48 protein-coding genes, 3 tRNA genes and 1 riboswitch are annotated in these 56,242 nt (G+C 74.4%); of the genes, 24 read left to right on the top strand and 27 right to left on the bottom strand.

The features are described 5' to 3' along the window. Positions 1-243: 243 nt before the first annotated feature. From ACIPLC_RS13340 to ACIPLC_RS13330, 3 genes are all read left to right on the top strand, one after another. Positions 244-948, top strand: a complete 705-nt coding sequence (locus ACIPLC_RS13340; RefSeq protein WP_400473086.1) for a hypothetical protein — start codon at positions 244-246, stop codon at positions 946-948. Between the two features lie 196 nt (positions 949-1,144). Beyond that, positions 1,145-3,514: a DEAD/DEAH box helicase gene (locus ACIPLC_RS13335; protein WP_400473085.1), complete on the top strand. Its 2,370-nt coding sequence runs from the start codon at positions 1,145-1,147 to the stop codon at positions 3,512-3,514. Positions 3,515-3,718: 204 nt separating this feature from the next. Further along, entirely contained in the window at positions 3,719-4,600 is an 882-nt protein-coding gene (locus tag ACIPLC_RS13330) for a TIGR02452 family protein (RefSeq protein WP_400473084.1), read from the top strand. A 67-nt stretch (positions 4,601-4,667) separates the two neighbouring features. Here ACIPLC_RS13330 and ACIPLC_RS13325 read toward each other — a convergent pair whose 3' ends face one another. Then, a complete protein-coding gene (locus ACIPLC_RS13325; protein WP_400473083.1) occupies positions 4,668-5,003 on the bottom strand; it encodes a hypothetical protein in 336 nt (111 codons plus the stop codon). A gap of 113 nt (positions 5,004-5,116) precedes the next feature. Between ACIPLC_RS13325 and ACIPLC_RS13320 the strand changes: the two genes are divergently transcribed. Beyond that, positions 5,117-5,641, top strand: coding sequence for an RICIN domain-containing protein (locus ACIPLC_RS13320; RefSeq protein WP_400473219.1), 525 nt, complete (start codon positions 5,117-5,119; stop codon positions 5,639-5,641). Between the two features lie 16 nt (positions 5,642-5,657). Here the strand turns inward: ACIPLC_RS13320 and ACIPLC_RS13315 are convergent, their stop codons facing one another. Beyond that, the gene (locus tag ACIPLC_RS13315) at positions 5,658-6,353 is read right to left on the bottom strand and encodes a tyrosine-protein phosphatase (protein ID WP_400473082.1); all 696 of its coding nucleotides are present in this window, start codon (positions 6,351-6,353) and stop codon (positions 5,658-5,660) included. 55 nt (positions 6,354-6,408) lie between these two features. After that, on the bottom strand, positions 6,409-7,173 hold the full coding sequence (locus ACIPLC_RS13310; RefSeq protein WP_400473081.1) for an SDR family oxidoreductase: 765 nt from the start codon (positions 7,171-7,173) through the stop codon (positions 6,409-6,411). A 181-nt stretch (positions 7,174-7,354) separates the two neighbouring features. Here ACIPLC_RS13310 and ACIPLC_RS13305 point away from each other — a divergent pair, with 181 nt between their 5' ends. After that, positions 7,355-8,125 (top strand): DNA polymerase beta superfamily protein, encoded by a 771-nt coding sequence (locus ACIPLC_RS13305; protein ID WP_400473080.1) that lies wholly within the window; start codon positions 7,355-7,357, stop codon positions 8,123-8,125. Between the two features lie 37 nt (positions 8,126-8,162). Next, positions 8,163-8,235: transfer RNA gene (locus ACIPLC_RS13300), tRNA-Lys, on the top strand. Between the two features lie 91 nt (positions 8,236-8,326). Here ACIPLC_RS13300 and ACIPLC_RS13295 read toward each other — a convergent pair. Then, positions 8,327-9,409 (bottom strand): fatty acid desaturase family protein, encoded by a 1,083-nt coding sequence (locus tag ACIPLC_RS13295; RefSeq protein WP_400473079.1) that lies wholly within the window; start codon positions 9,407-9,409, stop codon positions 8,327-8,329. Between the two features lie 466 nt (positions 9,410-9,875). Between ACIPLC_RS13295 and ACIPLC_RS13290 the strand changes: the two genes are divergently transcribed. The 8 genes from ACIPLC_RS13290 to ACIPLC_RS13255 all read left to right on the top strand — a co-directional run bounded on the left by ACIPLC_RS13290 (position 9,876) and on the right by ACIPLC_RS13255 (position 19,551). Then, positions 9,876-11,642, top strand: a complete 1,767-nt coding sequence (locus ACIPLC_RS13290) for an LCP family protein (RefSeq protein ID WP_400473078.1) — start codon at positions 9,876-9,878, stop codon at positions 11,640-11,642. Positions 11,643-11,871: 229 nt separating this feature from the next. Next, positions 11,872-12,321, top strand: a complete 450-nt coding sequence (locus ACIPLC_RS13285; RefSeq protein WP_400473077.1) for an SRPBCC domain-containing protein — start codon at positions 11,872-11,874, stop codon at positions 12,319-12,321. A 282-nt stretch (positions 12,322-12,603) separates the two neighbouring features. Next, on the top strand, positions 12,604-13,404 hold the full coding sequence (locus ACIPLC_RS13280) for a VOC family protein (protein WP_400473076.1): 801 nt from the start codon (positions 12,604-12,606) through the stop codon (positions 13,402-13,404). Positions 13,405-13,581: 177 nt separating this feature from the next. Continuing rightward, positions 13,582-14,328: an HAD family hydrolase gene (locus ACIPLC_RS13275; RefSeq protein ID WP_400473075.1), complete on the top strand. Its 747-nt coding sequence runs from the start codon at positions 13,582-13,584 to the stop codon at positions 14,326-14,328. A gap of 22 nt (positions 14,329-14,350) precedes the next feature. Further along, positions 14,351-16,756 (top strand): glycoside hydrolase family 65 protein, encoded by a 2,406-nt coding sequence (locus ACIPLC_RS13270; RefSeq protein ID WP_400473074.1) that lies wholly within the window; start codon positions 14,351-14,353, stop codon positions 16,754-16,756. Between the two features lie 135 nt (positions 16,757-16,891). Then, entirely contained in the window at positions 16,892-18,604 is a 1,713-nt protein-coding gene (locus ACIPLC_RS13265; RefSeq protein ID WP_400473218.1) for a pyruvate dehydrogenase, read from the top strand. 84 nt (positions 18,605-18,688) lie between these two features. Next, the gene (locus ACIPLC_RS13260; protein WP_400473073.1) at positions 18,689-19,321 is read left to right on the top strand and encodes a helix-turn-helix domain-containing protein; all 633 of its coding nucleotides are present in this window, start codon (positions 18,689-18,691) and stop codon (positions 19,319-19,321) included. 32 nt (positions 19,322-19,353) lie between these two features. Beyond that, positions 19,354-19,551, top strand: coding sequence for a DUF6126 family protein (locus tag ACIPLC_RS13255; protein ID WP_400473072.1), 198 nt, complete (start codon positions 19,354-19,356; stop codon positions 19,549-19,551). A gap of 43 nt (positions 19,552-19,594) precedes the next feature. On the opposite strand, the gene ACIPLC_RS13250 is transcribed toward ACIPLC_RS13255, so the two are convergent. The 3 genes from ACIPLC_RS13250 to ACIPLC_RS13240 all read right to left on the bottom strand — a co-directional run bounded on the left by ACIPLC_RS13250 (position 19,595) and on the right by ACIPLC_RS13240 (position 23,048). Then, the gene (locus ACIPLC_RS13250; protein WP_400473071.1) at positions 19,595-21,022 is read right to left on the bottom strand and encodes a PLP-dependent aminotransferase family protein; all 1,428 of its coding nucleotides are present in this window, start codon (positions 21,020-21,022) and stop codon (positions 19,595-19,597) included. A 141-nt stretch (positions 21,023-21,163) separates the two neighbouring features. Then, positions 21,164-22,084, bottom strand: coding sequence for an undecaprenyl-diphosphate phosphatase (locus ACIPLC_RS13245; RefSeq protein WP_400473070.1), 921 nt, complete (start codon positions 22,082-22,084; stop codon positions 21,164-21,166). 172 nt (positions 22,085-22,256) lie between these two features. Further along, positions 22,257-23,048, bottom strand: coding sequence for an NRDE family protein (locus ACIPLC_RS13240; protein WP_400473069.1), 792 nt, complete (start codon positions 23,046-23,048; stop codon positions 22,257-22,259). A gap of 241 nt (positions 23,049-23,289) precedes the next feature. Here ACIPLC_RS13240 and ACIPLC_RS13235 point away from each other — a divergent pair, with 241 nt between their 5' ends. Together ACIPLC_RS13235 and ACIPLC_RS13230 are read left to right on the top strand one after the other, a co-directional pair. After that, on the top strand, positions 23,290-23,775 hold the full coding sequence (locus ACIPLC_RS13235) for a carboxymuconolactone decarboxylase family protein (RefSeq protein ID WP_400473068.1): 486 nt from the start codon (positions 23,290-23,292) through the stop codon (positions 23,773-23,775). Positions 23,776-23,786: 11 nt separating this feature from the next. After that, the gene (locus ACIPLC_RS13230; protein WP_400473067.1) at positions 23,787-24,599 is read left to right on the top strand and encodes an isocitrate lyase/phosphoenolpyruvate mutase family protein; all 813 of its coding nucleotides are present in this window, start codon (positions 23,787-23,789) and stop codon (positions 24,597-24,599) included. A gap of 133 nt (positions 24,600-24,732) precedes the next feature. Here the strand turns inward: ACIPLC_RS13230 and ACIPLC_RS13225 are convergent, their stop codons facing one another. From ACIPLC_RS13225 to ACIPLC_RS13175, 11 genes are all read right to left on the bottom strand, one after another. Next, the gene (locus tag ACIPLC_RS13225) at positions 24,733-24,990 is read right to left on the bottom strand and encodes a hypothetical protein (RefSeq protein ID WP_400473066.1); all 258 of its coding nucleotides are present in this window, start codon (positions 24,988-24,990) and stop codon (positions 24,733-24,735) included. Between the two features lie 31 nt (positions 24,991-25,021). Further along, the gene (locus ACIPLC_RS13220; protein ID WP_400473065.1) at positions 25,022-26,140 is read right to left on the bottom strand and encodes a cytochrome P450; all 1,119 of its coding nucleotides are present in this window, start codon (positions 26,138-26,140) and stop codon (positions 25,022-25,024) included. After that, positions 26,104-27,552 (bottom strand): cytochrome P450, encoded by a 1,449-nt coding sequence (locus tag ACIPLC_RS13215; protein WP_400473064.1) that lies wholly within the window; start codon positions 27,550-27,552, stop codon positions 26,104-26,106. The genes ACIPLC_RS13220 and ACIPLC_RS13215 overlap by 37 nt, the downstream gene beginning before the upstream one ends. Beyond that, positions 27,549-28,184: a GTP-binding protein gene (locus tag ACIPLC_RS13210; RefSeq protein ID WP_400473063.1), complete on the bottom strand. Its 636-nt coding sequence runs from the start codon at positions 28,182-28,184 to the stop codon at positions 27,549-27,551. Before ACIPLC_RS13210 ends, ACIPLC_RS13215 begins: the two co-directional genes overlap by 4 nt. Further along, positions 28,162-28,509 (bottom strand): DUF742 domain-containing protein, encoded by a 348-nt coding sequence (locus ACIPLC_RS13205; protein WP_400473062.1) that lies wholly within the window; start codon positions 28,507-28,509, stop codon positions 28,162-28,164. The genes ACIPLC_RS13210 and ACIPLC_RS13205 overlap by 23 nt, the downstream gene beginning before the upstream one ends. Next, positions 28,506-28,919 (bottom strand): roadblock/LC7 domain-containing protein, encoded by a 414-nt coding sequence (locus ACIPLC_RS13200; protein ID WP_400473061.1) that lies wholly within the window; start codon positions 28,917-28,919, stop codon positions 28,506-28,508. The genes ACIPLC_RS13205 and ACIPLC_RS13200 overlap by 4 nt, the downstream gene beginning before the upstream one ends. Then, positions 28,903-30,183: a sensor histidine kinase gene (locus ACIPLC_RS13195; RefSeq protein ID WP_400473217.1), complete on the bottom strand. Its 1,281-nt coding sequence runs from the start codon at positions 30,181-30,183 to the stop codon at positions 28,903-28,905. The genes ACIPLC_RS13200 and ACIPLC_RS13195 overlap by 17 nt, the downstream gene beginning before the upstream one ends. A 233-nt stretch (positions 30,184-30,416) precedes the next feature. Beyond that, the gene (locus ACIPLC_RS13190; RefSeq protein WP_400473060.1) at positions 30,417-32,630 is read right to left on the bottom strand and encodes a SpoIIE family protein phosphatase; all 2,214 of its coding nucleotides are present in this window, start codon (positions 32,628-32,630) and stop codon (positions 30,417-30,419) included. Positions 32,631-32,801: 171 nt separating this feature from the next. Further along, positions 32,802-33,932 (bottom strand): PP2C family protein-serine/threonine phosphatase, encoded by a 1,131-nt coding sequence (locus ACIPLC_RS13185; RefSeq protein WP_400473059.1) that lies wholly within the window; start codon positions 33,930-33,932, stop codon positions 32,802-32,804. A 572-nt stretch (positions 33,933-34,504) separates the two neighbouring features. Next, entirely contained in the window at positions 34,505-35,074 is a 570-nt protein-coding gene (locus tag ACIPLC_RS13180) for a TetR/AcrR family transcriptional regulator (protein ID WP_400473058.1), read from the bottom strand. 79 nt (positions 35,075-35,153) lie between these two features. Continuing rightward, positions 35,154-36,035: an alpha/beta fold hydrolase gene (locus ACIPLC_RS13175; protein ID WP_400473057.1), complete on the bottom strand. Its 882-nt coding sequence runs from the start codon at positions 36,033-36,035 to the stop codon at positions 35,154-35,156. A gap of 305 nt (positions 36,036-36,340) precedes the next feature. Then, a riboswitch (cyclic di-AMP (ydaO/yuaA leader) is annotated at positions 36,341-36,499 on the top strand. A 12-nt stretch (positions 36,500-36,511) separates the two neighbouring features. On the opposite strand from ACIPLC_RS13175, the gene ACIPLC_RS13170 reads away from it, so the two are divergent. Continuing rightward, positions 36,512-37,345, top strand: a complete 834-nt coding sequence (locus ACIPLC_RS13170) for a M23 family metallopeptidase (protein ID WP_400473056.1) — start codon at positions 36,512-36,514, stop codon at positions 37,343-37,345. Between the two features lie 80 nt (positions 37,346-37,425). Here ACIPLC_RS13170 and ACIPLC_RS13165 read toward each other — a convergent pair whose 3' ends face one another. After that, positions 37,426-38,343 (bottom strand): hypothetical protein, encoded by a 918-nt coding sequence (locus ACIPLC_RS13165; protein ID WP_400473055.1) that lies wholly within the window; start codon positions 38,341-38,343, stop codon positions 37,426-37,428. A gap of 42 nt (positions 38,344-38,385) precedes the next feature. On the opposite strand from ACIPLC_RS13165, the gene ACIPLC_RS13160 reads away from it, so the two are divergent. The 4 genes from ACIPLC_RS13160 to ACIPLC_RS13145 all read left to right on the top strand — a co-directional run bounded on the left by ACIPLC_RS13160 (position 38,386) and on the right by ACIPLC_RS13145 (position 41,257). Further along, the gene (locus ACIPLC_RS13160) at positions 38,386-38,958 is read left to right on the top strand and encodes a GNAT family N-acetyltransferase (RefSeq protein WP_400473054.1); all 573 of its coding nucleotides are present in this window, start codon (positions 38,386-38,388) and stop codon (positions 38,956-38,958) included. A 208-nt stretch (positions 38,959-39,166) separates the two neighbouring features. Next, positions 39,167-39,907, top strand: coding sequence for a sensor domain-containing protein (locus tag ACIPLC_RS13155; protein WP_400473053.1), 741 nt, complete (start codon positions 39,167-39,169; stop codon positions 39,905-39,907). A gap of 99 nt (positions 39,908-40,006) precedes the next feature. Further along, a complete protein-coding gene (locus ACIPLC_RS13150) occupies positions 40,007-40,759 on the top strand; it encodes a hypothetical protein (RefSeq protein ID WP_400473052.1) in 753 nt (250 codons plus the stop codon). Positions 40,760-40,795: 36 nt separating this feature from the next. Next, positions 40,796-41,257 carry a GNAT family N-acetyltransferase gene (locus ACIPLC_RS13145; protein ID WP_400473051.1) on the top strand — a complete coding sequence of 154 codons (462 nt, stop codon included), beginning with the start codon at positions 40,796-40,798 and terminating at the stop codon, positions 41,255-41,257. Here the strand turns inward: ACIPLC_RS13145 and ACIPLC_RS13140 are convergent. Beyond that, on the bottom strand, positions 41,254-42,423 hold the full coding sequence (locus ACIPLC_RS13140; protein ID WP_400473050.1) for a hypothetical protein: 1,170 nt from the start codon (positions 42,421-42,423) through the stop codon (positions 41,254-41,256). The two genes, ACIPLC_RS13145 and ACIPLC_RS13140, sit on opposite strands and share 4 nt — an antisense overlap. Before the next feature lie 334 nt (positions 42,424-42,757). On the opposite strand from ACIPLC_RS13140, the gene ACIPLC_RS13135 reads away from it, so the two are divergent. Both ACIPLC_RS13135 and ACIPLC_RS13130 read left to right on the top strand, forming a co-directional pair. Then, positions 42,758-43,963, top strand: a complete 1,206-nt coding sequence (locus tag ACIPLC_RS13135) for a cytochrome P450 (RefSeq protein ID WP_400473049.1) — start codon at positions 42,758-42,760, stop codon at positions 43,961-43,963. A gap of 335 nt (positions 43,964-44,298) precedes the next feature. Beyond that, entirely contained in the window at positions 44,299-45,354 is a 1,056-nt protein-coding gene (locus ACIPLC_RS13130) for a type III polyketide synthase (RefSeq protein ID WP_400473048.1), read from the top strand. A gap of 413 nt (positions 45,355-45,767) precedes the next feature. Here ACIPLC_RS13130 and ACIPLC_RS13125 read toward each other — a convergent pair. The 7 genes from ACIPLC_RS13125 to ACIPLC_RS13095 all read right to left on the bottom strand — a co-directional run bounded on the left by ACIPLC_RS13125 (position 45,768) and on the right by ACIPLC_RS13095 (position 53,118). Beyond that, positions 45,768-45,841, bottom strand: a tRNA-Met gene (locus ACIPLC_RS13125). Positions 45,842-45,891: 50 nt separating this feature from the next. Beyond that, positions 45,892-47,187 (bottom strand): PrsW family intramembrane metalloprotease, encoded by a 1,296-nt coding sequence (locus ACIPLC_RS13120; protein ID WP_400473047.1) that lies wholly within the window; start codon positions 47,185-47,187, stop codon positions 45,892-45,894. A 116-nt stretch (positions 47,188-47,303) separates the two neighbouring features. Next, on the bottom strand, positions 47,304-48,134 hold the full coding sequence (gene trmB, locus ACIPLC_RS13115; RefSeq protein ID WP_400473046.1) for a tRNA (guanosine(46)-N7)-methyltransferase TrmB: 831 nt from the start codon (positions 48,132-48,134) through the stop codon (positions 47,304-47,306). Positions 48,135-48,189: 55 nt separating this feature from the next. Next, entirely contained in the window at positions 48,190-49,425 is a 1,236-nt protein-coding gene (gene lhgO / locus ACIPLC_RS13110; protein ID WP_400473045.1) for an L-2-hydroxyglutarate oxidase, read from the bottom strand. A gap of 129 nt (positions 49,426-49,554) precedes the next feature. Next, a complete protein-coding gene (locus ACIPLC_RS13105; protein WP_400473044.1) occupies positions 49,555-51,132 on the bottom strand; it encodes a TROVE domain-containing protein in 1,578 nt (525 codons plus the stop codon). Positions 51,133-51,553: 421 nt separating this feature from the next. Next, positions 51,554-51,658, bottom strand: a tRNA-Lys gene (locus ACIPLC_RS13100). Positions 51,659-51,690: 32 nt separating this feature from the next. After that, positions 51,691-53,118, bottom strand: a complete 1,428-nt coding sequence (locus ACIPLC_RS13095) for a hypothetical protein (protein WP_063348294.1) — start codon at positions 53,116-53,118, stop codon at positions 51,691-51,693. An 806-nt stretch (positions 53,119-53,924) separates the two neighbouring features. Between ACIPLC_RS13095 and ACIPLC_RS13090 the strand changes: the two genes are divergently transcribed. After that, on the top strand, positions 53,925-56,081 hold the full coding sequence (locus tag ACIPLC_RS13090; protein ID WP_400473043.1) for an asparagine synthase-related protein: 2,157 nt from the start codon (positions 53,925-53,927) through the stop codon (positions 56,079-56,081). Positions 56,082-56,242 lie beyond the last annotated feature (161 nt).

The raw sequence follows: 56,242 nt of genomic DNA, 5'->3' as shown, positions 1-56,242 counted from the left end.
CGGGCGGGGCCGGTCTCCCCCGGGCGCTTCCTGGCGCGCTGCCCGTGTCCCGTCGGGGCGGGCGCGCGTTGGGCACCGAAAGCGGCCGCGCGGCAGTGGGCGGCCCGGGTGGGGCGGTGGAGAGGGAGCTCGGTGGCTTCGGTGCGGGCGGTTCGGGCGGTGATGCGTACGGCTTCGGTGCGTACGGCTTCGGTGCGCGCGGTTTCGGTGCGGGCGGCGGGACTTCGTGCGGAGGGGCGTCGCGTGGCGGGGCTTCCCGTGGTGCGGGCGGCGCGGTCGGAGCGGGCGCGGACGGCGGGACTGCGGGCGGCGGCGGTGCTCGCGGTGGCCGGGCTGGGGCTGACGGGGTGCATGTCGGTCGGTCCGGAGGCCGAGGTGAAGCACGGGGTGGCGCCGGTCGGGCAGGTCGGTCCGGCGGGCAAGCCGGGGGCGACGGGCGGGCCGTCGGCCTCACCGAGCGGCGGGCATCCGGGGGGTGCGTCCGGGCGCCCGGAGCGTCCGGGGGGCTTGCAGGGCGAGAACGCGCCGTCCGGGGCGACGGCCACGGCGGCGGGCGAGGCGGCATCCGGCGCGAACGGCGCGGCCGCCGGCGTGGTCCCGGTGCCGGGGGCGCCCGCCGCGGACGCCGCGCCGGGCGGCAGCGGCATGAACGGTTCGGCGGGCGGCGTGAACGCCAGCCCCGCGCCCCGGCCGGGCGGCGGTGCGGCGGCCGGTACGGGCGGTGCGGCGGGCGGCGGGGGCACCGGGGGCGCGGGCGGGGCCGGCGGCACCGGTGAGGGCCGCTCCGGCGGTGCGGCGGGCACGCCGTCGACCACGCCGAGCAGCCACCCGTCGACGTCCCCCGAGCCCGAGCACACCTCACCCGCCGCGACCGTCCCACCGACCACGGAGCCCTCGGCCGGCAACTCCGGTTCCTCGGCCCCGAGCCCGCATGCGGGTGGGCATTAGCGGGCTGGCCAGGGCATTTGCCTCTGATCCCGAGGTTCGTCTATGGTGGTAGATCGTTCGTTTGATCCATTTGACTGGCGCCCTACTTCCATCTGGCGCCCTTGGCGCGTTCCGGCGATCCGTGGCTGACCGCATAGAGGCGGTTGTGAAACAGAACCCCCGGACTTTGGCGCGTGCCACTTCCGGAAGGTTTTACATGTCTCTCGTTGACGACGCCCGCTTCGCCATGCCCGCGAGCGAGGCCGCCGCCGATGTCACCGACACCGCCGACACCCTCACCGAAGCCGTTGACGCCGTCGCGGCCGCCGACGCCGACGTCGACGTCGACGTCGAGCTGAACGCCGACGCCGTCGAGGCCGAGGAGGCCGTCGAGGCCGCCGAGCCCACCATCACCTTCGGCGACCTGGGCCTGCACGACGACGTCGTGCGCGCCCTCGCCAAGCGCGGTGTCACCACCCCGTTCCCGATCCAGGCCGCGACCATCCCGGACGCCCTGGCCGGCAAGGACGTGCTGGGCCGTGGCCGTACCGGCTCCGGCAAGACCCTCAGCTTCGGCCTGCCGCTGCTGACCCGCCTCGCCGACGGCGAGCGCACCAAGCCCAAGCACCCGCGCGGCCTGATCCTCGTCCCGACCCGCGAGCTGGCCATGCAGGTGGCCGACGCCCTGGAGCCGTTCGGCTCGGTGCTCGGGCTCAAGCTCAAGGTCGTCTGCGGCGGCACCTCGATGTCGAACCAGATCTACGCGCTGGAGCGCGGCGTCGACGTCCTGGTCGCCACCCCCGGCCGTCTGCGCGACCTGCTGAACCGCGGCAGCGCCAAGCTGGCCGACGTCCGGACCGTCGTGCTCGACGAGGCCGACCAGATGGCCGACATGGGCTTCCTGCCCGAGGTCACCGAGATCCTCGACCAGGTGCCGGCCGGTGGCCAGCGTCTGCTGTTCTCCGCCACCCTGGAGAACGAGATCGACACCCTGGTCAAGCGCTACCTGAAGAACCCGGTCACCCACGAGGTCGACCCGTCGGCCGGCGCGGTCACCACCATGACCCACCACATCCTCGTGGTGAAGCCCAAGGACAAGGCGCCGATCACCAACGCGATCGCCGCCCGCAAGGGCCGCACGATCATCTTCGTCCGCACCCAGATGGGCGCCGACCGCGTCGCCGAGCAGCTCATCGAGGCCGGCGTGAAGGCCGACGCGCTGCACGGCGGGATGACCCAGGGCGCCCGTACCCGCGTCCTCGGCGACTTCAAGGACGGCTACGTCAACGTCGTCGTCGCCACCGACGTCGCCGCCCGCGGCATCCACGTCGACGGCATCGACCTGGTCCTCAACGTGGACCCGGCCGGCGACCACAAGGACTACCTGCACCGCTCCGGCCGCACCGCCCGGGCCGGGCGCTCCGGCGCCGTCGTCACCCTGGTGCTGCCGCACCAGCGCCGCGGCGTCTTCCGCCTGATGGAGGACGCGGGCGTCGACGCCTCGCGCCACATCCTCGACCACGCCTTCGACGCCGAGGTCGCCAAGATCACCGGCGCCCGTTCGCTGATCGAGGTCCAGGCCGAGAGCGCGGCCGGCATCGCCGGTGCCGCCGAGCGCGAGCTCGCCGACATGACTCGCCAGCTGGAGCGCGCGCAGCGCCGCACCACCGAGCTGCGCGAGGAGGCCGACCGCCTGGCCGCGCGGGCCGCGCGCGAGCGGGCCGAGCTGGGCATCGAGGACGAGGCTCCGGCCGCCGAGGCGGGCGACGAGGCCGCTGCGGAGGCTCCGGCCACCGAGGCGACGGCTCCGGCCGCCGCGCCGCAGACCGAGGAGCGCGCGCCGTCGTACCGCGAGGCGCGCACCGAGCGTCCGGCCTTCGGCCGCGACCGTGACCGTGACCGTGACGACCGTGGCGCCCGTTCGGGCGGTGGCTTCAACCGTGACCGTGACGACCGTGGCGGCCGTTCCTTCGGTGACCGTGACGACCGCGGTGGCCGCTCGGGCGGTGGCTTCAACCGTGACCGCGATGACCGCGGTGGCCGTTCGGGCGGTGGCTTCAACCGTGACCGTGACGACCGTGGCGGCCGTTCCTTCGGTGACCGCGATGACCGTGGCGCCCGTTCGGGCGGTGGCTTCAACCGTGACCGTGACGACCGTGGCGGCCGTTCCTTCGGCGACCGTGACGACCGTGGCGCCCGTTCGGGCGGTGGCTTCAACCGTGACCGTGACGACCGTGGCGGCCGTTCCTTCGGTGACCGTCCGGCCCGCTCCGGTGGCTTCGACCGTTCGGGCGGTGGCTTCAACCGTGACCGCGACGACCGCGGTGGCCGTTCCTTCGGTGACCGTCCGGCCCGCCCCTTCGGCGACCGTCCGGCCTTCGGCCGGGACCGTGACGAGCGCGGCGGCAGCAACAACCGTCCGTTCGCGCGTCGTGACGACCACCGCTCCGGCGGCCGTCCGCAGGCCTCCGGCGGCGGCTTCAACCGTGACGACCGTGGCGCCCGTTCGGGCGGTGGCTTCAACCGTGACCGTGACGACCGTGGCGGCTTCAACCGCGACGACCGCAAGCCGCGCTGGAAGAACTGACGCCGTACGGCCGGTGGTTGACCACCGGTAGCTGAACACCTGAACACACACGACGGGCCCGCTCCATGCACTGGAGCGGGCCCGTCGCGTTCCCCCGATACCCCCGGGTACCTCCCCCGGTACCCCTCGTGCCCCCGAGGTGTTGTTCTGCGACTGAGAATAACCTGTGGCGCGGCCCGGCGGAAGTCCCGTAGCGTCCCGGACATGAGCAGCAGACTGCATGACGTGGCGCGGGTGAACGAGGAGATCGCCGAGCGGGGGAGCTACCGGGCGGCCGACGGCGAACTCGTCGAGGTGGGGGAGCGGTTGGCGGCCGCCAGGACCGGCACGGTGTCGTACGCGCCGCCCGCGCTGGACGCACTGCTGCGGGGCGGGGGCCCGGGGCCCGGGCCGGGCGGGTCCGGTGGGCCCCCCGGGGCGGTGGAGGTGACGGCCGAGGGGAGCATCGAGGCCGCCCGGCGCCTGGTCGAGGGCGGGGCGGGCCCGGTCGGGGTGCTCAACTTCGCCTCCGCGCGCAACCCCGGCGGCGGCTACCTGCGCGGCGCCCGCGCCCAGGAGGAGGACCTGTGCCGCAGCGCGCTGCTCTACACCTGCCTGCTGGAGGCGCCGGACTACTACGAGGCGCACCGGGCCTCCACCGACCTCCGGTACAGCCACCGGGTGATCGTCTCGCCCGACGTGCCGGTGATCCGCGGCCGGGGCGGCGACCTGCTGGCGCGGCCGTACCCGGTCACCTTCCTGACCTCGCCCGCCCCCAACGCCGGCCAGCTGGAACGGCGTTCGGCCGACGTGGACGTCCGGGGCGTGCTCGCCGAGCGGGCCGTCCGGGTGCTCGCGGCGGCGGCCCGGCACGAGGTCCGCACGCTGGTGCTCGGGGCCTGGGGCTGCGGGGTGTTCCGCAACGACCCGGCCCAGGTCGCCGAGGCCTTCGAGGGCGCGCTGGCCCGGTACGGGGCGGCCTTCGAACGGGTGGTGTTCGCGGTCTGGGACCGCTCACCGGTCTCGGCGAACCGGGCCGCGTTCGAGACGCGGTTCGGCGCGGCGGTGCGGTCCGGCGGGGCCCAGTCCGGAGGGGCGGCGCGCTGAGGCCGCTGCGGTGAGCGCCGCGCCGAGACCGGTGAGCGGGCCGGCGTACGGCTTGCGCCGGGTGCTGCTACCGCTTGCGGGCGGCCAGTGCCGTCGCGGCCGTCGAGGCCGCCGCGACCACCCCGGTGACGGCGAAGACCGACGGCCAGGCGCCGATCTTCTTCGCCAGCGGATGCGAGCCGCCGAACGCCGCCACGTACAGGCCGGTCAGCGCGGCCGCGGTGGCCGCGCCCGCGCTGCGGTGCCACTGCGCGGCCGCCCCGGCACCGGCCACCGCCAGCACCGCGCCGCCCAGTTCGCGCCGGCCGCTCCAGCGGGCGACGCCGTAACCGCCCACCAGACCGCTCGCCGCGGTCAGCGCGGCGGGCGCGGCGGCCGAGAGCACGTTGGGGACCTTCGCCATCGTCGACTCCACTCGTAGAGGTTGTCTCGACTTCCTGTTCCGGCTTCCGACCATAGCCCGCCCGCCCCGCGCGCCGGTCCGGGCCTCCGGCCTCCAGCAGGCCGCCGTCCTCCCTGCCGTCCTCCCCGCCGTCCGCTTCGCCGTCCTCGGCTCCGAGGCCTGTCAGCCCCCGGTGGCAGACTGCGAGCGTGACTGACACCGCGATCACCGACGGCCGCTACCGGATCCGCAACGTCGACAGCGGCCTGCTGCTCGAAGTCGCCGACGGCAGCCGGCGCAGCGGCGCCCGCGTCCGCCAGGGCGCGGACGACGGTTCCGACGCCCAGCTCTGGCAGCTCACCGCCGTCCACCCGGGCGGCGCCCTCTGCCACCTGGAGAACGCCGCCAGCGGCAAGCGCCTCGACGTCACCGGGGCCTCCACCGACGACGGCGTCCCCATCCAGCAGTGGTCCGCCAACGCCTTCGGCGCCCAGGAGTGGCTCCTCGAAGCCCACGTGGACGCCCCCGGCACCTACACCATCACCAGCTTCATCAGCGGCAAGCCCCTCACCGCCGCCGCACCCCCCGACCCCACCGTCCACCAGTGGGAGGACACCGACTCGCCCGCCCAGTGGTGGCGCTTCGAACGCCAGGAGTAGGCGCGCCCCGGGCCGGTCAGACCGACAGGTTGGCGCGCAGGGCGGTCAGCTCCTCCTCGGTGACGCCGTGGGCCTGGAGGTAGGCGGGGACGGAGGAGTGCCGGGTGCGGATCCAGCCGAGGGCGGAGGCGAGGAGTTCGGCGGTGACGGGGCGGGAGACGCGCTCGGTGCCGGTCTCGTCGACGTAGGGGGTGGGGCCCCGGTCGAGGCCGAGGCCGACGTTGGAGAGCAGGAAGTCGGCGGTGACGTCGGCGTCCGAGGCGCCGAGCAGGGACTGCAGGACGGCGATGGTCAGGCCGGTGCGGTCCTTGCCGACGGCGCAGTGCACGAGGGCGGGCAGTGCCCCGGGCTCGGCGAGGCGGCGGACGACGGCGGCGAGGGACGGGCCTGCGGTCCGGGCCATGAAGGGGTAGAGCGCCGCCTGGTCCTCGGGCCAGGGCTGGTCGACGTCCTCGCGGTTGGCGGGCAGGGTCGGCAGGTTGAGGGCCTCGTGGTCGAGGCCGTGCCGCAGGTCGGGCCAGACCTCCAGCTCGAACGGGCTGCGCAGGTCGAGGACGGTGCGCAGGCCGAGGGCCTTGAGGCGCTGGGCGCCCTCCTCGGTGAGGGTGTGGAAGGAGCCGGAGCGGTAGAGCACGCCCCGCCGCAGGGCGCCGATCCCGCCCGCGTCACGGAAGTTGCGCACACCGGGGATGTCGATGAAGGCATCGGTCATGGCCCCACGGTACGGGCGCGGGGCGGGCCGGCGGAAGGAAACCGGAGGGAACCTTTCAACGCCCGCCGGAGACGTCCAGGAACGCGTTGGTGGTGTACGAGGCGGCGGGGGAGAGCAGGAAGAGGATCGCCTCGGCGACCTCCTCCGTCCGTCCGCCGCGCCGCATCGGCAGCCCGGGGGCGACCCGGTCGACCCGGCCCGGCTCGCCGCCGAGGGCGTGGATGTCGGTGTGGATCAGGCCGGGACGGACGGCGTTGACCCGGATCCCCTCGGCGGCGACCTCCAGGGCGAGGCCGCGGGTCATCGAGTCGACGGCGCCCTTGGCGGCCGCGTAGTCGACGTACTCGTTGGGCGAGCCGATCCGCGAGGCGGCCGAGGAGACGTTGACGATGGCGCCGCCGCGGCCGCCGTGCCGGGTGGACATCCGGCGGACGGCCTGGGCCGCGCACAGGAACGGGCCGGTGATGTTGGCGGCCCAGATCCGGTTCAGCCGGTCCTCGTCGATGTCCTCCAGCCGGCACTGCTTCTCCAGCGTGCCGGCGTTGTTCACCAGGCCGGTGAGCAGCCCGAGTTCGGCGTCCACGGTGGTGAACAGCCGCTCCACCTCGGCGGTGCGGGTGACATCGGCCCGGACGGCGAGCGCGGTGCCGCCCTCGGCCCGGATGGCGTCCACCACGGCGGTGGCCGAGGCCTCGTCCGTACGGTAGTTGACGCAGACGCGGTGGCCGCGCCGGGCGGCCAGCAGCGCGGTGGCGGCGCCGATGCCGCGGCCGGCGCCGGTGACGATCAGGACGTCGTCGTCGGAGGTGGTGGTCGACATGGCCGGTACGCTACCCGGCGGCCCGGCCGGGGAGGGGCCCGGGGCGGAAATCGTTCGCGCGGCGCGGCCCGGACCGGCGAGGATGCGGTACCGCCCACCGCCCACCGCCCACCGCCACCGTCATCACCAGCGGTACCGCCGCCACCGCGCTGCCGGCCGCCCGGTCGAGAGGAGACCGACGATGTCCGACCCATCCGCGGCCCCCGCCGCCCCCGCCCCCGCCCCCGGGGCCGTCCTGCTCGCCGGCGTGGTCGGCTCCACCGCGTACGGCTTCGCCCACGCCGGCTCCGACGTCGACCGGCTCGGCCTGTTCGCCGCCCCCACCGAGGAGTTGCACGGCCTGCACCGCCCGGCCGAGTCGCACGTCACCACCGGGCCCGACGTCACCCTGCACGAGGCCGCCAAGTGGTGCCGCCTGGCGCTGTCCTGCAACCCGACCGCCTCTGAACTCGTCTGGCTGCCGGACGACCTGTACGAGATCCGCACCCCGCTCGGTGCCGAACTGGTCGAGATCCGCTCGAGCTTCCTCAGCGAATCGGCCGTCCGGAAGGCCTATCTCGGTTACGCGGAGCAGCAGTTCCGCAAACTGCTGACCCGCGACACCACCGACCAGGCCACCCGCCGCCGGGCCGCCAAGCACGCCCGGCACCTGGTCCGGCTGGTCGCGCAGGCCGTCCGCCTGCACGAGACCGGCCACAACCCGGTCCGCCTCGCCGACCCCGAACACGTCCGCGACCTCGGCGAACGCATCGCCGACCGCCCCGCCGTGGCCGAATCCCTGCTCGCCGACGCCGCCGACCGCCTCGCCCGCCCCGGTGTCCTCCCCGCCGCCCCCGACCCGCGCCCCGCCGAATCCTGGCTCCGCCGCGTCCGCGCCGCCCACTACGCTCCGCCCTCCACCCCCGGCGCGCCCGCGCAATCCACTGGCGGAGCCCTGGGCCCCACCGGGTAGGATCACGGTGGCCCTCCCCAACCGGGACCAGGGCCGCGGGCCACTAGCTCAATTGGCAGAGCTGCGGACTTTTAATCCGTAGGTTCAGGGTTCGAGCCCCTGGTGGCCCACGTGGAGAGGTGGCTCTCCCGGTGAACGTACTGCGGCACCCCGGCTGATCGAGTAGCCGGGGTGCCGCTGTGTTGTGGGCTGTGGGCGGGGTCAGGCCGGGGTGCGCAGGGGTGCGCCGGTCTGGTGGAGGTGGGCGAGGATCTCGCGGTAGGAGCGGAAGAGGCCGGTCTCGTAGTAGGGGATCTCCTTCTCGGCGCAGAAGGTGCGGGTGAGGACGGCGGCGCGGCGCAGGGCCGGGGTGGGCATGCTGGGGAAGAGGTGGTGCTCGACCTGGTAGTTGAGGCCGCCCATCAGGGCGTCGATGAAGTAACCGCCGCGGACGTTGCGGGAGGTGAGGACCTGGCGGCGGAGGAAGTCGAGCCGCATGCCGGGCGTCACCATCAGCATGCCCTTGTGGTTGGGGGCGAAGACGCAGCCCAGGTAGACGCCGAGCAGGGCCTGGTGGACGGCGAGGAAGGCGAAGGCCTTGCCGACCGGGAGGGCGGCGAAGACCAGCCCGAGGTAGGCGGCGAAGTGGGCGACCAGCAGGAAGCCCTCCAGGTAGGGGCGCTTCATGATCGGGCTGCGCAGCGCGCGGAAGCTGTTGAAGCTGAGGTTGAGGCCTTCGAGCAGGAGCAGCGGGAAGAAGAGGAACGCCTGGCGGCGGCCGATGAAGCGGGCGATTCCGCTGGCCCTCCTGGCCTGGTCCTGGGACCAGACGACGAGGTCGGGGGAGACGTCCGGGTCCCGCTCCTCGTGGTTGGGGTTGGCGTGGTGGCGGGTGTGCTTGTTCATCCACCAGCCGTAGCTCATGCCCATCAGGAGGTTGGCGACGATGCGGCCGCCGAGCTCGCCGGCGCGGCGCCCGGTGAAGACCTGACGGTGCGCCAGGTCATGTGCCATTAATCCGAGTTGGGCGAAGACGATGGACATGGCGGCGGCCAGCCCGAGTTGGAGCCAGGTGTCGCCGAGGGCGAACATGGCCCACCAGCCGCCGAGGAACGCGGCGAGGACGAGGCCCGCGCGGACGGTGTAGTAGACCGGGCGCCGGTCGAGCAGGCCCTCGGCGGTGATCCGGCGGCTCAGTTGGGCGAAGTCGCTGCCGCCGGTTCCGGGCTGGGCGGTGTCGGGTGGTCCGGCGGGCGGCTGCGGCCGGGTTTTCGCGGTCGGCGTCCCCGCGGTGTCGGTGGTCATGGTGCTGAGTCTGGTCTAGCGAACGGGCCTTGAGAAACGGGGGCATCCCCCTGGGGCGGGGTGAGGAAAACCCCCGGACCGTCCCGGGTGGTGGCCGACGTGCGGCGCGTGGTGCCGGATGGTGCCGGAGGGGCGGGGTGAGGTGGCGTAGGTCACGTCGGAATCGGCTGGTTTCGGGCGTTCTGTGGCGGGCTTGCGCCGTGGCGGCCGGGGTTGGCGGTGTACCGGAGGTCGGTGATCACGTCGGGTCTAAATATGATCGGAAGCCACGTTCGTCGGTTTGTACCGATGTTCGTATGTGCAACCCGGGAGCGGTCCCGACCGTCTCCCCTGTGTGCGGTGCGCCAGATCGTCCGGGGCGTCGCTTCCGTCGGTGAAAGGTACGCGCATGTCAGGTCAGTGGGGCGAGGGCCCGGCTCGGGGGGAGAACGCACCCGGCGCGCTCACGACGGGGAGCGATGGGTCCGTGCCGCCGCCGCGTACCGGGGGCCGGGCGGAGGCCCGGCGTGCCGCCCAGGGCAAGGGCGGCGGCCGCGCTGGCAAGGACGGCGGCAAGGACGCGGGCAGGGACGGCGGCAAGGACGCGGGCAGGGACGGCGGCAGGGGTTCGGGCAGGGACGGCGGCAAGCCGGAGGCGGCGGGCGGCGGTGGCCGGGCGGCGGCGCGCAACAGCCGCAAGCCCAAGAAGAACGTCAAGAAGATCGTCGCCTGGTCGGCGGCCGGCGTGCTGGTGCTGATCGCGGGCGCCGGCGGGGCGATCTACTTCAAGCTGAACGCCAACATCAAGTCCTTCGACGGCGACGCGATAGCCACCGACCGCCCGCCGGAGGCGCAGGCCGACGCCGACGGCAACAAGCCGGTCAACGTGCTGCTGATCGGTTCGGACAGCCGCGGCGGCAACAACTCGGACCTCGGCGGCGGCAGCGCGGACGGCGGCGCCCGCTCGGACACCACGATCCTGCTGCACGTCTACGCCGACCACAAGCACGCCGTGGGGATCTCGATCCCGCGCAATGCGAAGGTCCCGATCCCGCCCTGCAAGCTGCCCAACGGCAAGTGGACCAAGGGGTCGTCCAGCGACCTGTTCAACGCGGCCTTCTCGGTCGGCAGCAGCGACGGCGGCAACCCGGCCTGCGCCCAGAACACGGTGGAGAAGCTCACCGGGATCCGGGTCGACCACACCATCGTGGTCGACTTCAACGGCTTCTCCGCGATGACCAAGGCCGTGAACGGCGTCGACATCTGCCTGCCGAAGGCCATCTACGAGGGCGACGTCAACCCCAACCTGCACAGGAAGGGCGACCTTGTCCTGCCGCAGGGCAAGCAGACCGTGCAGGGCCAGCAGGCGCTGGACTACGTGCGCCTGCGGCACGGCATCGGCGACGGCTCCGACATCGGCCGGATGAAGCGCCAGCAGGCCTTCCTCAGCTCGCTCGCGAGCAAGGTCAAGAAGGACGGGCTGAGCCCCACCAACCTGCTGCCGCTGGCCGACGCCGCGACCAAGTCGCTGGTGGTCGACCCGGGGCTGGCCTCCGCGGACAAGCTGCTCTCCTTCGGGCTGTCGCTCAAGAACATCGACATGCACGACCTCAAGTTCGTGACGGCGCCCTGGCGCTACCGCACCCAGGACAAGGACCTCGACCTGGTCCAGCCGGACGCCAACAAGCTCTGGGAGACCCTCAAGGCCGACCAGACCATCGACGGGCAGAACGCCACCGGCCAGCAGCCGGACGCCGCCGACCCGAGCGCACCGGCAGCGTCGCAGTCGGCCGCACCCAGTACGCCCGCCGTGCCGGCCGCGGACGCCGGCAACGCGTCGATCAAGGTGGCGGTCTACAACGGGACGACCGACAACGGCCTGGCCGGCAAGGCGACCGCGCAGCTGAAGGCCGCGAAGTTCGCCGCCACCACGGCGGGCCAGGCGGCGAGCACCAGGTACAAGACCACCATGGTCGAGTACGGCTCCGGGCAGAAGGCGAACGCCGAGAAGGTCGCCGCGCTGTTCCCGGGCGCCAGCGTCGAGGCCGGCAACTCGGCGGGCGTGACCCTGATCGTCGGCAAGGACTTCTCCGCGGCCAACGGCGGCGGGGCTACCGGCGGGGCCAGCGGCGCGGCCGCCAGCGGCACGGGCACCCCGGCGCCCCCGGCGCCGCTGCCCACCACCGTCACCAACGAAGCCCGCTCGGCGGACGACGACATCTGCGCGAACACCTCCTACGGCAGCGGCGGCTGACCGCACCCGAGCCGTGGGGGCGACCCCCGGGCCGGCGCCGTCCAGGGCGCGCGGGCCCGGGGGTCGTGCCATGGTGGCCGGAGAAACCGGGGAGGGGCCCGACCCAGGGGCCCCGGGCACGGGGGACCTGGCACACCGGACCTGGCACACCGGAGCGGGCACACCGGAGCGGCCCACGGGACCCCGGCCCACCCGGACGAGGGGGGACGCGCACCGAAAGGCGGGCCCCATGCCCGAGATCGCCCTGCAGTTCGACATCGCCGCACCCCGGGCCGTCGTCCTCGCCGCGCTCAACACGCACGGCGGGCTGACCAGCTGGTGGACCACCGGCGTGGACCGGGAGGGCGACGTCCTGCTGTTCGACTTCCCCGGCGTCCCCGAGCCGTTCCGGCTGCGCCGCGAGCGGGCCGACCTGGAGCGGGTGGTGTGGGCCAACGCCGGGGCCTTCCCGCCGCACTGGGCCGGCACCTGGATCAGCTGGGACCTCGCCGACCAGCCCGACGAGCCCGGTCGCACCCGGCTGCTGTTCCGGCACGGCGGCTGGCAGCCGGGCAGCGAGGAGGGCGTCCCGATGGTCGCCGGCACCTGGGCCGAACTGCTGGTCCGGCTCAAGGACTACGTGCAGAGCGGCAAGGTGCAGCCGTACTTCGTCACGACCCAGCGGCACGACGCCGGGTGAACGGCCGGCCGGTGCGGCGCCGCGTGAACGGCCGGCCGGTGCGGCGCCGGGTGAACGGCCCGGCGGCAGTGTGAACGGCCCGCCGGCGGCTGAACGGGCCCCGGGCCCGTCCGGTCGCCCGCCAGGGTGCCGTCCGGTGGCGGGATCGCGGCGCCGGGCCGATGGTGGGCGGTGTACCGCCGTTCGCGCTGACGGCCGGCACCGGCAGCCCGGCACCGGGCGGCCGAGACCCGCCCGCCCCGACGACCACGCCGGCGACCACTGCCTTCGGGAGGCCCAGCAATGCCCGTAGTCACCGCTCCGTACAAGCCCGGCACCCCGTGCTGGATCGACCTGATGGCGAGCGACCAGCAGGCCGCGCTCGACTTCTACCGCGACCTGTTCGGCTGGCAGGGCGAGGTCGGCCCGGCCGAGTTCGGCGGCTACTCCGTGTGCATGCTCAACGACCGGCCGGTCGCCGGGATCATGGCGCGGTCCGCCCCGGAGGGCCAGCCGCTGCCGCCCGTCGCCTGGACCACGTACCTGGCCTCGGACGACGCCGACGCGAGCGGTGCCGCCATCGCCGAGCACGGCGGCACGATCCTCTACCCGGCGATGGACGTCGGCGTGATCGGCCGGATGCTGGTCGCCGCCGACCCGACCGGCGCGGTGTTCGGGGTCTGGCAGGCGATGGACTTCATCGGCGCGGGCGTGGTCAACGAGCCCGGCGCGCTGGTCTGGAACGAGCTCAACACCGCCGACACCGACGCCGCCGGCCGCTTCTACCTCCCGGCGCTGGGGCTGCGCCCGGCGACCATCCAGGGCATGGAGGGCTACTTCTCGCTCAACGCCGGCGACCGCACGGTGGGCGGGATGCAGCCGATCCCCGGGTACCTGGGGGCGGGCACGCCCTCGCACTGGATGGCCTACTTCTCGGTGGACGACACCGACTCCACCGTGGACGCCCTGGTCAAGGCGGGCGGCTCGGTGATCCAGCCGCCGTTCGACATGCAGTCCGGCCGGATGGCGGTCGTCCAGGACCCGCAGGGCGCGGTGTTCGCGGTGGCGGAGGCCGCCGAGGCGCAGATGCCCGACTCGCCGTAACAGCGCCGGGCACCCACGAGGCCCCCGGGCGGCCAAGACCACCCCGGGCAACCCGCGAGGCCCCGGGCAACCGGGCAACCGGGCAACCGGGCAACCGGGCAACCGGAAGCCGCCCTTCCCGCGACGCGCCGCCGGGAAATGGGCGGCTTCCCCGCGTTCCCGGGTAAGACTGCACCCATGCTGGGGCTACCGGACGACATCCGCGCTTTCCTCTTCGACCTCGACGGGGTCCTCACCCAGACCGCCAAGGTGCACGCCGCGGCCTGGAAGGACACCTTCGACTCCTTCCTGCGCGCCGAAGCCGCCCGCACCGGCGGTCAGTTCGTCCCCTTCGACGCCGTCACCGACTACGACACCTACGTGGACGGCCGCCCGAGACTGGACGGCACCCGGGCCTTCCTGCACAGCCGGGGCGTCGACCTGCCCGAGGGCACCGACGCCGATCCGCCCAACACCCGTACCGTGCACGGGATCAGCCGTGCCAAGAACGACACCGTCCTGCGACTGATCCGCGAGCAGGGCGTCCAGCCGTACGACGGCTCGGTGGCGTACGTGCACCGGCTGCGTGCGCTCGGGCTGCCCAGTGCCGTGGTGTCCTCCAGTGCCAACTGCCGGGACGTGCTGCGGGCGGCGGGCATCGAGGGGCTGTTCGACGTGGTCGTGGACGGCGTCGTCGCCCAGCGCGAGGGCCTGCCCGGCAAGCCCGCCCCCGACACCTACCTGTACGCCGCCCGCACGCTCGGCGTCGAGCCCGCGCACGCCGCCGTCTTCGAGGACGCGCTCGCCGGAGTGGCCTCCGGCCGGGCCGGCGGTTTCGGGGCCGTGGTCGGGGTCAACCGCACCGGGCAGGCCGCCGAACTGCGCCGGGACGGCGCGACCGTGGTCGTCGACGACCTCGCCGAACTGCTGGAGGAGCGGGCATGAGTGAGCGGAGCGAGGCAGTCGCATGAGTGGCTTGGACAACTTCGCCGTCGACCCCTGGCTGATCGCCGAGCAGGGCCTGGACCTGACCGCGATGGCCCGCGCCGAGTCGGTGTTCGCGCTCTCCAACGGACACATCGGCCTGCGCGCCAACCTGGACGAGGGCGAGCCGCACGGCCTGCCCGGCACCTACCTGAACGGTGTCTTCGAGCTCCGCCCGCTGCCGTACGGCGAGGGCGGCTACGGCTACCCGGAGTCCAGCCAGAGCGTCATCAACGTGACCAACGGCAAGATCATCCGGCTGCTGGTCGACGACGAGCCCTTCGACCTGCGCTACGGCGAACTCGTCCACCACAAGCGCTGGTTGGACTTCCGCGAGGGGATGCTGCACCGCGAGGCCGAGTGGACCTCCCCGGCCGGCCGGACCATCCGGGTGCGCTCCGCCCGGATGGTCTCGCTCACCCAGCGCGCGATCGCCGCCGTCGAGTACACCGTCGAGGCGGTGGACGGGCCGGTGCGGATCGTGCTCCAGTCCGAGCTGGTCGCCAACGAGCAGCTGCCCGGCGGCCCCGAGGGCGATCCGCGGGCGTCGGCCGTGCTGGAGGCGCCGCTGCAGCCCGAGGTGCACCACGCGAGCGGCACCAAGGCCGTCCTGGTGCACCGCACCCGGTACAGCGCGATCCGGGTCGCGGCCGGGATGGACCACGTCATCGAGGGCCCGGAGGAGCTCGACACCGTCGCCGAGGCCGAGGCCGACCACTGCCGGATCAGCGTCACCACCGTGCTCCGGCCCGGACAGCGGATGCGGCTGGTCAAGTTGATGGCCTACGGCTGGTCGGGGACCCGTTCGCAGCCCGCCGTCCGGGACCAGGTGGAGGCGGCGCTGACCGCCGCCCGGTACACCGGCTGGGACGGCCTGGTCGCCGAACAGGCCGCCTACCTCAAGGAGTTCTGGGCGACCAGCGACATCGAGATCGAAGGCGACGTCGAACTCCAGCAGGCCGTCCGGTTCGCCGTCTTCCACGTCCTCCAGGCCGGTGCCCGCAGCGAGGAACGGGCCATCCCCGCCAAGGGGTTGACCGGCCCCGGCTACGACGGGCACAGCTTCTGGGACACCGAGACCTTCGTCCTGCCGGTGCTCACCTACTGCCTGCCCGGCGCCGTCAACCAGGCCCTGCGCTGGCGGCACACCACGCTCCCGCTGGCCCGCGAGCGGGCCTCCCAACTCGGCCTGGCCGGCGCCGTGTTCCCGTGGCGGACCATCCGCGGTGAGGAGTGCTCCGGGTACTGGCCGGCCGGTACCGCCGCCTTCCACATCGGCGCCGACATCGCCGCCGCCGTCGCCCGCTACGTCCGGGCCACCGGGGACGCCGAGTTCGAGCGCGCGTACGGGCTCGAACTGCTCGTGGAGACCGCCCGGATGTGGCGCTCGCTCGGCCACCACGACGTCGCGGGGAAGTTCCGCATCGAGGGCGTCACCGGCCCGGACGAGTACAGCGCCGTCGCCGACAACAACGTGTTCACCAACCTGATGGCGCAGACGAACCTGCGCGCCGCCGCGGAGGCCGTCGCCCGCAACCCGCACGAGGCCGCCGAACTCGGCGTCGACACCGAGGAGACCGCCGCCTGGCGGGACGCCGCGGCCGCGATGTACATCCCGTACGACGAGGACCTCGGCGTGCACCCGCAGGCCGACGGCTTCACCCACCACCAGGTCTGGGACTTCGAGCACACCCCGCCCGAGAAGTACCCGCTGCTGCTGCACTACCCGTACTTCGACCTGTACCGCAAGCAGGTGGTCAAGCAGGCCGACCTGGTGCTCGCCATGCAGGTCCGCGGCGACGCCTTCACCGACGAGCAGAAGGCCCGCAACTTCGCCTACTACGAGCGCCTCACCGTCCGCGACTCCTCGCTGTCCGCGTGCACCCAGGCGGTGATCGCCGCCGAGGTCGGCCAGCTCGACCTCGCGTACGACTACACGGCCGAGGCGGCGTTGATGGACCTGCACGACCTCGGCGGGAACACCCGCGACGGTCTGCACATGGCCTCGCTGGCGGGCGCCTGCATCGCCCTGGTGGCCGGCTTCGGCGGGCTGCGCGACCACAGCGAGTCGCTGTCCTTCCGGCCCCGGCTGCCGGGCGGGCTGATGAAGCTCGGGTTCTCGTTGATGGTCCGGGGGCAGTTGCTGGGCGTCCAGATCACCCACGAGGGGACGACGTACACGCTGCGCCGCGGCGAGGTGCTCCACCTGCTGCACGACGGCGTGGCGGTGCAGGTGAAGGCCGGGGCACCGGTCACCCTGCCGACCACCGTGCCGTCGGCCCAGGAGCGGTGCGGCCAGCCGCCCGGCCGCGAGCCCGCCCGGCGGCAGGCGCAGGCGGGCCTGGTCAGCGGCAAGCTCGGGCAGCAGGACCACCTGGCGGCGGAGTAGCCGCGACGACCGGTCGTTCACCTGTTCGGGCCCGCTCCGGGTGCGGGGCGGGCCCGGCCGCCGGAGGGTGCAGGTGTCCTGTGGCAGCCGGCGGCCGGTGATTGGAGAGCACCCGTGGCGAGCGTGGCCGAACAGATGGTGGAGGTGCTCCGGCAGGCCGGGGTCGAGCGGGTCTACGGCGTGGTCGGGGACAGCCTCAACCCGGTCGTGGACGCGATCCGGCGGGCCGAGGGCATCAGCTGGGTGCACGTGCGCAACGAGGAGGCCGGCGCCTTCGCGGCCGCCGCGGAGGCCGAGCTCAGCGGACGGCTCGCGGTCTGCGCCGGCTCCTGCGGGCCCGGCAACACCCACCTCGTCCAGGGCCTGTACGACGCCCAGCGCAGCGGCCTGCCGGTGCTGGCGCTCGCCTCGCACATCCCGTCCGGGCAGATCGGCACCGGCTTCTTCCAGGAGACCCACCCCGAGCGGGTGTTCACCGACTGCAGCACCTGGTGCGAGCTGCTCTCCACGCCCGCCCAACTGCCCCGGCTGATGCGGATCGCCATCCAGCACGCGCTCGGCTCGCACGGCGTCTCGGTGCTGGCCTTCCCCGGGGACGTCGCCGCGCTCCCCGCCGCCGGGCCCACCGGGACCAGCCACTTCCTCACCGAGCAGGCCGTCGCCGCGCCGCCCTGGTCCCAGGTGCAGGAACTGGCCCGGCTGCTCAACGCGGCCCGCAAGGTCGCGCTGTTCTGCGGCGCGGGGGTGCGCGGGGCGCACGGCGAGGTGATGGAGGCCGCCCGGGCCCTGAACGCGCCGGTCGGGCACTCCCTGCGCGGCAAGGAGTGGATCCAGTTCGACAACCCGTACGACGTCGGCATGAGCGGCCTGCTCGGCTACGGCGCCTGCCACGAGGCGCTGCACTCCGCGGACCTGGTGCTGCTGCTCGGCACCGACTTCCCGTACGACTCCTTCCTGCCGCAGGCGCACACCGTCCAGGTCGACCACGACGCCACCCGGCTGGGCCGCCGCACCGCGCTCGAACTGGCCGTCCACGGCGATGTCGCCGCCACCCTGCGGGCCGTCCTGCCGCTGCTGGACGCCAAGCGCGACCGCGCCTTCCTCGACGAGATGCTGCGCAAGCACTGCCGTTCGCTGGAGGACGTGGTCGGCGCCTACACCCGGGACATCGAGAAGCACCTGCCGATCCACCCCGAGTACGTCGCCTCGGTGCTCGACGAGGTGGCCGCCGACGACGCGGTGTTCACCGTGGACACCGGTATGAACAACGTCTGGGCCGCCCGCTACCTCCAGCCCAACGGCCGCCGCCGGGTGATCGGCTCCTTCCTGCACGGCTCGATGGCCAACGCCCTGCCGCACGCCATCGGCGCCCAACTGGCCTGCCCCGGGCGGCAGGTGATCGCGATGGCCGGCGACGGCGGGATCGGCATGCTGCTCGGTGAACTGCTGACGGTGGCCAAGCACCGGCTGCCGGTGAAGACCGTCGTCTTCAACAACGGGGCGCTCGGCATGATCAAGCTGGAGATGCTGGTCTCCGGCTACCCGGAGTACGAGATCGACAACGGGGACGTCGACTACGCGGGGATCGCGCGGGCGATGGGCATCCCGGCCAAGCGGGTCACCGATCCGGCGAGGGTCCGGGAGGTGCTGGCGGAGGCGCTGGAGCGGCCCGGGCCCGCCCTGGTGGACGTGGTCACCGACCCCAACGCGCTGTCCATCCCGCCGTACATCACGGCCGCCCAGCTGAAGGGCTTCGCACTGGCGGCCGGGCGGACGGTGCTCTCCGGCGGGGTCGGGCGCATGATCGACCTGGCCCGCAGCAACCTGCGCAACATCCCGCGGCCCTAGCGGGGCGGTCCTGGAAGCCTCGGGCCTTGTTGCCTCAGAGGCAAAATTCTTGCCCGAGCGGCACGGCGGGTGTCCACTGGTCACATGACCACCAGCCCGACCGGGGACGCCGCCCCGGGAGACCGGCTCGACGACCAGGAGGTGGCCGGCCTCGCCGCCCGCCTCCGGGAACACCGGCTCAGCAGCCGCCTGACCCTCGAAGTGGCCTCCGGCCGGGTCGGGCTCTCCCCAGCCTATCTGTCCCGGCTGGAGACCGGCCGCCGCCAGCCCTCCCTCCCCGTCCTGCTCGGCCTCGCCCGCGCCTACGGCACCTCCGTGTCCGGCCTGCTCGGCGAGACCATGGCCGAACCCGACCCGATCGTCCGCGGCGGAGCCATCGAACCCGGCCGCGCCGGCGGCTGGGGCTACCGCCGGGCCGGCGCCCCCGGCCGGGCCATGCAGGCGCTGCGCGTCCACGTGCCCCCGGGCGTGCAGGACGCGGTGGTCAGGGTCCACCCCGGCGAGGAGTGGCTGTACGTCCTGCAGGGCCGGCTCAAGCTGACCCTCGGCGACCGCGTCCACCGCCTCGACGTCGGCGACTCCGCCCACTTCGACTCGCTCACCCCGCACTGCATCGCCGCCGACGCGCCGGACGGCGTCGAACTGCTCTTCGTCCACACCCTGCTGCAGAGCCCCGGCGGCGAACTCTGTCTCGGCGGCCCCGCAGTGACCCACTGACCCACCGTCAGAACCCTTGGAGGAGATCCCTCATGGCCGATCCCACCAGCCCCGACCAGGCCGCCGCGGCCACCACCCCGGCCGCCCCGGCCCCCACCCCGCTGACCGTCGACGCCGGCATCTCGGCCAACCGCCGGGTCGGGGTCCGCCTGGTGATCTACACCGCCGGCATCCACGCCTTCGCGGGCTTCATCATGCTGCTGTTCGAACTGGGCAACCGCAACAAGTAGTTCACCGCGACAGCCGCCCCTGCCCCGTCCCCTCCTCGCCCCCTCACCGTTCGCGCAGCAGCTCGCAGAGGGCGTCCAGCGCCGCCGGGAAGGCGTGCTCGGGCGGGGCCGCGTAGCCGATCACCAGGGCCGGGGCGGCGTCCGGGGTGGCGGCCGACCGGTCGGCGAGGTGCCAGGACAGCCCGTTGAGGGCCAGCCCGGCGGCCTCGGCGCGGGCCAGCAGCTCCGCCTCGGACGCGGACCCGGGCGGCAGTTGGAGGACGGCGTGCAGCCCGGCGGCGATACCGGTGACCCGGACGCGCGGGGCGTGCTCGGCGAGCGCGGCGACCAACCGGTCCCGCCGGCGCCGGTAGTGCAGCCGGCAGCGGCGGACGTGCCGGTCGTACGTCCCGGAGGTGATCAGCTCGGCGAGGGTCAGCTGGTCGAGCACCGGGGACATCGTGTCGGCCAGCGCCTTCAACCGGGCCACCGGCTCGACCAGCGCGTCCGGCAGGGCCAGCCAGGCCAACCGCAGGCCCGGCGCGAGGCTCTTGGCGGCCGTCCCGGCGTACACCACCCGCTCCGGGTCGAGCGCCTGCATCGCGCCGACCGGCTGCCGGTCGTAGCGGAACTCGCCGTCGTAGTCGTCCTCGACGACGTACCCGTCTCGCTCGCGCGCCCAGCGCACGGCGGCGGCCCGCCGGTCGGCGGCCAGCGGCGCACCGGTGGGGAACTGGTGCGCCGGGGTGAGCAGGACGGCCCCGCACCGGCCGTCGAGCCGCTCGACCCGGGCGCCGGCCCCGTCCAGCGGCACCGGGACGGTGGCCAGCCCGGCCGCCCGGGCGACGGCGTGCTGCGGCGGCAGCCCGTACTCCTCGACCGCGAGGGCGCGGGCGCCGCGCTCCCGCAGGGCGGCGCACAGCAGGCCCAGGCCCTGGGAGACGCCGGTGCAGATCAGCAGGTGGTCGGGGTCGGTGCGGACGCCGCGGACCCGTGCCAGGTAGTCGGTGAGCGCCTGCCGCAGCTCGATCCGGCCGAGCGGGCTGCCGTAGCCGAAGGCCTCGTGCGGCGCGGTGGCGAGGGCCCGGCGGGCGGCGGCGAGCCAGGCGGTGCGGGGGAAGAGCGCGAGGTCGGGACGCCCGGCCATCAGGTCGTGCCGGACGGCGGGCAGGGCCGCCGCGGGCCGGGCGGACCGCCGGCCCGGGCCGGGCGCGGCCCGCTGGGCGACGGTGGTGCCGGAACCCTGTCGGGAGGCGAGCCAGCCCTCCGCGGTGAGCTGCCCGTACGCCTCGACCACGGTGTTCCGGGCGATCCCGAGGTCCTCGCCGAGGGCCCGCGAGGACGGCAGCCGGGTGCCGGGCACGAGCCGCCCGTCCTGGACGGCCTCGCGCAGCGCGTCCTCCAGGGCGGCCCGCAGCCCGGCCCCGGCGGCGCGCCGCTCGGTGAGGTCCAGGTGCAGGTCGCCGCCGAAGGAAGTCCAGGAGCTGCTCACGGGCCCGATTATCGCGCGGTCCCGCCCGGGCCGTCGGCCGGCTCCGGCCGGTGCCGAAGGGCTCCTCGACGGCCGTGGTGACGCGGGCCGGGCCCGGTGGCCCGGCCCGCAGACGCGCGGGCGTGAGGGCGTGAGGGCGAGTCAGACCGACAGGTAGACCGCGCTGCCGACGCCGGCGAGGAAGCAGTAGACCGCGAACGGCGTCAGGCTGCGGGTCTCGAAGTACTTGGTGAGGAAGCGCACCGAGACGTAGCCGGCGACGAAGGCGGCGAGGCTGCCGGCGACGACCGGGCCGAGGACGGCGGAGTTCTCCGGCTTGAACAGCTCCGGCACCTTCAGTACGGAGGCGGCCAGGATGACCGGGGTGGCGAGCAGGAAGGAGAAGCGGGCGGCGTCCTCGTGGTGCAGGCCGCGCAGGATGCCGGCGCTCATGGTGACCCCGGAGCGGCTGATGCCGGGGAAGAGCGCCAGGATCTGGGCGGCGCCGATCCAGGCGCCCTGGACGAAGCTGAGCCGGGCCAGCCGGTGGTCGGAGGCGATCGCCGGGTCGAGGCCCGGTGCCTCGGCCGGCGGGGCGGCGTGCCCGGCGCGCCGGCGGCCGGTGCCGCCGCGCTTGAGCCGTTCGGCGCCGAGCAGTACCAGCCCGTTGAGGGCGAGGAAGATCGCGGCCGGGACGGGCTTGCCGAGCGCGTTCCGCAGCGCCTTCTCCAGGGCGAGGCCCGCCACCCCGACCGGGATGGTGGAGATGATCAGCAGCCAGGCGAGCTTCTCGTCCCGGCTCTGGACCCGGCGGTGGCGGATCGAGCTGAAGAAGCCACCGATCACCCGGACCCAGTCCTTGCGGAAGAACACCACCAGCGCGAGCGCGGTGGCCAGGTGCAGGCCGACCAGGACGGCGAGGTAGGAGGAGCCCTCGGCGGTCATGTCGAGGTCCCGCTGGATCTTCCCGCCGATGAGGGCGGGGAGCAGGATGCTGTGGCCCAGGCTGGAGACCGGGAAGAGTTCCGTCACACCCTGCAGCAGGCCGACGCCTATCGCTTCCGGGTAGGTCAGGGTGGACATCGCGCACCTTCGCTCGGGGGTCTGGATCCGGGGGAGCCCCGCGAAGCTACTACGGGCATGTAGACGCCCGGCAGCCCCGCCGCCAGAAGTTCATCGAGCGGACGTCTGGACGCCACCGCCGCCGGTCAGTCGTCGGTCATTCGCCGGTCAGCCGCCGGTCGGCCGTCCCTGGTCAGTCCCTTCCGCCGAGCGGCACCCGCCGCCACGCCCCGCCGTCGGCGGGCACCGGTGCGGAGGCGAAGTCGTAGCGCGGCCCGTCCGGCCCGAGCGCGAGCAGGGAGATCGAGGAGGAACCCCAGATCCGCCCGTCGCCGAAGTCCCGCCGCTGGATGAGCGCCGCGTCGTCGTCCAGCGGCAGGCCGTCGCCCGTGACGATCGGCAGCCAGTCGCCCCAGGCCTGTTCGGCGGGCCCGTCGCCGGTCGGCTCCGGCCGGGGCGCGGCGGCGAGGCGGGCCCGGAAGTGGTCCGCGCGGGCGGCCATCAGCGCCCGGATCCGCTCGGAGGCGGTCCGGCTGGCGGCCATGCCCTCCAGCCCGTCGTTGAGCACCACGCTGAGACCGGTCGGCAGCTCGCGCTCCTCCAGCCGGCCACCGCCCCAACTGGCGACCCGGGCGCCGTCGGGCCGGACCAGGACGAGGTGGAACGGGTCGTACGGGGTGAGGTCGAGGTGGCCGATCCCGCCCTCCCGGACGGCGGTGAGCGGCAGTTCGCCGCGGGAGAGCCGGGCGTCGACGGGGGCGAGCGGCCCGAAGCCGTTCAGCAGGCAGGCGGCGGTCCGGCGTCCGGGGTCGACGGCCAGCCAGGTGCCGCCGGCGGCGAGGTCCAGTCCGCCGATCAGGGCGGGCCGGTCCGGCCAGTGGTGGTCCGGCGGCAGCCAGCTGCGCCCGAGGTACTCGTCCCGGACGGAGAGGAGCAGCACCGGCACGGCCGCCCCCGGTTCGATGCTGACGAACGCCGTACACACGATCGTGGCCCCCTGACCTCGCCCGGCGGGGGCACTCGTGGTGGCGCCCCTGCCGTCGATCCTCGCACTCCCGTTCGTGCGCCGGGAGTGCGGGTCCGCGCCCGGGGTGCGCCCCGGGCCCTCCCTTTTCGGCCGCCGCCGTGCCACACTCGGCGGACGGCCGGGCAGGTCCGAGTGGCCCAGGATTCCGCGGTTCAAATGCACCAGGGAACAGGTCCACCAGGTCCCTAGGCTGGCGGTCATGACGACGAACGAGCACGAGCCGACCGAAGCCCCCGTCCCGGCCCCCGCCCAGCGCCTCGCGCTGTTCCGCCTGGCCCCCGACTTCTACCAGGCCATGACCGTGGTGGACCGCGCCTCCCGGCAGGGCATTGATCACCAGCTCGCCGAGCTGGTCAAGGTGCACGCCTCGATGATCAACGGCTGCGCCTTCTGCATCGACATGCACAGCACCGACGCCGCGAAGAACGGAGAGCAGGACCACCGCCTGCTCTCCCTCCCGGCCTGGCGCGAGACCCCGTGGTTCACCGCCCGGGAGCGGGCCGCGCTGGCCCTCACCGAGTCGGTCACCCTGCTGACCCAGGGCCACGTGCCGGACGCGGTCTACGCCGAGGCCGCCGCCCAGTTCGACGAGACCGAGCTGGCGCAGCTGATCGCGCTGATCGCCACCATCAACGCCTGGAACCGGATCGGGGTGGCCTCCCGGCTCAGCCCGGCCGCCAAGTGAGGCCCGCGGACATGACGGGAGTCCAGCAGGAGAAGGCCCGGCTGCTCCGGGAGCTGCACCGGCCGGGCGAGCCGCTGGTGCTCGCCAACGTGTGGGACGCGGCGAGCGCCCGCCTGGTCGTCGCCGCCGGAGCGCGGGCGGTGGCGACGGCCAGTGCGAGCGTCGCCTGGTCGCTCGGCAGCCGGGACGGCGGCGGTGCCGACCTCGAACAGGTCCTCGTACGGACGGCACAGGTGGTCCGCGCGGTGGACCTGCCGGTCACCGCCGACCTGGAGAGCGGCTACGCGCGGACCGCCGCCGGCGTCGGCGAGTCCGTCGCCGCGCTGCTGGCCACCGGCGCGGTCGGCGTCAACCTGGAGGACGAGGGCCGACCGGCGGCCGAGGCCGCCGAGCGGATCGCGGCGGCCCGGGCGGCGGCGGACGCGGCGGGCGTGCCCGCCTACGTCAACGCGCGCACCGACGTGTTCCTGCGCGGGATCGGCGAGCCGGAGGGCCGGCTGGACGACGCGGTGCGCCGGCTGCGGGCCTACGTCGAGGCGGGCGCGGACGGCGTGTTCGTGCCCGGTGTCGCGGACCCGGAGACGATCGCCGCGCTGGTCGCGGCCGTCCCGGTGCCGTTGAACGTGCTGGCGGGGCCGGGCTCGCCGGCCGTCCCGGAGCTGGCGGAGCTGGGCGTGGCCCGGGTCAGCCTCGGCCCCGGTCTGGCCGAGGTGGCGTACGCGGCGGTGCGCCGGGCCGCGGCGGAGGTGTACGCGAGCGGCACCTACACCGCCCTGGAGGGCGGGCTGACCTACCAGGAGCTGAACGGTCTCTTCGCGGGCTGACCGGCGTTGAGCGGTCAGATCGGCTGAACGGGCCGGCGACGCGGGCCGGGCGGCCGGGCGGTCCGGGCCGGACGAAGCCCCGGTTGCCGCCGACAGGGGTGGCGACAACCGGGGCGGTGCCCGGCGGGCGTGGTCAGCCGATCTGACCGCTGAGCCCCGGGTGGCTCATCTGGTTGGTGCCGACGGCCTCCACCTCCTGGGCGGCGTGGCCGACCACCGGCAGCCGGCCGGCGGCGTGGATGGCGAGGTCGGCCGGGGAGAGGTTGAGACCGTCGGTGAGGCCCCCGGTGGCGTCCGGGGAGCTCGCGGTCTGGCTGGTGGCGGACGCCGCCGGGGCGGCGAGCGCGAGGCCCGCCATGGTGAGGGCGGCCAGGGTGGCGAGTTTCTTCATGCACTGCCGAACGACCCGGGCCGCCTTCAGGTCACCGGACGGTTCGGACCGTCACCCGCAGGGTTCGCACGCTGTTGCTGATGAAGGAGCCGATCGGCTCCGGCGCGTCGCCCTCGGCGAGGGCCAGCCCGGGGAACCGTCCGAACAGGTGCCGCAGCGCGGTCTCGGCCTCCAGTCGGGCCAGCCCGGAGCCGAGGCAGAAGTGCGGGCCGTGGCCGAGCGACAGGTGCCGGTTGGGCCGGCGGGTGACGTCGAAGCGGTCGGCGTCCGGGTGGTGCCCGGTGTCGCGGCCGGCCGCCGCGTAGGAGGCGAGCAGCGCCTCGCCGCGCCGGATCACCACGTCCCCGACCGCGATGTCCTCGGTCGCGTAGCGCAGCGGGAACTGGCCGACCGGCGAGTCGTAGCGCAGCGTCTCCTCGATGACCGCCGACCACGGCTGCTCACCGGAGAGCACCAGCCGCAGCTGGTCGGGGTGGGCGAGCAGGGCCCGGACGGCGTTGGTGATCAGGTTGAGCGTGGTCTCGTGCCCGGCGACCAGCATCAGCAGCAGGGTGCCGACCAGCTCGGCTTCGCTGAGCCGGTCCCCGGCCTCGCGGGCGGCGATCAGGTCGGTGGTGAGGTCGTCGCCGGGCGCGGCCCGCTTGGCCGCGACCACGGAGCCCAGCAGCGCGTACAGGGCCTGCTGCGCGGCGGCGGCCGCCGCCGGGGTGGCCGAGCTGGAGACCAGGGTGTCGGAGAGCTCGTGCAGCTCGTCCTGCTCGTCCAGCGCCAGTCCGAGCAGTTCGCCGATCACCTGCATCGGCAGCGGGTAGGCGAAGTGCTCGCGCAGGTCGAACTCGCCGTCCAGCTCGGCGACCCGGTCGAGCAGCGCGATGGTGCGGGCCTCGATCGCGGGCGCCAGGTCGGCTATCCGGCGCGGGGTGAAGGCCTGGCTGACCAGGCCGCGCAGCCGCCGGTGGTCGTCGCCGTCGGCGGTGACCATGCCGGGCACGGTGACGAAGTTGAGCAGCGGCCAGCCCTGGGGCAGCCGGCCCTCCCGGAAGGTCGTCCAGAGCTGGGCGTTCTTGCCCACCCGGGAGTCGGCGAGCAGCGCCTGCAGGGTGTCGTGGTGGGTTATCGCCCAGACCACCACCCCGCCAGGGAGCTCCACCAGGACCGCGGGGCCGGCCGCCCGGAGGCGGGCGTTCTCGTGGTGCTGGTCGCGCCCGAAGGGGTCGAGTCTGACGGGCTCGGGTCGGGGGTCGGTGGTGGTGTCCATGCGGGCCTCTCGGGGGCGGGCGGGCGGGGCGGGGTGAAGGCGCTGTACAGCACCGGCAGGCCGAGCAGGGCCCGCGACCACGGGGACGGGCGCCATCCCAACTCGCCGGACGGAACGGCGAGTTGAAGATCGGGCAGGCGGTGCAGCAGGGTCTCGACGGCGGTCTCGACGATGATCCGGGCCGGGTGCTGGGCCGGGCAGACGTGCCGTCCGGCGCCCCAGGCGAGGTGGGCCCGGTTGCCGCCGAGCGAGCCCTGGGCGGCGGAGGCGACGCCCTGGGCGGCCGGGTCGGCGTTGGCCGCGGCCAGGCCGAGGACGAGCATGTCGCCGGCGCTGATGTACTGGCCGCCGAGGACGGTGTCGCCGGTGGCCCAGCGGCCGGGGAAGTTCTGCGTCGGCGGGTCGCGCCAGAGCACCTCCTCCAGCGCGTCGGAGACGGTGAGCCGCCCGCCGGTGAGGGTGGCCCGGAACCGGCGGTCGGTGAGCAGCAGTCGCAGCGTGTTGCCGGTCCAGTTGATGGAGGTCTCGTTGCCCGCGACCAGCATCACCACCAGGTGGTGCACGGCCTCCTCGTCGGTGAGTCCGGCCGGGTGGGCGAGCAGCCAGGAGGTGAGGTCGGCGCTGGGGGCCGTCCGGCGGCGCCGGACCAGGTCGACCAGGATCGCCTGGAACTCGGCGTTGGCGCGCACCGACTTGGGGCCGCTGTCCACGAAGTGGCTGATCAGCTCGACCAGGTGGGGTCCGGCCTCACGGGGCAGGCCGACCAGCTGGGTGAAGACCAGCAGCGGCAGCGGGCGGGCGTACTGGGCGATCAGGTCCGCGGTGCCGTCCGGGCCCCAGCTGTCGATGAGGTCGTTGGCGCAGACCTCGGTGGTCTCGCGCAGCTGGCGGTGGTCGATCTGGGCGAGGGTGTCCGAGACGGCGGAGCGCAGCCGCTGGTGCTCGGCGCCGTCCAGGTTGAGCAGGGTGGGCCGCCAGGAGGTCATCGGCAGCAGCCGGGAGTCGGGGGCCAGCCGGCCTTCGGCGGGCACCCGCCAGCGGCGCGAGTCCTTGGAGAACAGCGCCTCGTTGCGGGTGAGTTCGAGCAGCTCGGCGTAGCCGAGGACGAGCCAGGCCTCGACCCCGGGCTCCAGTTCGATCGGCGCGACCGGGCCGTATCGCCGGCGCAGCCGGGCGTACAGGCCGTGCGGGTCCTCGGCGACGGCGTGGCCGTACAACGGGGTCAGCGGGACGCCGACGGGCAGGCCGCCGCCGTGCGGGACCGGGCAGCCGGGGGAGGCGGTGCCGGGTTCGGGCGCGGTCATCGCTGGAGCTCCAGGAGCGAGCTGCGGTGCAGGTGGTCGACGAAGTCGATCAGCAGGTCGTAGGACTGCCGCCGGTCGCGGGCGTCGCAGTGCAGGATCGGTACCTCCGGCAGCAGGTCGAGGGCGGAGCGCAGCTCCTCCTCGGGGTAACTCGGCGTGTCCGGGAAGGTGTTGACCGCCACGGCGAACGGGATGCGCTGCTCCTCCAGGCGGCCGAGCACGTCGAAGCTCTCGTCCGGGCGGCGCAGGTCGACCATGGCGATGGCGCCGAGCGCGCCGCGCGACAGGTCGTCCCAGAGCGGCCAGAACCGCTGCTGCCCGGGCGTGCCGAACAGGTACAGCGCGAGCCGCGGGTTGAGCGTGATCCGGCCGAAGTCGAGCGCGACCGTGGTGGTGGTCTTGTCGCCGCGCCCGGTGAGGTCGTCGATGCCGCTGCTGGCGGCGGTCATCGTCTCCTCGGTGCGCAGCGGAGTGATCTCGCTGAGCGAGCCGACCAGCGTGGTCTTGCCGACCCCGAACGGGCCGGTGACCAGGATCTTCACCGCGCCCTGGACCGAGGACGGCAGGTACCGCGGCTCGGCGGGCAGGTCGGCGGTGGCCCCGGGGGCTTCAGCGGAGTTGGCGGAGGCCAACGAGCACCTCTTCCAGAAGGGTTGCGGGCAGGCGTTCGGCCTGCGGGACGGGCGGGAGGACCTGGACGGCGCCGAGGTCCCAGAGGTCGCCGACCAGCACCTTGACGACGCCGAGCGGCAGCACCAGGTGGGCCGCCACCTCGGCGATGGACAACAGGCTGTGGCAGAGCGCGAGGATGCGCCGGTGCTCGCGGTTGAGCAGGGCGTGGTCGGGCAGTTCCGGCGGCTCGGGTAACGCGCTGACCAGGCTTTCGATGGCCAGCTCGGCCCGGGTGGACCGGCTGCGGCCGCCGGTGATGACGTAGGGCCGGACGGGCCCGCTCACCGGTGGCCCCCCGCCGCGTGGTCGACCCGCGGCGGGCTGGTGAGGTGGCTGCCGATCCGCTCGACCAGGACCTGCATCTGGTACGCGACCAGGCCGGCGTCCACGGCATCGCTGGTCACCACGGCCAGGTGCGCGCCGGCCCCGGCGGCGACGACGAACAGGTAGCCGCCGCCGTACTCGATGATGATCTGGCGGGTGGCGCTGCCCGGTCCGCCGAACCCGGTCGCGACGCCGCGGGCCAGCGACTGGAGTCCGGAGCAGGCGGCGGCGAGCCGTTCGGCGTCCTCGCGCGCGACGTTCGCGCTGCGGCCGATCTCCAGGCCGTCGTTGGAGACGACGACGGCGTGCTGGACCTGCGGGACGTTGACGATGTCGGCGAGCATCCAGCCGAGATCAGGGGTGGTGGTCATGGAACTCTCCGGAGCGCTGGGGAAGTCGGGGGGAAGCGGGCAGGGAAGGGTCGGGCTGGGCCTGGGCCCGGGCGGCCGATCGGCCGCTGGCGGTACCGGCCTGGAACATCGCCATGAACGCCTGCGCGTCCCGGGCCGAGCGGTACGGCGGGGCGGGCGGCGGTGGGGGAGAGGCGTGTTGGGCGGGGCGGGCGGCGCGGTCGCGTCGGTGGCTCCGGCGGGGCAGCGGCGGCGGGGTGTCGGCGGCCGCGGGGGGTCGGCCGGCCGGCGGGGTCTCCACCAGGGGGTGTCCGGTGGGGTGTCCGGCAGGGTGTCCGGTCGGCCTGAAGTCGGTGTTGAAGGCCCGGTCGTCCGGCCCGAGGCCGGGGACGGTGGGCGGCAGCGGCTCGGTGAGCAGGGCGTTCGGCAGCAGCACGACGACGCGGACGCCGCCGTAGGGCGAGGGCGCCGAGCTGAGGGTGACCCGGAAGCCGTACTGCTCGGCCAGCCGGCCGACCGCGGCGAGGCCCAGCTGCGGCACCTCGCCGAGTCGGGAGACCTCCAGGCTGGTGCCGCCGGCGAGGGCGGCGGCGGCCTTGGCGACGGCCTGTTCCGGCATGCCGACGCCACCGTCGTCGATCTCGATGACGGCTCCGTTGTGCACCGGCATGAGGGTGACGAACACCTGGGTGCTGGGCGGGGAGTAGCGGGTGGCGTTGTCCAGCAGTTCGGCGACGGCGTGGATCAGCGCCTCGGCGGCGGCGCCGACCACCGCGGTCTCGATCCGGCTGCGGACCTCCACCCGCTGGAAGGGCAGGATGCGGGACTGGGCGCCGCGCACGACGTCCTCCAGCGAGACCGGCTCGGGCCAGTGCCGTCCGGCCCGCGCGCCGCACAGGACGGCCAGGGTCTGGGCCAGCCGGGCCTGTTGGGCGGCGGCGTGGTCGGCCTTGAGCAGGCCCTCCAGCAGTTCCGGGTCGTCGTGGGTGCGTTCCATCTCGTCGAGCAGGGCCTGCTGGTCGTGGGCCATGACGAGGATGCGGCGGGCGACGCTGAGGAAGGCCCGCTGGGTGGACGCGGTGAGCTCCTGCTCCTGCTGGACGGCGGCCAGGTCGGCGCCGCGGCGGGAGAGTTCGGCGCCGAGCTGCTCCTGGAGCCGGGCGAGGTCGCGTTGCAACCGGTCGGCGCGGCGGCGCTGGGTGACGGACACGGCGCGGTACCGCGCGGTGGCCACGAGGGCGAGGGCGGCGAGCACGCCGGTTGCCGTTGCGCACCACTGAGTCATCGTCACGCCGCGAATTCTAGGGTGATGATCCTACGAAGGTGTGAACGGATCTCGCCAAGTGACCGGATCTCGTCAATATCCAGTCAATACGGCGTCAAACCGGCGCCGTTCGACCGCGATCCGGACGGCCCGGGGGCGGTCGTTCCCGGTGAGGCGCCTGCGGCGCGGTGGCCGGGTCGGGCGGGAGGTGGCCGAGTCGCGTCCCGTGATGTGTGGGGAACGTGCGCACGGTGTTACGGAAGGGGCGACGTCCGGTGCAGGAGCAGCAGCGCCACGTCGTCCGGCTGGGACCGCCGCTCGGTCACGTTCAGCGTGAGCAGATCGGCCAGCCGCTCCAGCGCGGGCGCCGCGCCGGCCCGGGTCGGGCCGGTCTGCCGGGCCCACAGTTCCAGCCCGCCGAGCATCCGCTGCACCGACTCGTCGTAGTCCTCCTCACGGTCCTCGACCAGCCCGTCGGTGTACGCCAGCAGCGTCTCGCCGACCGCCAGCCGGCCGACCGTCAGCGGGTACGGCTGCCCCGGGTCCACGCCCAGCGGCGGCCCGCCCGGCAGGTCCAGCTCGACGGCCTTGGCGTCCGCGATCCGCACCGGCGCGGGATGCCCCGCCCGGGCCGCGGTCAGCGCGCCGTCGGCCGGGTCCAGGGCCAGGAAGAGGCAGGTCGCGAACAGGTCGGTGTCCAGCTCGGTCAGCAGCCGGCTGGTCCGGGCCAGCGTGGCGCCCGGATCGTGCCCGTCCGTCGCGTACGCCCGCAGGCCGCTGCGCAACTGGCCCATCACCGCCGTCGCCTCCGCGTTGTGGCCCTGGACGTCGCCGATCACCAGCCCGATCCGGCCGTCCGGCAGCTTCAGCAGGTCGTACCAGTCGCCGCCGATCTGCATGCCCTCGGTGCTCGGCAGGTAGCGGGCGGCGCTGGCGATCCCGGGCAGCTGGGGCAGGGTGCGCGGCAGCATCGCGCGCTGCAGCTCGGTGGCGCGGTGGTGGTGGGTGTCGTACAGCCGGGCCCGTTCCAGGGACTGCGCCAGGATCCCGGCGAAGGCCGAGTACAGGGTGCGGTCCTCCCGGCCGAACGCCCGCTCGGCGGAGAAGGTGATCAGGCAGGAGCCCACCTGCCGCCCGGAGGCGACCAGCGGCAGCACCGCCCAGGAGGCCGGGGTGAGCGGGCCGTACTGGCCCCGGCCCGCGCCGGGCTCGCTGAACAGCGGGGCGGAGCGGGTCAGCGCGTGCTGCATCACGCTCTCGGAGAGGTCCGCCAGCCGGGTCAGCTCGGTGCGGCGCGGCCCGCCGTACACGGTGTGCGAGACGGGCAGCAGCCGGCCCTCGTCCACCAGGTCCAGCACGATGCTGGCGGCGCCGAACGCCGGGCGGGCGACGTCGGTGACGGCGGTGGTGACGTCCCGGACGGTCACCGCCCGCGACAGCGACCGGGTGAGCGCGAGCAGCAGCGCCGTCCGGGCCCCGGCCGGGGTGGACTGCTCCTCGTTCTGCTTCCCGGGGTGTTCTGCGGCCTGCTCGCCGGTCTGCCGCCCGGTCCGCTCCCCGGGGTGTTCCCTGGGGTGTTCCCGGCCCTGGTCCCGGTCGGAGAGCAGCCCGGCGACCCGGACCGGTCGGCCGTGGACGTCCAGCATCACCTCGCCGGTCTCCTCGATCCTCGCCACCCCGCCGCCCCGGCGCAGCACCCGGTACCCGATCCGGTACCGCCCGCCGGTGGTGAGCGACTCGGCGAGCGCGGCCTGCACGTCCGGCAGGTCCTCCGGGTGGACGATCCGGTCCAGGTCCGGGGCGGTGCCGTCGGCGGTGGCGGGCTGGCCGGTGACCCGGAACGCCGCGGCGTCCCAGTAGCTCTCGCCGGTGACCAGGTCGCGCTCGAAGGCGCCGTGCCCGGCCGCCCGGACGGCGAGCGACAGCATCGGGTGGGCCAGCCCGGCGGGGCGGCTCCCGTCCCCGTCCGGCGGCGCCCCGGCCGGGTCCTGGGGTATCCGGGAGTCCGCGTGGTCGAGCAGGTGGGACAGCCGGTGGGCGCAGGCCTCGCCGATGGTCTCCAGGACGTCCAGGTCGCGGCGGGGGACGGTGCCCCGGTGGGCCAGCGCGAGGGCGAGGACGCCGACCGGCCGCTCGTCGACGATCATCGGCAGGGTGATCACGGCGACCATTCCGGTGCCCATGCCGGCGTTCTTGTTCGGGTAGTCGACGCTGGTGTGCTCGGGACTGAGCAGGTAGGGGCGGCGTAACCGCAGGGCCATCGCGGCGGGGAGGTCACTGGCCGGATCGACGGTGCTGTAGCGCTCGTGGGCCCAGTCCGGCAGCCCGTGCGAGGCGGTCAGCCGGAGCATCCCGGCGGAATCCAGCAGGTAGAGCGCGGAACCCTCGCCGGTGATCCACCCCGGCCCCTCGGCGAGGACGGTGCCGAGCAGTTCGGCGGCGCTGGTGCAGCCGAGCAACAAGCGCACGCAGCGCATGGGGCTGCGGGCGGTGGGACTGCTGCGTGGCGTCCGGCTCTCGTCCTCGGAGGGGGGAACCCACGGAGAGGTCAGGTCCATCGGATACCCGGCCTTTCCGCTCTCGGGGGTGGGTGCCCTCTGGGTGCCCGAACGGGCACTTAATTCTTCATACCTTATTTCTCAAGCGGGTGCCGAAGCGGGTGAATGGTGACCCAGACGGCGCACCAGCACCAGTGTCCGGTCGTCCGCCGCGTCCCGCGCCACCGTCCGGACCAGCCGCTCCGCCGCACCCCGGGTGAGCTGCTGCTGCGTCCGCCACGGCCGCACCACCGGCTCGGCCGCCGCCAGCAGCCGACCCACCCCCTCGTCCAGATCCCGACCCGGCACCTCCACCAGGCCGTCACTGAACAGCAGCAGCGAATCGCCCCGCCGCAGCCGCCCCGACACCGCCGGGTACGGTGCGCCCGACACCAGCCCCAGCGCCGGACCGCCGTGCCCCGACCGCACCCAGCCACCGCCGTCCGCCCGGCGGAACTGCGCGGGCGCCGGATGGCCGGCGTTGAACAGCAGGTAGTCGCCCGTCGCCGGGCGCAGCGCGAGGTGCACCGCCGTCGCGAAGTCGTCCTCCCAGCCCATCCGCACCAGGTGGTCGTTGGCCGCCGGCAGGAACGCCTCCGGCGGCACCCGGCCCAGCAGCATCGCGAACGCGCCCGACAGGTGCGTCGAGCGGGCCGCCGCCCGGCTGCCCTTGCCCGACACGTCCACCAGCAGCAGCTCCAGCAGATCCTCCTCGGGGCGGTGCGCACACAGCAGGAAGTCCCCCGAGAACGAGGCGTCGCCGGCCGGCGCCAGCGCACTGTCGAAATGCCAGTCCAGAAGCCGCTCCGGCAGCCGGGCCAGTGCCCGGGTGTGCTCGGCCAGCTCCAGCAGCATCGAATCGCCCTGCGTCCCGCGCAGACCCAGCCGGTGCCGGAACCGGTTCGTGGCCAGCACCGTCACCGCGGTCGCGGCCAGCACCAGCGTCACCCCGATCCGCACCCCGAGCGGATCCCGCACCACCGCCCCCAGCACCCCGCCCGCCAGCGCCGCGCACACCAGCACCAGCAACTGCCCGCGCCGCAACAGCAGCCCGCCGACCACCAGCGGCAGCACCAGCGCCGACGGCGGCCAGCTGTACGGCAGCACGATCGGCAGCACGCTCAGCACCGCCGTCACCCCGAGCAGCACCCCCAGCGCGTACCGCGCCGCCCGGGCGTCCCCGTCCAGCAGCCGCCGATACCACCGCCGCGCCCTCGCTATCGGTGCGGGCACGTGGACCTCCGCCAAGGGGTCGGCGGTCCCCTGTCATGACCACCAGTCAGCCCGGCCACACTAACCCGTCCACCCCCGCCACCCCCAGGTCAGCTACCCGCCCGCCCCACCGGAAGTCGGCGGGCCCGACTTCTCGCGCGCTTCGCCTCGTTGGTCTCGCTGCCCTCGCCGCTCGCCGCTCGCTGCGGGAGGCCGGCCGCGTCGACGCCTCGCCCGTGCCGGGCTTGCCTGTCGCCCGACCTCGCGCCACACCGGAAGTCGGCTGCGTCGACTTCCCGCGCTCCGGGCCTGGCCGCCCCGTCAGGCAGTCAGCCGACCCGACTCCTCGCGCACCCCCGCCGCCTGCCGCACCGGAAGTCGGCGGGCCCGACTTCTCGCGCGCACTTCGGCTTGTCTGCCGCACGTCTTGCCGCCGGCTGCTTCCGGGTGTGCCCCGCGTCGGGCTGCCGCACAGGAAGTCGGCGGGCCCGACTTCTCGTGCACGCCTCATCCGGTGTGGTGGTGGTTCCGCCGGTGGGGGAGGTCGAGTGCCTCGGGCGCGTCGTGTCGCGGCGGGTGCGGTGGCCGACGTTTCAGGGAGTGGGCCAGGTGCGGAGGCCGGTGGTGAGGAGGGTGATGAGGCGGTCCTGGGTGGTGGTCAGGTCTTCGGCGAGTTGGAAGCCGCCGCCGATGGAGAGGGAGGCGAAGCCGTGGGCGACGGAGCGGACGGTGCGGGCGGCGTGGATCGCCTCCGCACCGTCGAGGCCGTACTCCCGCAGGACGGCGATGATCACTCCGACGAGTCGACCGGCTGCGCGGGTGAGGTCGTCGTCCGGCTGCGGTGCCTGGGGGAGGGCGTTGTAGCGGTGCGGGTGTTCGGTGGCGTACGCGTGGTAGGCGCGTAGGACGGTGGCGACGGCGTCGTCCCCGCTGCGGCCGACGGCGGCCTCGGCGAGCCGATCGGCGAGTTCCTCGGTGACCCGGACGGCGATGAGCCGCCGCAGTTCGGCGAGGCCGCCGCTGACGTGCTTGTACAGCGACGGGGTGGCGACCCCGGCCCGGGCGGCGACGGCGGCCAGGGTGAGGGCGTCGGCGCCCTGCTCGTCGATGAGGGCGAGGGCGTGGCCGACGACCTGCTCGGGGGTCAGTCCTACTCGGGGCATGGCGCGGGCTCTCCGTCGGTGGAAGGGGCTGGAAAGGGGGGGACGTGGGCGGACCTGGGCGGACCTGGGCGGATGGGGCTCAGGCGAGTTCGGCGAGGAAGGGCAGCAGGGCGTCGGCGGTGGCCTGCGGGTTGTCGGCCATCGGGTAGTGCCCGGATCCTTCGATCATGGCCTTCCGCGCGTTGAGTGCGGCGGCCTGCCGGTCGGCGACGGCTTCCGGCTTGGGGAAGTCGGGGTCCTTGCTGCCCATGATGACGAGCGAGGGGCAGCGGACGGCCGCGGTCCAGCCGACGGGCGCGGAGTCCCCGGTGACGTATCCGCGGGCGGCGGTCTTGCGGCCGGGGGTGCGCATGGCGGCGACGAGTCCGGCCACGTACGTGTCGAAGTCGGCGGGCTTGGTGCCCGGGTAGGCCAGCTTGCGGTGGTAGAGGCCCCAGAAGGCGGGCGAGTGGACGGTCAGGGCGCCCATGACGCGGAGGGCGCCGCGCATGAGGGCGTTGGGCGGGAGGTTCTCGATGAAGGCGTCGATCAGGGCGATGCCGGCGACCCGCTCGGGGGCGTCGCCGGCGAGCTTGACGACCGTCGCGCCGGTGTAGGAGTTGCCGACCAGGACGGCGCGGTCGATGCCGAGGTGGTCGAGCAGGGCGAGGACGTCGGTGGCGATGGCGGCGGGGGAGTAGTCGTCCCAGACGATCGAGGATTCGCCGAAGCCGCGCAGGTCCATGGTGATGACCCGGCGGCCGGCGGCGGCCAGCAGGGGGTGGAGGTGCCGGTAGGCGGCGCGGGTGTCGAGCATCCCGGGGAGCAGGACGACGGGGGTGCCGTCACCCTGCCGGGTGTCGTCGTAGGCGAGGCGGCCGCCGGTGACGTCGAGGTACTGGGTGCTGGTGGCGCTGGTGGCGTTCATGGTGGTCCTCCGGGGGCTGCCGGTGCGGGGCGCTGGCGGGCTGTCGATAGCCATAAAGCTAAGGCTAATAGCCTTAGCCGTCAAGCCCTCGCGCCCTGCGGTGCGGAGGAGGCCGATGGGGAGGCCGATGGGGAGGTCGGCGGGGAGGTTGATGAGGGGTGCCCGGGTGAGGGGTCGTTCGTTGACGTCCGATCACGTTAGGTAGCGTCAATGGTGTTCAAGGGGAACAAACCGCCCATTGTGTCCCAGAGTGCCCCGTCCGTCTCCGGTCGTCCCGGGCGAACGGCTTGGAATCAGGGCCTCCTAGGATTAACGTTTGATAACGCAGCGCGGTCGTCAACGCCGTACCCAGACGGCACCGTGCGCCGTCGCCTAATCCCGCCGGCCGGCCTCCGGGCAGGTCAGGGAGCCGGGGAACCACGTTCCTTGGGGTGAATCGGCGGGGCTCCGGCCCGGCCGTAGGAGACCTTCCTGCTCCGAACCCGTCAGCTAACCCGGTAGGCGCGAAGGAAGGAAAGGAGCGCGCCTCCGTGGCGTCGACGCACACCCCGGCACACCCGGCCGGCCCCGCAGCGGGTACCCAACTCCTCGACCACCCCGGCCCGGACGGCCCCGAGTACGCCGGCCCGGACGCCGAGACCAACCGGCACCGGATGCCGCGTCAGGCCCGTGGGACCTCCCCGCTGCTCGGCGTCACCGCCGTCGCCGCCACCCTGGGTGCCACCGGTTTCGCCTCCGCCACCCCGGCCGCCGCCCCCGCCATCGAGGCCCCGGACGAGACCCCGGTCGCCCTCTCCGCCGACCCCGGCCTCGCGCTCGCCGCCCGCATCCAGCAGCAGGCCGACAGCCAGCGCACCGCCGCCGAGGAGGACGCCCGCGTCCAGGCCGCGAAGGAGGCGGAGGCCAAGGCCGCCGCCAAGGAGGCCGAGGCCAAGCGGGCCGCCGAGGAGGCCGAGCGGGCCAAGGCCGCCGCCCTCACCCTGCCGGTGCGCGACTACCACCTCACCGCCCACTACGGTCAGAGCGCCCGCTACTGGGCACACCTGCACACCGGCCTGGACTTCGCCGCCGACACCGGCACCCCCGTCTACGCGGTCGGCCAGGGCACCATCACCTCGGCCGGCTGGTCCGGCTCGTACGGCTACCGGATCGTCGAGACCCTGCCCGACGGCACCGAGATCTGGTACTGCCACCTCTCCTCGATCATCAAGGGCTCCGGCAAGGTCGGCTCCGGCCAGCAGATCGGCAAGGTCGGCGCCACCGGCAACGTCACCGGCGCGCACCTGCACGTGGAGGTCCGCCCCGGCGGCGGTGCCCCCGTCGACCCGGAGACCTGGTTCCAGCAGCGCGGCCTCAACCCCTGACGCACCCGCGAAGACCCCTGACGCACCCGCGAAGCCCCGGCCGCCGGAACCAGAACCACCGCGGCCGGGGCTTCGCCGCGTCACTCCTGAGTCGGTCCCTTCGGTCCCGTCGGTGCTGTCAGGTTCTCCGGCTCCGCCAGCCCCGCCACGTACGCGTCGATCTCCTCCTGACCCGGCTCCGGTGCGAGGTCCGGGAACTCCTCCACCAGCAGCCGCGGCAGCCCGGGCACCGTCCACTCCCCGTACAGGTCGAGCGCGGCCTCCACCGCCGCCTCCTCGAACTCGCCGAAGTCTCCGGCCAGTTCGTCCGGCATCGGCCGGCCCAGCGCGGTCAGCTCGGCCAGGTTGCGGTAGCTGCGCCGCATCAGGCCCTGCTCCAGCAGCCGGCGCGCGCCGTCCGTGGCCATGCCGACCGAGAGCACCCGGGTCGGGCCCCAGCCCTGCTCGTCCACCTCGTCCAGCCAGCCGGTCTGCGCCAGCGCGGCGAACGCGGCCAGCCGCTCCTCCTGCGCCAGCTCCCGGAAGCCGGTCAGCCACTCCCGCACCGCCGCCGGATCCGCGACGTCCACCCCGTACGCGTGCAGCAGCAGCGCGTACAGCCGGGGCCAGGTGACGAGGTCGGCTCGGCGCAGCAGCCCGGCCGCGACCTCGCCCTGCCACTCGGCCTCGGCGTGCAGCCGCTCCTGGCGCTTGGCGTTGAGCCGCTTGGCGGCCCGCTGGTGGTCGGTCAGCAGCCGGACGGCGGCGCCGTACGCCAACGGGTCCGCCTCCGGCTCGGGTTGGACGTACAGGTAGAGCCGCTCGTACAGCAGGTGCTCCACCGCGTTCGAGGTCAGTTCGGGCCAGCCGTCGTGCATCCTGCCCTCGCCCAGCTCCAGCAGGGCCAGCACCGCGCGCAGCGGCGCCCCGGCGACCGGGGTGCGGTCCTCTTCCGCCGCCCAGGCGAGCAGGTCGGCGGCCCTGGTGCGCGGGGCGAGCCGCAGGTCTTCGTCGTTCATAGCTCGAACGGTAACCGCTGGCCGGGAGTAGGGTCGGCTGCCATGGTCCCCGTACGACTCACCGGCCCCCGGCTGGCCATCCGCGAGTACCACCACACCCCCGGAGACGTGGACGCGCTGCACGCGCTGTTCAGCGACCCGGAGGTCACCCGGTACCTCCCCTTCGAGCCGCGCGACCGTGAAACCTGCGCCGACCAGATCGAGCTCTACCTGGAGGAGGCGATGGCGCCGGAGCGCGACACCTACCGGCTCGCCGTCACCCGGCGCGACGACGCCGAGGACCCGGCGGACGCCGCGCCGATCGCCCACGCCTCCCTCACCCTCGGCAAGCACCGCTCCGCCTACCTCGGCTACGTGCTGGGCCGCGATGTCTGGGGCCGCGGCTACGCCGGCGAGATCGCCGGCCTGCTCTGCGAGCTCTCCTTCGAGGCCCTCGGCGTGCACCGGCTGGCCGCCCGGGTCGACGTGGACAACGCGGCCTCCGCCAAGGTGCTCGTCCGGCTCGGGTTCCAGTTGGAGGGGCGGGTCCGGCACGACCTGTACAAGGGTGGCGCCTGGTCCGACTCGTACCTGTACTCGCTGCTCGCCGACGAGTGGCCCGGCGCGGCCGGTTGACCGTCCGGCGCAGGCGTCCGGCGCAGGCGTCCGGGGTGGACGTCCGGGGTGGACGCCAGCCGCCCGCCAGCCGCCCGAAGCGGGTCCGAGGCCTGCTCGGGGGGGTTAACCCCACCCCCGATCCGCCAGGCCTCCGGATCCTCCCCGCCCCGCCGTTCGACCAGACTGAGGCCATCAGCAGCCGAGAACGAGGGACCGAGGCCGGGACATGAGCATCAGCCGAAGCACGCAGGACCGCGAGTGGGACGTCCTCGGTGGTTACGGCGACGACCCGCGTCCCGCTCGGGCCCACCGGACCGAGGAGCCGCCGGCCGTCTGGCGGGCGCCGTTCTCCGGGCACTACTACCGCGAGATCGGCTACACGCTCACCGGCCTGCCGGTATCGGTCATCGGCTTCTCCGTCTCGATCGTCCTGTTCTGCCTGGGGATCGGCACCTTCGTCACCGTTCTCGGCCTGCCCGTCCTCGCCCTCCTGACCACCGTCGCCCGCGGCATGGGCCGGATGGAGCGGGCCCGGGTGCGCGGCATGCTGGCCCTGGACGTGCCCGCCCCGGCGCCGGTGCGCCAGACCCGCCCGGGCACCTGGGGGGCGATCACCGCGCGGCTGGCGGACCCGGTCGGGTGGAAGGCCGCGTTCTACCAGGTGGTGATGTTCCCGTGGGCGGTCCTCAGCTTCGTCCTGTCGCTGGTGTTCCTGCTGCTCGGCTGGGCGATGGCGCTGTACCCGCTCTACCACTGGGTCTTCCCGACCTTCACCTCCTGGCGCGGGTACCAGCTGTTCGACTTCTACGACGGCGACAACGTCCGGCACGTCTACTACGTCGAGGGCGCCTGGCAGATCGCCGGGTTCTCGCTGGCCGGGGTGCTGCTCATCATCCTCACCGCCCAGCTGGTCCGCGGCCTGACCAACGTGAACCGGGCCGCCGCCCAGGGCCTGCTCGGCCGCTGAACCCCGCCTCCCTCCCCAGCCTCCCCTCCCTCCCCGGCCCCGTCCGCGCCCGGACGTGCTCCGGATGCGGGCGGGGCCGGCCCGTGTTCGGATGGCCGGGTGGCCGCCGCACACACCCCCGCCGACCCGGGCGCCATGGGCCGGGACATCCTGGTCACCTCCCGCCCGCTGGACGAGTACTGCGACCTGTTCGACCTCACCCGGGCCCAACTCGCCGCACTGTCGGGCCCGGTGCTGGACTGTCCGGGCGGCGCGGCCGGCCTGGCCGCCGAGGCGCGCGGGCTCGGCTGCCGGGTGATCGCCGCCGACCCGGCGTACGCGCTCCCCGCGTCCGAGGTCGCGGCCCACGCGCTGGCGGCCCGGGCGTCGATGGCCACCGCGATGGCCGCCCGCCCGCACCTGTACCCGGCGCCGGGCTCCTGCCGACCGGACCGCTACCTGCGCAGCTGGGACCGCGCCCGCCGCCTGTTCGTCGTCGACTCGGCCGCGCACCCGCAGCAGTACGTGGCCGCCGCGCTGCCCCGACTGCCGTTCGCGGACGACTCCTTCGCGCTGACCCTGAGCGGCTACCTGCTCTTCGCCTACCCCGAACTGTTCGGCCCCAAGCGGCAGTTGGCCGCCCTGGTGGAACTCGTCCGGGTCACCTCCCCGGGCGGCGAGGTCCGCGTCCAGCCGCTGCACGACGGCCACGGCCGCCGCTGCGGCCACCTCGACCCGCTGCGGTACGCGCTCGGCGAGCAGTGCGTCGCCAGCGAGATCCGCCGTTTCCCCCGCGCCGGGGACGGCCGCACCCGCCGCGTCCTGGTCCTGCGGGCCGCCGACCACCGCCGTCGGTCCGCCGCCGGTGGGTAATGGTCCCTCCCGGCCTGCACCCCTATGCTCACCCGCATGACCGACACGACCATCAGGCGCGCCCGGGCGGCCGACGCCGACCTGCTCACCGAGCTGATCCAGGCCTCCACCGCCTACCGCGGCGACTACGCGGCGATGATCGACGGCTACCGGGTCGCCCCCGAGTACGTCGCCCGGCACGAGGTGTTCCTGGCCTCGGACCCGGCCACCGGGCAACTGCTCGGCTTCTACGCCCTGATCCGCGAACCGGCCGAACTGGACCTCATGTTCGTCGCCGACGCGGCCCAGGGGCTCGGCATCGGGCGGAAGTTGATCGCGGACATGCTGGAGCGCGCCCGGGCGGCCGGGATCGACTCGATCAAGGTGGTGTCCCACCCGCCCGCCGAGGGCTTCTACCTCCAGATGGGCGCCGAGCGCACGGGCACCCGCCCGCCGCAGGTCAAGACGCCCTGGGAGCAGCCCGAACTGCGCTTCACCGTCAAGGAGTTCAGCGGCTAACCGTGGTCGCCGACCGATGGAGCCGACTGGGTCGGCTGGACAGACCCGACAGACCCGACAGGCTCGACAGGCTGGGTGGGCCGGACGGATCGGGCGGGTTCGTTCGGCTGCGCCGGGACGAAGGCCGTCGCCTCCAGCCGGGACAGTATCTTCTCCGCCAGCCAGCTGCGGTCCGACCCGTACGGGATCCCCTCCGGCAGCACCAACTGCCCGGCCACCGCGTCCCGCAACCGCTGCGCCTCGGCGAAGGGCAGCCGGGAGAGCAGGCCCCGGGCGGCCAGCAGCGCGTGGTACTGCTCGAAGCCGGAGCGCGGACGCTCGATCGCGTCCAGCACGCTCGGCAGGTCCGCCAGCGACGGATCGCCCTGCATCAGCGCGAGCGCCTGGATCCGGCGGCCCTCGGAGCCGTCCGCGTACAGCGCCCGCACCTGGTCGGCGGTCAGCGCCGAGCGGCGCGCGGTCGAGCGGACCTCGGCCACCACGCCCTCCGGCCCGGACGAGGGCGAGGAGGCGGGCGGCAGCTGCGCGGCCAGCGCGCCCGACTGCTCCGCACTGCCCCCCAGCAGCCCGAGCTGCTGCATCGCCCGGACCCGCAGGTCGTCGGCGCCCACCTTGTCACCGTGCCGGTCGCGGTCCTGTCCGGCGAGGAAGAGGTCCAGCGCCTGGTCCGCGTCGGTCAGCACCTGGGGCAGCGCGAGCCTGGTCACCAGCCAGCCGGCCAGGAAGCCGAAGACCACGAAGTACAGCACCAGCGCCGCCGCGAACGGCACCGCGGCGGACTCCCCGCCGAGCGCGGGGGCCAGCGCGGTACCGAGCTGGTGCAGCCGCTCGCCGAGCGAGCCGAGCTGGGTCAGCCCGACCCCCAGCAGCACCTTGGTCAGCCAGTCCGACACCTGCTCCAGGTTGGTGTTCGGCGCGTAGGAGCCCTGCGGCTCGCTGCTGCCGCTGCGCACCCTGGGCACCCCGAACAGGAAGCCCAGCGCGCCGCCGAGCACCGTCGAGGCCCCGGCCACCACCAGCCCGCCGCCGAGCGCCTGCCAGGCCTGCTCCCGGCCGAGCGAGAAGAGCAGCAGCCCGAGCAGCCCCGTCCCGGCCAGCGCCCAGGCCGCGGCCCACCGCGCCGTCCACAGGGCCGTCGTGCCGCTCCGCCGTCGCGCCTTCGCCATCGCCTACCCCCTGTGCCCGCGCCGCTGCGCTCCGGAACCCGCGCCGACTCTAGCGCCGCGGCCCCACCACGGGAACGCCCCGGGGGGCGCTCCGGGTACGACGCGGGCGACGACGAAACCGGCGGAGCACACGGACGGCCCGCGGGCTGCTCCTCCGCGCCGGCCCGTGCACCGGCCCCGCGCCGATGGGTGCACGCCCGTCGCCGGCACTGATCAGCACGGATGAATTACCGGCGATCCCGGACTCCCTCCGGTATGTGCGGCCGACCGATCGGGTACCGCTGCCTCGTCCGCCTGCCAATCCGGCCCGCACGGCCCAGACCCGGAGGTCCGCATGTCCACCGGCTCCAGCGCACGGAACTGCCCGTTCGACTTCGCCGAGGCCCTTGAGTTCGACCCGACGCTCCGGCAGCTCATGAGCGACGCACCGGTCAGCCGCATCCGCCTCCCCTACGGCGAGGGGGAGGCCTGGCTCGTCACGGCGTACGACGACGTACGCACAGTGACCACCGACCGGCGTTTCAGCCGCCACGCCATCGTCGGCCGGGACTTCCCGCGCATGACTCCCGAGCCGATCGTCCAGGCCGAGGCGATCAACGTCATGGACCCGCCTGCCAGCAGTCGCCTGCGCAGCCTGGTGTCCAAAGGTTTCACGCCGGACCGCATCGAGCGGATGAGGGCCCGGACCCGGCACGTGGTGGACGAGCTGCTGGACCGCATGCGGGACCAGGGCCCCGTGGCCGACCTCATGGAGCACCTGGCCCACCCGCTCCCGCTGATCACGATCTGTGAGGTCCTTGAGATCCCCGAGGCCGATCGCGCACAGCTGCGCGCCCACGCCCGGACGATGATGGACGTGAGCCTGGACAACAAGCCGAACGCGGTACGGGCCAAGGCCGACCTGCGGGCGTACTTCGCCGAGCTGACGGCCGAGCGGCGCCGGAACCCCGGCGAGGACCTGATCAGCGCACTGGCCACGGCCCGTGACGGCGACGAGGTCCTCGACGAGAAGGAACTGACCGTGATGGCCATGGTCCTGCTGATCACCGGTCAGGACACCACGACGTACCAGCTCGGCAACCTCTCGTACACCGTCCTCACCCGGCCCGACGTGATGGCCGTACTGCGCGAGCGGCCCGAGCGGCTCCCCCAGACGATCCAGGAGATGCTCCGCTTCATCCCCTTCCGCAAGGGCGTCGGCATCCCCCGGGTGGCCCTTGAGGACGTCGAGTTGAGCGGGGTGACGATCCCGGCCGGGGACATCGTGCACGTCTCCTACCTGACCGCCAATCGGGACGGGAGCAAGTTCGAGCGGCCCGACGAGCTGGACCCGGCGCGGACCAGTCCCTCCCACATGACCTTCGGCTGGGGAGCGCACCACTGCCTCGGCGCGCCGCTCGCCATCACCGAACTCGAAGTCGCCCTCGGGACACTGCTGGAGCGCTTCCCCGGGATCGCCCTGGCGAAGCCCGCTGCGGACGTGGAGTGGAACACCACGTCGATCTGGCGCTACCCGCTCGCGCTGCCGGTCACCTGGTGACGGTGTTCCCCGGGAGCCGATGACCGGGTCCGGGGCCGGGCAGAAGGGCCGACGGCCCGCGCACCTCGAGGTGCGCGGGCCGAGGTGCGCGATTGATCGGCCTCCCATAGATTGAGTTGGAGTGGCCCGAACCGGCTCGTGGTCGGCGCCACCGCTCGCACGACGAGCGTCCGATCCCCGACTGCCGGCCCGTCTGATCCTCTGGCGAGACCATCCGGCGAGTCCTCTGCCGTACCGCCTCCGCGTGTCCGGCCGGCAGTGGCTGCCGCCGAGTGGTGAATTCCCCGCCCGTTCAGGGTCGCATGGGGAATACCGCTCGTCAGGAGGAACCCCCCATGGCAGTTCTGTGCAAACCGGCGATAGCCGTACCCGAATACGTCATCACCAACGAGGAGACCCTCGAACTGGCTCGCAGGCTCCACCACGACCATCCGCAGATCGACCTGGCGCTGCGTCTGATCAAGAACACCGGGGTGCAGAAGCGACATCTGATCCAACCCATCGAGGCGGTGCTGGAACATCCCGGGCTGGACCACCGCAGTGCCGTCTTCGAGGCGGAGTCCAAGGCCCGCGTTCCGGCCGTGGTCTCCAAGGCCCTCGAACAGGCCCAAGTGGAGCCGTCGCAGATCGACTTGATCGTGTACGTGTCGTGCACCGGCTTCATGATGCCGTCGCTCACGGCGTGGCTGATCAACAAGCTGGGCTTCCGGTCGGACACCCGGCAGCTGCCGATCGCCCAACTGGGGTGTGCGGCCGGTGGCGCGGCGGTGAACCGGTCCCATGACTTCTGCCTGGCCTACCCCGGCGCCAACGTGCTGATCGTGGCCTGTGAGTTCTGCTCCCTCTGCTACCAGCCCACCGACCTGGGCGTGGGGTCGTTGCTGTCCAACGGCCTGTTCGGCGACGGGATCGCCGCCGCGGTGGTCCGGGGCGAGGGCGGCATCGGGATCCGGTTGGAGCGCAACGCCTCGTACCTCATCCCGAACACCGAGGGGTGGATCTCCTACGCGGTCCGTTCCACCGGGTTCCACTTCCAACTGGACAAACGGGTGCCGGGGACGATGGAGCCCCTCAGCCCGGCCCTGCGCGCGCTGGCGGAGCAACACCAGTGGAACGTGGGCAAACTGGACTTCTACATCGTCCACGCCGGCGGTCCGCGAATCCTGGACGACCTGAGCCACTTCCTGGAGGTGCCGCCCATGGCGTTCCGCTTCAGCCGGGCCACCCTCACCGAGTACGGCAACATCGCCAGTGCGGTCGTGCTCGACGCCCTGGCCCGGATGTTCGACGAGCAGTCGGCTCTCGACGGCCACCACGGACTGCTGGCCGGGTTCGGCCCGGGGATCACCGCCGAGATGTCCCTGGGCACCTGGGCGTCCCCCGAATCCTGACCGGGGAGTCACACGGCAGGCTGCGTCGCGCTGTCGCCGTCGCCCCGGGGCTCGCGCCGGACGGGCGCAGCCGGGGGAGACATGCCGAACCCCCGGGGCCTCGCGTTGAGGGTGTCCCGGGGGCACGACAACTTCTGCGCGTTCCCGTCCGCAGGGCTACGACTAGGCCGTGAGCTCCACGGAGGCGCGCCCGAGCGAGTCAGACGCGCACGCGTGCGCAGTTGCCTTCGTACTCAACTCAGGATCACCTCCTTTCCGTGTGCGTCCACGATAGGCAGCCGGTCGGATGGAGGGCAACGGATTATTCGTGGCGTCGGTCGGGGCGCCGGGCAGTCCGTCGCGGGCCGCCCTTGCCGACCTGAACGCGAAAGGGCCCGGAGGACGAATCCTCCGGGCCCTTCGTTGCTACTGAGTAGCGGGGACAGGATTTGAACCTGCGACCTCTGGGTTATGAGCCCAGCGAGCTACCGAGCTGCTCCACCCCGCGTCGGTAAACACAACAATACGGGGAAGTCACCGAGATGGGAAATCGGTTCTTCAGGCCGCCTCGGCGGAGTGCCTCCCGCGCCGGCCGGCGTGCCGGGCCGACCGGGATCTGGCCCAGGCCGCGAAGCAGACCAGCGCGGCGAAGCAGGGCACCATCAGCGCCCCGTACACCACCAGGAAGCCGTCGGTGCCGAGGTCGGCGGCGGCGTTCCAGGTGCCGTGCAGCGCCATCGCCAGCAGCAGGCCGGTCGGCGCGGCCAGCCGGGCCAGCCAGCGCCGCCCGGTGGTCAGGGCGACGGCCAGGCCGATCCCGGTGAGCGCGGTGAAGAGCGGGTGCGCGAAGGGGGAGAGCAGGGCGCGCAGCACGAAGGTCTGCACGGTGCCGTCGAAGTCGCGCAGGCTGGGCGGATCGCCGAGGCCGATGCTGTCCAGCCGCTGCCGCTGGTCGCTGGTGAACGCCCGGCCCAGGTAGAGGGCGTTCTCGGTGAAGGCGAAGCCGCAGGCGGTCATCCCGCCGAGCACCACCCCGGCCGCCAGGGTGCGCGGCCGGGAGCGGCGGTGCGGGCCGCCGCCGGACGGCGGGGCCGGGCGCAGGTACGGCAGCGGGCGCAGGTACGGGCGCAGCCGCAGCCGCAGCCGGCCCCGGGCGTGCGGACCGGCCGGGCGGCGGGCGTACGTCCGGGGGAGCCGGGGGGCCGGCAGCCGGTGCAGCAGCGGCGCGCAGGGGCGGCCGGTGCGGCGGCCGTGGCAGCGCAGCCGCTGGCCGAGCGGCAGCAGCAGCACCAGCAGGGCGGTGGCCTTGGCGGTCTCCTCGATCAGCGGGGTGGCGATGCCGGCGCCCAGCAGTTCGCCGAGCGGGCCCTGGTGCGAGGTCAGGTAGTCGGCGGTCCAGTTGTTGGCCACGATGGCGACGGTGGTGGCCGCGCAGGCGCCCCAGCCGAGGCAGAACACGGTGTGCCGCAGCGGCACCCGGGCGGTCAGGTTGAGCCAGGCCAGGGCGCCGAGCACGAACGGCAGCGGCACCATCGCCAGGCCGACGCCGACCAGCAGCCCGACGGTGCCGGTCTGCCGCTGGACCAGGTGCAGGATCAGCACCCCGCAGCCGGACAGGGTCAGCACGGCGGTGGCGGTGACCGAGGAGACCGCCACTGAGCGGCCGCGCCGGGGCGGTGCGGGGGGTCCGGCCGACGGCGGTGACGCGGCGCCGGACCAGGGCACGAGGCGGTGGGCCCGGCGCCTCCGGGGCCCCGGGATGGTCCGGGTGTCGCCGGTGCGCGGGACCGTCTCCGGTGCGTCAGCGGCGGCCTGGACGGTGGCCCGGGACCCGCCGCCGGCCGGGCTGCCCATGCGGCACAGGGTAGGCCACCGCACCCGCCCGTCGGGAGGACTCGGGACGAACCGTCCGCCCGGGGCACGGCCCTTCGGTCATCGCGCGGCGGCCTGTTCGAATCGCCGCCGGCGGCTCAGCGGCGGCGGAACAGCAGGTCGTGGACGACGTGGCCCTTGGCCAGCCCGGCCCGTTCGAACTTGGTGACCGGGCGCCAGTCCGGCCGCGGCGCGTAGCCGGGGATGCTGCCGTCCGGGTGGTCCGCGGGCTCCAGCCAGCCGCTGCCGTCACCCTCGGGGTGCAGGTTCTCCAGCTCCGGCGAGGCGGACAGCACGGCCAGCATCTGCTCCGCGTACGGCTCCCAGTCGGTCGCGCAGTGCACCAGGGCGCCGGGGGCGAGCCGGGGCAGCACGAGCTCCAGGAAGGACGGCTGGACCAGCCGCCGCTTGTGGTGCTTGGGCTTGGGCCACGGGTCGGCGAAGTAGACCCGCAGGCCGGCCAGCGAGGCGTCCGGCAGCATGTCGCGCAGCAGGATCACGGCGTCGCCGGCGGCGGGCCGCACGTTCCGCGAGCCGTCGCGCTCCAGCAGGCCGAGCAGGTTGCCGTGGCCGGGGGTGTGCACGTCGGCGGCGAGGATGCCCATGGCCGGGTCGGCGGCGGCCATCGCGGCCGTGGTCTCGCCCATGCCGAAGCCGATCTCCAGGGTGACCGGCAGCTCGCCGAACAGCTCCCGCAGATCGAGCGGGCTGCCGTCGATCGGTATGCCGTAGGCCTCCCAGCCCCGGTCCAGGGCGCCCGCCTGGGCGTTGGTCATCCGGCCCCGGCGCGGCTGGAAGCTGCGGATGCGCCGCTCGCGGTGCTGGTCCTCGGTGGCCTTGTGCGGGTACATCGGCGCGGGGTAACCGGCCGGCGCGGCGGACAGCCGGGCGGACGGCGAGGGCTGGGGGATCGGGGCGGTGGCAGTCACAATTCCCCGAGTCTACGGGGCCGCCCGGCCCCTCCCGCAGGTGCTGTGACCGGGCTCATCCGCCGGCCTCCAGCGCGGCCAGCGCCCGGCGGGCCACCTCGCGGCCGATCGGCAGCGAGGCCGTCGCGGCGGGCGAGGGGGCGTTCAGCACGTGCACCGCGCGGCGGGGGGAGCGCGGGTCGGCCGGGTCGAAACCGGCGAAGGCGAAGTCGTCCAGCAGCGAGCCGTCCCGGGCCACGGCCTGGGCCCGGACCCCGGCGCCGGCCGGCACCAGGTCCTCGGCGGCGACCGCGGGCAGCAGCCGCCGCACGGCGGCGGTGAACGCCCGCTTCGACAGCGAGCGGTGCAACTCGCCCACCTCGTACCGCCAGTGCCGCCGGGCGATCCGCCAGGCGCCGGGGAAGGCCAGCGTCCCGGCCAGGTCGCGCGGGCGCACGGTGCGCCAGTCGTAGCCCTCGCGGGCCAGCGCGGGCACCGCGTTCGGGCCGACGTGCACGTCCCCGTGGACGCCCCGGGTGAGGTGCACGCCGAGGAACGGGAAGGCCGGGTCGGGCACCGGGTAGACCAGGCCGCGCACCAAGTCCCGTCGCCCCTCGGTCAGTTCGTAGTACTCGCCGCGGAACGGCACGATCCGCACCCCGGGCTCGTCCCCGGCCAGCCGGGCGATCCGGTCGCTGTGCAGCCCGGCGCAGTTCACCAGCACCCGGCAGCGCAGCTCCCCGGTGGAGGTCTGCACCGTCACGCCGTCCGCCCGCCGGGCCACCGCCCGCAGCTCGCAGCCGAGCCGGAGCTCCGCACCGGCCTCCCGGGCCAGCCGGGCGTACGCGGTGGCGACGGCCGGGAAGTCGCAGACGCCGGTCGTGCCGACGTGCAGCCCCGCCACCCCGGTGACCTGCGGCTCGTACCGGGCGATCCCGGCCCGGTCCACCTCGGTGACCGGGATGCCGTTCGCCCGCCCGCGCTCGGCCAGCGCGGCCAGCCGGGGCAGCTCCTCCGCGCCGGTGGCCACGATCAGCTTGCCGGTGACCTCGTACGGGACGCCCTGCTCGCGGCAGAACGCCACCAGCTCGGCGGCGCCCGCCACCGCGTACCGGGCCTTGTACGAGCCCGGCCGGTAGTAGACGCCGCTGTGGATCACGCCGCTGTTGCGCCCGGTCTGGTGGGCGGCGAAACCGGGCTCCTTCTCCAGCACCGCGAGCCGCAGCCCCGGTCGGGCCCGGGTCAGCGCGTACGCGGTGGCGAGGCCGACGATCCCGCCGCCCACCACCAGCACGTCGACGTCGTACGCCACCGCCCGCTCCTCGCAGTCCGCCCGGCTCCCCCCGCCGATGCTGCCACGCCGGGCGGGGCCGGTCGAGGGCGCGCCGGCCGGGTGGAGGGCGCGCCGGCCGGGTGGAGGGGCGGCCCCGGGGCCCCGGGGCTACGCCTGCCAGGGCCAGGCGGCGTCGCGCCCCGCCTCCAGCAGCGGGATCAGCCGGAAGGCGGTGTCGCTCAGCCCGCCGAAGGTGTGCCGGTGGGCGCTGCCGCTCGGGCCGTGGCCGGGCGCGTAGCCGGCCAGGTTCCAGGTGTAGACGGGCACCTGCGCCGGTACGGCCGCGAGCGGGTCGCGGCCCCAGCGGCCCGGGCCGGTCTGCTCGTCGGTGACGATCACCACCCGGTCGTGGCCGCGGTAGTGCGCGCGGACGGCGTCGGCGGTGTCGGTGCCGCCGAGGCTGGAGAAGCGCTCCAGCACCCGCAGCACCGCCTCGCCCCGCTCGACCTTCAGGACCCGGCTGGTGGTGCCGAACTCGACCAGGTCGGCGTCGGCGGCCCGGACCTTCAGCGCGGTGCCGAAGATCGCCGCCGAGTCGGCCCGGTTGAGCTGGGTCTGCGCGCTGGGCCGGTCGAACATCGAGCCCGAGCGGTCCACCAGGATCAGCGTCCGGCCGGGCAGCGCGGGCACGTTGGCGAGCGAGTGGCCGAGCGCGGTCTCCAACGCGTGCCCCCAGCGCAGCGACGGCGCGTGCCGGTACGCGGCCAGGTAGCGGAACGGGAACTGGCGCGAGCGCCGTACCTCGCCCTTGTCGGAGATCCGCCGGGCCACCTCGGCCGCGACCTCGTCCGACACCCCGGCCCGGTCGAAGTTGCGCAGGTTGCGCACCAGCGCCATCGGGCCCATCGACGGGATGACCGCCTCCCAGACGGCCGCGTCCAGCGGGCCCTGCAGCCAGCCGGCCAGCGCCTCCCAGGTCAGCCCGGCCGCGGCCAGCCGCTCGGCGCCGTCCGGCGCGGTCACGGCCGCCCGGCGCTCGCCGACCGGCAGCGCGAGCAGCTCGCGGTTGGCGGTCAGCATCCGGTCGGACGCGGGCGGGACGGCCTCCTCGGGCCGGTGCCGGCGGTCCAGCGCGTACTCGAACAGCGCGCCCTGCCAGGGCTTCTGCGGATCCGGCGCGGGGTGCGTCAACTCCAGGACGTCACCGAAGCGGTAGCCCTTGCCGACGGTGTCGTACTTGAGCAGCGAACGGGCGTGGTAGAGGCGGCGGACGGCGTCCGCGACGCCGCGCTTGACCGGCTTGGGCAGCGCCCGGCCGTAGCGCGAGGTCCAGTAGGCGAGCAGTTCGCCGGGCTCGTCGGGGCGCTGCAGCACCGCGTCGACGACCTGCCGGGAGTAGCCGTGGGCGCCGGCGTCCAGCCGGGCCCGGGTGAACTCGGCGGCGCCGACCAGGGCGGCGGTCCGCAGCTGGGCGCCGTAGCGCAGCCAGCGCAGCAGCCCGAGCGTCCACTCCGGCTCGGCGACGGCGAGTTCGCGCACCAGCGCGGTGTAGCGGTCGTCGCGGTCGCCGCCACGCTCGTAGAAGGTGTCCTGTCCGACCATGTTGGTGATCGCCAACAGGAAGAGTTCGGACTTGCGGTCCCGGGCGAAGCCGGGGCCGCCGTTGTGGTTGGTGGTCCGCCGACCGGTGGTGGTCACGGGCGAGGTCGGACTCGCCTTGGCCTTGCGGATGTTGAATCGGGACATGCGGAAGCCTCCCTCGGACTGCCGGTGGTGGAACGGGAGGGAGGCATGGCAGCGAAGGGGTGCCCGAGATCGTGCCGGCCAGGCGGCCGACGTCGGCGGAGGTGTATGCCTTGTGCTCTTCCGAATTGAGCTAGCGGCCGCACTCGCGCACGGCACGCCCGGGACTTGAACCCGGAACCGCAAGATCCGAAGTAACCCCCGCCTGCGCACCGGGCACTCCGAAGCGCACTGCCTCCCGAGATCAAAGGTGGCTGCGGTGTTTCGCGGGCTCGAACCGCAGCGCCACTACGGGCGCCTCACCAAGAAGTAACCGCCGCCGTCGCACCGGGAGGTGCGGAATTCTATTCACGTGTAGGTGTCCAGAGATCGAAGGCGGCTGAGGTGACGTAGCTGCTCTACCAGACTGAGCTACACCGGCGAGTACCGGCGGCGGGATTCGAACCCGCGACACGCCCATTAAGAGTGGAAGTAACCTCTGCCTGCGCACCTGGACGAGAGGAACCATAGCCAGGCCCCGCTCGCCGGTGCACCTCAATTACCGTCAGGCCCGCCCCCCGGTCACGCCGGGGCGACCAGCACCGCGCGGGCCCGTTCGGTCAACTCGCGGACGCGGCGCTCGCCCTGGAACGGCTCCAGGCGGCGCAGCATCTCCACCACGTACTCCCGGCTGCGCTGCGAGGAGATCCGGCCGGCCACCTCGACGGCGCGCTCGCCGGCGGCGACCGCGGCGTCCAGGTTGCCGGCCTCGGCCTCGGCCATCGCCGAGACCACCAGCCGCAGGCCGTGCGAGCGGACGAAGCCCTCGGTGGGCTTGGCCAGTGCCTCGCGGGTGAACTGGCGGACCTTGGAGGGCACTCCGAGGTCGCGGAAGCACTCGGCGGCGTCGGCGGCGAGCCGGTCGTAGGCGTAGAAGTCGATCCACGCCGGATCGGGATCCCCGGCGCGGGCCCGTTCAAGTGCGCTCTCCGCCGCGCCGAGCGCCGTCGCGCACGCCGCCGCGTTGCGGGCCTTGGCCTGGGCCCGTGCCTCCACCAGGTGGAAGAAGCTCATCGTCCGGGCGGTGGCCAGGCCCCGGTTGCGCTCCAGGGCGGCCTGGGCGAGGTCCACCGCCTCCTCGGCGAAGCCCCGGTAGCCGGCCTGCAGGCTCATCGAGGCGAGCACGTAGCCGCCGAGCGGCACGTCGGCGGCGGCCCGGGCGAGCCGCAGGGCCTGGATGTAGTAGCGCTGGGCGGCCTCGTGCTGCCCGGTGTCGAAGGCCATCCACCCGGCCAGCCTGGTCAGTTCGGCGGTCGCGCCGAACAGCGCCCGGCCGACGGTGTCGCTGTACGAGGCCAGCAGCAGCGGGGCCGCCTCCACCCGCAGGCACTCCGGCACCATCGACGAACGCCAGTCCCCGCCGCCGTACTTGGAGTCCCAGCGGCGGGCCTCCTGGGCGGCCTCGCGGAGCTTGGCGGCGTCCGAGTGGCCGACCCGGTAGGAGGACGCCTCGCTGGGCGCGCGCGGCGCCTCCCGGGCGACCGAACCGTCCGCCGGGGTGATCAGCCAGCGGGACACCGGTGTCGCGTAGGCGGCGACCGAGAAGGTGCCGGCCAGGCTGTCGCTCCAGCGGCCGCCGCCGGGGCCGCGGCGCAGGTCGAGGTCGACCCGCCACAGGTCGGTGGCGGAGCGGACCGCCTCGGCGACGTCGCGCGGGAAGGCCAGGCCGAGTTCGGGGGCCGGGTCGGTGTCGCCGAGGCCGATCTCCTCCAGCGGCACCGGTCGGCCGAGCTTGCCGCCGATCGCGGTGGCGATCAGGTGCGGGACGGGCCCCTGCGGGACCATGCCCTTGCTGACCCAGCGGGCCACCGAGGTCTTGTCGTACCGCAGGGTCAGCCCGCGCTGGGCGCCGAGGTCGTTGACCCGGCGGGCCAGTCCGGCGTTGCTGATCTGGGCGAGGGTCAGGAGCGTGCCGAGCCGTTCGTTCGGTCCTCGTGGGCTGACGGTCATGGTGGCGGCGGCACCTCCTGCGGCCTTGTGCGCGGGGCCCGGGCGGCACCGGGCCGTAGCTGCTGCACCTAGAGTAGTCGGACGCGTTCCGACGGTTAAGAGGCCGCATTCCGGATGGCGGGATCGCGCACCCGGCGGTGCGGCGCCGACTCCTCGCCGGGGTTGGTCCGGACCACTCGGATCGGGCCGGGGGTGCCGCGCGCCGGAGCGTCGTGCTCCGGTCCTGTGTTCACGTGCGCCCGGCCGTGCCCCCTGGCTCGACCGGCTGGTCGGCGATTCGCTGGTGGTCGTGGGTCGGCCCGCCGTCGAGGACCCGGCGGGCCGGGGGATACCGCCGCCTCAATCCCCGCGGGCGGCGGCTGAGTCCGGGAGGGCATGCGGATGCCCTCCCGGGCGGGGCGACGCCTTTCGGCCATCTCGCGATGCCCATGTCAAAGGCGGTGCGGGGGGCGGTCCGGGTCACGGAGGGGAAGGTCCGGCCCGCCCTGCGGACCGCGCGAACACGTCAACCCCCGGTGCCCGCACCGGGATCACCGCCCGAACCCGAACCGAACCCGAACCGAACCCGAACCGGACCCGAACCGGGACCGCACCGGGACCGTACCGGGGTCACGGTCGGAACCGGAACCGGCAACACCGGCCACGGGAACGCCAACCGGTGGCACGATGTCTCCTGACGGCGCGCCGGTACCCGGGGCGGCCGCCACGGCACGCCACGGCACGCCACGGCACGCCGCGGAGCGGCGAGGAGCCGCCCGGCGGCGGACGCGCCGTACGGGTGCAGGTCCTCGTCCGGTGGAGGCGCGATGCGGTGGCTGACGGGCTGGAGCACGGGCGTGCCCCGGGCGGGCGCGCCAGCGCACGAGGCACTCGGTACGGTCGCGCCGATCGCCGCGCGCCCCCTGTGGACCGGACCCAACCCGCTCTGGGCCGTCGGAGACTGGCGCCCCGAGGAGATCCGCCGCGCCACCCTGCGCCCCGGCGCCCCCGCCACGGTCACCACCGGCCCCACCGCCCCCGACCCGGTCGAGGACACCCCCGCCACCCTGCGCCTCGCCGTCCTCGGCCACTGCGGCGCCACCGACGCCGAACTCGCCGCCGGCCTCGCCGCCGCCCGCGGCGGCGCCGTCCGCCACCTCACCACCTGGCCCGGCAGCTACACCGTCGTCCTGCGCACCGGCACCCGCTCCACCCTGCTGCTCACCGACCTGGCCGGCGCCCAGCCGGTCTTCCACACCCCGTGGGCCGGTGGCACCGCGTACGCCACCGCCGCCCTCCCGCTCGCCGACCTGGTCGGCGCCCCGCTGGACACCGGCCACCTCGCGGCCCGGCTCGCCTGCCCCGAATCGCCCGAGGCGCTCGGCACCGGCACCCCGTACCTGGGCGTCCAGCGGGTGCCGCCCGGCCATGTGCTCGCCATCCGCGGCGGCCACCCCTACCTCTCCGCCTACGACGACCCCGCCGTCCGCGAGCAGCCGCGCGACGAGGCGCCCGCCGTCCGCGAACTCACCCGCGCGCTGCTGGAGTCCGTCCGCTCCCGGGTCCGCACCACCGCGCCCGCCGCCGCCACCGCGCAGGGCCCGGCCGGACGCGCCCGGCTCGGCGTCGACCTCTCCTACGGCACCGCCTCCGCCACCGTCGCGCTGCTCGCCGCCGCCGTGCCGCTGCCGCCGGTGCCCGCGAGCACCGCCCCGGAGCGCCTGCCGGCCGTCAGCGCCGGGGTCAGGAACGGCGCGGTCAAGGGCTCCTGGGCCCGCGCCGCCGTCCAGGAACCCTCCACCCCCGAGCAGTTGGCCGCCGTCACGCTCGGCGAGACCGAACCCCCGACCACCCTCGCGCTCGCCCCCGACACCCCCCGGCTGCGGCACACCGTGCTCCACCCAGGCCCCGACGCCCTCCCGTACGCCGGACTGCACGCCGACGCACCGCCCGGCCGGCTCACCGACGAGCCCGGCCCCGAACTCGTCGCCGCCGCCCGCGCCGAGGCCCGCTTCGACGCCGGCGGCACCGACCACCTCACCGGCTACGGCGCCCGCCAGGTCCTCGACGGCCACCCGGCCCGGCTCGCCGACCTCATCCGGGCCGGCCGACCGCGCGAACTGCTGCCCCCGGTCGCCGCGCTGGCCGGCGCCGACCGGGCCGTCGTCGGTGTCCTGGCCGGCGCGCTGCGTACCCCGCTCACCGTGGTCCGGGCCGCCCACCGGCTCTCCCGGGTCCGGTACGCCGAGGCGCTGGACGCCGCCGCCGCCAAACTGGCGGCCCGCCACGTCCCGGACGACGGCGGCACGGCGGGCGACCGCTCGGTCGGCGACCTCGCCTGGTGCGTCCCCGGCCCGGCCGCCCGCTGGCTCTCCGACGAGGCGCTCTCCTCCGTCGCCCTCCGGCTACGACTGGCGGCGCGCAAACCGGCGCCCGACGAACGCCCAGGCGCACACCGTGCCCGGCACGCCCTCTACCGGCACGCGCGCTCCTACCGCACCCTCGTCCACGCCGCCGAACAGCCCGGCCAACGGCTGCACGCGCCGTTCCTCGACAACCAGGTGGTCCGCGCCGCCCGCCTGCTGCCCGACGACGTCCGCCTCCAACCTGGTGCCCGGCACGCCCTCCTGCACGCCGTCCTCACCGGCGCCGGCCGCACCGACCTGCCCCCCGACTGGGGCCGCGGCCCGCGCCCCGACCGCACCGCCCCCGCCCGGGCCGGCCTGCGCCTCGCCGCCGACGGCCTCGCCGAACTCTTCGACGCCCCCCTCCTCGCCGAAGCTGGCCTCATCGACCTCCCCGCCGTCCGCGCCGGCCTCGCGGACCCCGCCACCCCCCTCTCCCCGGCCGCCCTCGCGGGGCTCGCCGACCTGGTCTCCACCGAACTCTGGCTCCGCCGCATCCGCGCCCGCCGCCACGGCGCCTGCTGGACCGGCCTCCCCGTGGCCCGACCCCCGGCCCTCAGCCCCGTTCCGCCCTCCTGACCCCCGCCGGGCGCGCCGCCCGCTCCGGGCCCCGCTGCTCACCCCGCCGTCGGCCCCTGCGGCGCGGGGAGTGTCATGAATCAGGTGGACACCCTGATCAAGGGAGACACTGATGAGCTCGCTGACGGATCACCAGATCGGGTCGGTTCCTGACGGGTCGG

The sequence above is a fragment of the Kitasatospora sp. NPDC086801 genome (assembly GCF_044745805.1).
Classification (GTDB): Bacteria; Actinomycetota; Actinomycetes; order Streptomycetales; family Streptomycetaceae; genus Kitasatospora.
Note: the sequence above shows the minus strand (reverse complement) of the source record. Positions and strands in the feature narration are given on the sequence as shown.

Coding starts and splice junctions, on each gene's coding strand:
- ACIPLC_RS13335 (WP_400473085.1), top strand. CDS start 1,145: ATGTCTCTCGTTGACGACGCCCGCTTCGCCATGCCCGCGAGCGAGGCC.
- ACIPLC_RS13330 (WP_400473084.1), top strand. CDS start 3,719: ATGAGCAGCAGACTGCATGACGTGGCGCGGGTGAACGAGGAGATCGCC.
- ACIPLC_RS13325 (WP_400473083.1), bottom strand. CDS start 5,003: ATGGCGAAGGTCCCCAACGTGCTCTCGGCCGCCGCGCCCGCCGCGCTG.
- ACIPLC_RS13315 (WP_400473082.1), bottom strand. CDS start 6,353: ATGACCGATGCCTTCATCGACATCCCCGGTGTGCGCAACTTCCGTGAC.
- ACIPLC_RS13310 (WP_400473081.1), bottom strand. CDS start 7,173: ATGTCGACCACCACCTCCGACGACGACGTCCTGATCGTCACCGGCGCC.
- ACIPLC_RS13305 (WP_400473080.1), top strand. CDS start 7,355: ATGTCCGACCCATCCGCGGCCCCCGCCGCCCCCGCCCCCGCCCCCGGG.
- ACIPLC_RS13295 (WP_400473079.1), bottom strand. CDS start 9,409: ATGACCACCGACACCGCGGGGACGCCGACCGCGAAAACCCGGCCGCAG.
- ACIPLC_RS13285 (WP_400473077.1), top strand. CDS start 11,872: ATGCCCGAGATCGCCCTGCAGTTCGACATCGCCGCACCCCGGGCCGTC.
- ACIPLC_RS13280 (WP_400473076.1), top strand. CDS start 12,604: ATGCCCGTAGTCACCGCTCCGTACAAGCCCGGCACCCCGTGCTGGATC.
- ACIPLC_RS13275 (WP_400473075.1), top strand. CDS start 13,582: ATGCTGGGGCTACCGGACGACATCCGCGCTTTCCTCTTCGACCTCGAC.
- ACIPLC_RS13270 (WP_400473074.1), top strand. CDS start 14,351: ATGAGTGGCTTGGACAACTTCGCCGTCGACCCCTGGCTGATCGCCGAG.
- ACIPLC_RS13265 (WP_400473218.1), top strand. CDS start 16,892: ATGGTGGAGGTGCTCCGGCAGGCCGGGGTCGAGCGGGTCTACGGCGTG.
- ACIPLC_RS13260 (WP_400473073.1), top strand. CDS start 18,689: ATGACCACCAGCCCGACCGGGGACGCCGCCCCGGGAGACCGGCTCGAC.
- ACIPLC_RS13255 (WP_400473072.1), top strand. CDS start 19,354: ATGGCCGATCCCACCAGCCCCGACCAGGCCGCCGCGGCCACCACCCCG.
- ACIPLC_RS13245 (WP_400473070.1), bottom strand. CDS start 22,084: ATGTCCACCCTGACCTACCCGGAAGCGATAGGCGTCGGCCTGCTGCAG.
- ACIPLC_RS13235 (WP_400473068.1), top strand. CDS start 23,290: ATGACGACGAACGAGCACGAGCCGACCGAAGCCCCCGTCCCGGCCCCC.
- ACIPLC_RS13230 (WP_400473067.1), top strand. CDS start 23,787: ATGACGGGAGTCCAGCAGGAGAAGGCCCGGCTGCTCCGGGAGCTGCAC.
- ACIPLC_RS13225 (WP_400473066.1), bottom strand. CDS start 24,990: ATGAAGAAACTCGCCACCCTGGCCGCCCTCACCATGGCGGGCCTCGCG.
- ACIPLC_RS13215 (WP_400473064.1), bottom strand. CDS start 27,552: ATGACCGCGCCCGAACCCGGCACCGCCTCCCCCGGCTGCCCGGTCCCG.
- ACIPLC_RS13200 (WP_400473061.1), bottom strand. CDS start 28,919: ATGACCACCACCCCTGATCTCGGCTGGATGCTCGCCGACATCGTCAAC.
- ACIPLC_RS13195 (WP_400473217.1), bottom strand. CDS start 30,183: ATGACTCAGTGGTGCGCAACGGCAACCGGCGTGCTCGCCGCCCTCGCC.
- ACIPLC_RS13180 (WP_400473058.1), bottom strand. CDS start 35,074: ATGCCCCGAGTAGGACTGACCCCCGAGCAGGTCGTCGGCCACGCCCTC.
- ACIPLC_RS13175 (WP_400473057.1), bottom strand. CDS start 36,035: ATGGCTATCGACAGCCCGCCAGCGCCCCGCACCGGCAGCCCCCGGAGG.
- ACIPLC_RS13165 (WP_400473055.1), bottom strand. CDS start 38,343: ATGAACGACGAAGACCTGCGGCTCGCCCCGCGCACCAGGGCCGCCGAC.
- ACIPLC_RS13160 (WP_400473054.1), top strand. CDS start 38,386: ATGGTCCCCGTACGACTCACCGGCCCCCGGCTGGCCATCCGCGAGTAC.
- ACIPLC_RS13155 (WP_400473053.1), top strand. CDS start 39,167: ATGAGCATCAGCCGAAGCACGCAGGACCGCGAGTGGGACGTCCTCGGT.
- ACIPLC_RS13145 (WP_400473051.1), top strand. CDS start 40,796: ATGACCGACACGACCATCAGGCGCGCCCGGGCGGCCGACGCCGACCTG.
- ACIPLC_RS13140 (WP_400473050.1), bottom strand. CDS start 42,423: ATGGCGAAGGCGCGACGGCGGAGCGGCACGACGGCCCTGTGGACGGCG.
- ACIPLC_RS13135 (WP_400473049.1), top strand. CDS start 42,758: ATGTCCACCGGCTCCAGCGCACGGAACTGCCCGTTCGACTTCGCCGAG.
- ACIPLC_RS13130 (WP_400473048.1), top strand. CDS start 44,299: ATGGCAGTTCTGTGCAAACCGGCGATAGCCGTACCCGAATACGTCATC.
- ACIPLC_RS13120 (WP_400473047.1), bottom strand. CDS start 47,187: ATGGGCAGCCCGGCCGGCGGCGGGTCCCGGGCCACCGTCCAGGCCGCC.
- ACIPLC_RS13105 (WP_400473044.1), bottom strand. CDS start 51,132: ATGTCCCGATTCAACATCCGCAAGGCCAAGGCGAGTCCGACCTCGCCC.
- ACIPLC_RS13095 (WP_063348294.1), bottom strand. CDS start 53,118: ATGACCGTCAGCCCACGAGGACCGAACGAACGGCTCGGCACGCTCCTG.
- ACIPLC_RS13090 (WP_400473043.1), top strand. CDS start 53,925: ATGCGGTGGCTGACGGGCTGGAGCACGGGCGTGCCCCGGGCGGGCGCG.